Here is a 56,797-nt window from a genome sequence, read left to right as displayed (position 1 = left end):
AGCCACTCGGCCTCGGCCTCGGCCGATGTGAGGAGGTTCCAGTTGATCGGGTGGGGCGGTTCGGGCAGCAGCGGCTCTCCGAAGCCGTCCGCAGGATCGTCGCCGGGAGGCACGGCCTCGTCCTGCTCGGGAGGGTTCTTGTCGTCGGTCATCGTCGGCTCACATCGCCAGCGCGGCCGCGCCCTGTCGGGACACGGCCGGAGACGCGAACTCGGAGGGCACGTCCCGGCTGCGCCTCGTGCTCTCGGTCGGCGCATCGGCGCTCATCGTCTCGTCGGGTCGCGCGGATCGGTCAGCGTCGTTGCGACGACGGCCGATCTTCCAGACCTCGAACTCCTCGCCTTCGATTGCTTTGCCGTCCCTGACGTACTTGATCGGACGGATGCGCCCTTCGGCGGTGAAGTTGGCGCCCTTGGCGAGCAGCGCCGCGGCTTCCTCGGCGGCATCGCCGAACGCGACGATGGGCATGTACTGAGTGGGCAGCTTCGTGAAGCTCCCGTCCTGCTCTCGGCGGCCCTGCCGCTGACCGGCGCGCGCCCAGAAGCGCGGCGTGCCGTCCTGGGTCGGCTTCGTGTCCGGCTCGGTTGCGACGTATCCCGAGAACGACATGTAGGTGCGGATAGCCATTGGCCCGTCCTCCTGGCACTCGTGGCAACCCCTCGGTGAGGTTGCTCTACCAGGCAGGTGCTCTCACTCAGTCCGTGGAACGACGCTCGAACAGCGCCTCGATGCCCGCGCGATCCGCTCGGAGCTCGGCCGCGTCACCCCTGTCAGTCCAGGCGCGCATCCTCGTGACGATGGGCGGTGCGGCCCGCAGCAGCACGAGGGAGGTGCCGAACGGGAGGGTCCTGATCGTGTCGGGCGGCATGATCGGCACCCGTCGGATGGAGCGTTGCGCGGAGCGGGAGCCGTGATCGCCGACCGTGGTGGAGTCGGTCACCTCGTCGCGCTCACCGATGAGCGTGGTCAGGTCGTGCAGGTCTTTGGAGTTGGAGGCGCCGCCGAGGATGATCTTCACGATGCTCGCGTCCCAGATCGCTCCGGCGGCGTTCTCCGACCACTTCTCCCGCGCCTGCGCGAGCGACTGCAAGACCGGCATGGTGGTGATTCCGGTGCCGCCGCCCTCGGCCATGAGGGTCGGCAGCGACGGCAAGGGGGCGAGGTTTCCGACCTCATCGAGCGCGAGGAGCAGGGGTGGGTCGAGTCTGGCGCCGGGGCTGGTTGCGGCGATGCGGCGGGCCGTTTCCACGAGGTCTTCCACGAACGCCGCGACCAGGGCGGCGGAGTTGTTCGCGCCGGCCCCGGTGGCGAGCAGGTAGAGGGTGCCTCGGGCGCGGAGGAACGCTTCGGGGTCGAAGCTCTCGCCCTCTCTCGGGCTCACCGCGTCGAGCACACGAGGGTCTGCGAGCGCGGCCAGGGCTAGAGATACGCCCTGCCAGATGGAGTCGCGGGTTCTCGGGTCGGAGTCGATCATCGCCTGCAACGACTCGGCCCATCCGGTCGCGGCGTTCGGGTTGGCGGTGAGGATCGCCACCGCGTCGGCCGCCGCCGAGGGGTCGAGGGTCCATCGGAACAGCTCGCCCGGCGGGCGCTTGTCCAGCGCGGCGGCGTGGAGCAGGGCTTGGAGCGCGGTGCGGGTCTTGCCCTCCCAGAAGCCGCCGCCCTCGACGCCGCCGGCGGACAGGCCGGTGCCGGCGGCGAGCCCGGTGGCTCGGATCATCGCGGTCAGCGGGCCCTCGCAGCCTCGGATGGGCGACCACCGCAGCCCAGCCGGTACTCCCTCGGCGAGATGTTGCGGGTCGAACACGGCGACCGGCCCGATCTTCTGCCTCGCCCGGAGTGTCGCGGTGAGGTTGTCGGGGCGGGTGCTCGTGGTGACGACCGCGCCGGGCGCGTCGAGGATGAAGTTGATGACGACGTGCGCGCCCTTCCCCGAACGGGGTGGCCCGATGAGGAGGATCGAGTCCTCGACGGAGGCCCACACGTTACCCCCGCGCGAGGCCCCGATCCGGTAGCCGACTTCCTGTGGCGTCGGCTTGGAGAGGGAGGGCCGCAGGTGCCCGGCGCGGCGCAGCAGCGCCGTCTCGGACGCGGCCTTGGTGACCTCGCCTCGGGTGGCGATCCCGGTGATGCGGTACGGGTCGGCCTTGACCTGGCGGCCCTGCTCCCGGATGAGGTGCCAACCCCACCAGCTGAGTACGCCGGTGCCGATGACCAGGACGCCGGCGGTGATCCAGTACGCGACCGCGTTGAGTCCTGGCGCGCCGAGCGGCACCGCTGGGTCGGCGGGATGGAGCAGCACCCCGAGCCCGGCGTCGATGCCGCCCGCAGGCTCGGCGGTGCCGGTGATCCAAGCCGCGACGGAGCCTGCGCCGCGGAGGATGGCGGCGAGGATCGCGGCGCCGATGAGGAGGCCGATGCCGAGGTTGCTCAGCTCATCCCCGAGGGAGCCTGTCGGGCGCGGGGTGCTCATTCGGGGTGACCGATGGTGAGTGCCCCGGAGACACGGCCGAGCAGGATGACCTCGCGGGTGGGGCTAGTGGCGAGCTGGTCGCCGGTGAGTAGGCCGCGCATGGTGCCGTCTGGCCCGGCGTCGCCGTGAGCGATGACGACGGCGACCGCGACGTCCTCGCCGGGCACGAAGCCTTCCCCGTGCATCGCCACCAACTCCGGCAGCGCGGACGCCTTCGGAGCCAGCTCGGCGGGTGTCTCGGGCTCGGGTCGGCGCCGACGGGCGAACGTGATGATGTCGGTGAACACGGTGCCGTCCGCTTCGCGCACTTCGACGCGCAGCGGGGATCGGTGCCGGGTGGAGAGCTGATCCAGGACGTGCGCGAAGGACTCGCGCCGCCACGGCGGGGCGAACGGTTCCGGCGTATGCGGCACCCCGTCGACGGTGACGGTCATCGTGCCGTCCTGAGCTATGACCATGACGACGTGCGGGAGCACGGCGGGCATCTCCGGGATTCCCTGCTGCGGCTCATCGTCGGGCGTGCGCCGATACCTCGGGCGGGCCATCATGCCTCACCTCCCGAACGGTTCCCACTGGTCATACGGCTGGTCGTGTCGAATACGGCGAGCTCGGACGGATGGAGCTGGTGCTGGACGACGAAACTTCTGTCTTTGATGCGCCAGAGCCCCTGCCCGGTGCCGAGCCCTGGGAGGAGCTTCTGCTCGGTGCCGGTGAGTCCGAGGGCTGCGGCGGTGGAGCCGAGCTGGTCGGGCTCCTGCCGGTAGACGATCCGCACCTCGGCGTTCGCGAGGAGGGAGGACGCGAGCGCCCGCATCGCGGTCCCGGCATCGCCCACGTTGTCGAGGTCGGAGAGCTTATGGAACACCAACATGTTGCTGATCCCGTAGTGCCTGCTCAGCCGCCATTGGGCGTCCATCCGGCGCAGCAGGCTCGGGTAGGCCATCAGTCGCCATGCCTCGTCGTAGATGACGTAGCGTTGCCCACCAGCGGGGTCAGTCAGGGCCGATTCCATCCACGCCGAGGAGCAGGTCATCAGGACGGAGATGAGCGTGGCGTTCTCGGCCACGCGGGACAGATCGAGCGACACCATCGGCAGCGACGGGTCAAAGCGAACCGTGCTCGGCCCGTCGAACAAGCCCTGCAAGTCCCCAGCGACCAGGCGGCGCAGGGCATGGCCGACGAGGCGGCCGTCCTCCGCGAGACGGCCGTCGTCATCGTCGGTGGGGTTCGGGGCGAGAATGCGGTCGACGACCATTGGGAGGATCGGCACCTCCGCGCTGCGCACCGCGTCGCGCAGGGCGATGTCGATGGCGGTGTGCTCCAACGGCGACAGCGCCCGGTCCAGCACCGTCTCCGCGAGCGCGCCGATCAGATCACGGCGGCGGGCGGCGACCTGCGTGTCCCACTCGACATCCGACACCGTGGACGGCCGGTGCCCTTCATCGAGCGGATTGAGGCGATTGGACATGCCATGCCCGAGCACGATCGCTCGGCCGCCAACGGCTTCCGCGACGGCCGTGTGCTCGCCCTTCGGGTCGCCGGGGACGTAGACGCGGCGACCGAACGGGATTGACCGGGTGTAGAGCGATTTCGCCAGCGAGGACTTCCCGCTGCCCACGATCCCAGCCAGCACGATATTCGGGGCGGTGATGATCCCGCGCTGGTACAGCACCCACGGATCGAACACGAAACTTCCGCCGGAGTAGAGGTCCTGCCCGACGAAGACCCCTTGGCTGCCGAGGCCGCCTTCCGCGAGGAACGGGTACTGCCCGGCGAGCGTCGCGGAGGTGTCCTGATGCTTCGGCAATCGGAACCGTCCCGGCGTGCGAAGCGCCGCCGGCCCCGGCTCGCCGGCGGCAGGCAGGTAGGTGGTGGCTCGGCGCTCGGTCTGCTCCGCCTCCCACTTCGCTTTCGCCTCGACCTTGCGAGCCTGGCGGGCGTCGGCCTCGACCCTCGCCGCGGCGTGCTGGCGCGCCTTGCGGTGCCGGCGGCGCTCGCCCTCGGGGCCGACGAGAACACTGGTGTGCAGACGCCCTTCATCCTCATGACTGGTCACAGCGAGAGCCCCCGACCCGGAACTGACGATGTGCCCGGGCGTGCGGAGAACCAGTCCGCGCCCGCGGCCTGCCCTCGCACACCGCGGTCTGACCGCGCCGCCGCTGAAGGGTCTTGCTGCTTGGCGTGGTGGTCGATCACCGCGTTCACCAACGGGTGGACGCCTCTGGGCTCGGGGGCATCATCGGGCGTGGTGCCGAACCGGCGGTAGAGGGACACGTACCCGGCAAACGGGTTGTGAACGAGCGTGTAGTCGCCTTGGGTCACGGTGCGGTCAAGGGTCCCCGCCGGCGGACGGGCATAGACATAACCGTTCTCGAGCGCCGCCTCGGTGGTTTCGGAGCCGTAGTCGAAGTCAGATAGGAACGCGATCGCGGCGTCAGCCCCATCGCGGTCGATGATGTCCAGCACCTTGTCGGCCACGTCACCTTGGAGGAACACCACGTTGATCCACCGCCACTCGGCGGCGGCCTCGTCAGACTGTGCGCTCGGCGTCGGTGACAGCGGCGTCGGCGTCGGCGGCGATTCGAGCCTTGCCGGGACTTCGTGCCAGACGATCCCTGCCGAGTGCGACACCGCCGCGGTCAGCCGCTCATGCACCGCGTCGAGCAGGGTTCCGGCTTGGTGCAGCTCATCGGCGGCCGCCAGTGCCGCGGTCGCCCCGGCCATGTGGTTGCGCTCGTTGTCGTGCGCGAAGACACGGAACAGGATGTGCGTGCCCGCGAGCTGGTCGACAACTTGCCGCAGCGTCGCCACCGCCGAGAGGAGTTCTGTGGTGACGACGTGAGTCTCACCCGGGTCGAAGAGGTTGCGGGTTGCCTCAGCAAGCCCGCCTAGCGCCTCGGAGGCTTCCCTCCCGTCGAGGATCGGGTCGTGATAGGTCGGCATGATCGGGTTCCTCGCTCATCGGGATTGGGTCACAGGGCAGGTGCGCCCGCTCAGACGGGTCGGCACAGCGGGAGCGCCGCGGCGGTGAACGCGACCGCCTGCTGACCGGAGAGCAGGCGGGTTTCGCAGGAGGCTTGGATCGCGGCCTGTTCGATGGCGGACACGGCGGCGTCGAGCTCATCGACGGTCGGCGCGGAGACGGAGACGAGGCCGGAAACGCGCAGGACGCCGTGCCCGGCGGTCAGATCGGCTTCTTGTTGGAGGATGTCATCGAGCTCGGCGGTGGCGGAGGCGTCCTCGACCTGGCCGATCTTGCGGCGCTGGGCGGCGTCGCTGATGAGCTCGGTCTTCTTCTTCCGCAGGTCGCGGGCGGCCTGATCGGCGCGGACGGGCGTGTAGTGCAGGGCGACGGTTCGCAGGATGCCGTTGGAGAGCACGAGCGGGGCGAGGAAGCCGGGGTAGACCTGTGAGCGGGGCCATTCGCTGATCCACAGCACCGCATGGAACGCGGAATCGGAGCGCAGCCGCTCCCAAGTCTCTGTGACCGCGACCGGGCCGGCGGTGGCGAGGTCGCGGCCCAGCGTGCCGTGCCGCTCCAAGGCGGGAGCGGCGGCGGGGTCGTAGGCGCCGCGGAGGATCACGGCGACCTCGCCGGGCGTGAGCCACCCTGTTGAGGTCAGCTCCGCCGCGCGCAGCGCCGTGGTCAGGGTCGTCATCTCCTGGCGCAGTACGGCGGCGGCTCCGCGCATCCCGCCGCCGGCGGTCCTGATCTGCCGGGCGGCGGCCTTCATGTCCAGGGCGAGCGAGATAGTGGTCGCGTGTCGTTCCCCGGCGGGGCCGGCGCGGTCGATGAGCTCGGCGTAGGTCGTCGCCGTCCAGGAGCCGTCGTCTGTGCCGTGCTGCCGCCACCACTCCGCGAGCCCGGTGCCGGAGTCGGGCAGGGTGCGCTCGGAGACTTGGATGCGGGCGATCCGCCCGGAGCGGCAGGCGGCGGCGAGCACGCGCCCCCACCCGGAGACGCGGCGCTGTTGCTCGCCCGGATCGAGGAGCACGAACGCCGGATGGCTCACCCCGAGGATCGCGGTGAGCGTCTGGGCGTGCGGGTCGTGGATCATCGCCGCCCCGGTCTCGGAGTCCTCCCACTCGCGCAGCCTCGCGGCGTCCCCTGGCAGGGCGAGGGTGCCGGCGGGTCGGGGCTTGATGATCCGGCGCCGGTAGAGGAGCTGGCCGAGGTAGGTGCGGGCGATCCAGCGGGTCAGGATCGGCGCCCACTCGATGACCTTGCGGCCGCCGGCGGGGATCACCGCGACCAGCGCCGCCCCGGCCCACAGGGGTGAGGTCCATGCCAGGCCCATGCCGCCGGCGGTGTAGAGGGAGGCGACGACGGTGAGGATTGCGATGCCGAGCGCGATGAGCTGCGGCAGGGACAGGCCGAGCAGGATGCCCCGTTTGGTGAGGCGGGAGAACTGCACGGGGCTCAGCGGGTAGTCGCTGTGAGTGCTGGTCGCCATCGGTCTACTCCTTCGCTGAGGGCTTGGTCGGGGACGACGGCGCCGGCGGCGGGGCCGAGCGTCGCGGCGACTGCGTGACGGGTGTCGACGATGGTGCGGGGCTGCTCGTGTGCGCCGGCGGGACGGGCGGCGGGGACACCTGCTCCGTCGCGGCGCCCGCGTGGCTCTCGGCGGCACCGCCGACCGCTCCGCCGAGCTTCGGGCCGGCGGTCGCGGCGCCCTTGACGACCGCGGCACCGACGACCACCGCGGCACCGACCGGGCCCGCCGCAGCCCCCGCCCCGGCACTCGCACCGGCACCGGCGCCTGATCCGGCACCCGCCCCGGCGGAGGTGGCGGCACCACCGCCGGTCGCGGCGGTGCCCGAGCCCGCGCTGGCGGTTGTGCCTGCGGTGGAGGGTGGTGTCGGGTTCCCGCCGCCGCCTTTGCCGCCCCCGCCCTTTCCGCCGGAGCCACCGTCGAGCACCTTCTTGGCGCTGTCCCCGGACGGGGCTGTGAGGACGGGGACGGGCCGGTTGAGCGCGGACTTTGCCTCCTGCTCGGAGCTCATCGCGTGGTACATGTCGAAGCCGACGAAGCTGAGGAACTTGTAGGTGATGTAGGGCGCGAACGCGGCGATGAACATGAGCACGACCCCGGCAATCGGGTCGCTGATCGAGGCGAGGTCGGCTTCGATGGGCTTGGACACCTGGCCGATGGCGACGAGGAAGATCACGACCAGCACGAGCTTGGAGAAGATCAGGGCGACGACGAACGCTGCCCACTTGGCGAACCAGCCTTTCGTCGCGTCCCAGGTCGCCCCGGCGAGGGCGACGGGGCCGAACACGATGGCGACGAGCAGCAGGGCTTTGCGGATCAGGAGGGAGAACCAGACGATCGCCGCGGCGCTGATGGCAAGGCCGGCGAGGAAGATCGTCAGGATCGCGCCGACGCCGGGGGCGGCCAGGTTGATGCCGGCTAGGCCCACGGCGAGCAGGCCGATCTGGGTTCCCATCGTCTGGATCGAGTTCCCGCTGGCCTGCACGATCCCGACTGCGAGCTGGTCGGTGACTTCCAGCAGCAGGGCCGTGAGAGTGATGACCAGGAACGAGCCGAGCACCGATTTCGCCAGCCCGAGGGCCGCGCGAGACAGCGCGGTGGGGTCGCGGTGGATGAGCCCGGTGATGAGCTGCAAGCAGAAGAAGACGAGCATCACGAACACCGCGACGCCGAACAGGATGTTGTAGACGCCGACGTACTGCGGGCTGGTGACATCCACGAGGGTCGTCGTGTCGAATACCTGCCAGACGGCCTTAAACAGCCACGCGGCGGCCCCGGCCATCGCCTGGCCGAGCCAGTCGAACGGGGCCGCCACCAGGGAGGCCACGCCCTCGCCCACGGCGTCGCACACGTTGGAGATGACCGGGACATCGCAGATGCTCACCGCACCCACCCCCGCGAGTGCCGTGGTGCTCGGGTGCTCATCACACGGCCTGCCCGACGCCCCAGAAGAAGTTGACCAAGGTGACCGCGGCACCGCAGATGATCGCCGCCCCGCAGGACACGAGGACGCCGACCTTGCCACGGCTGGCGAGGTGCGGGTTGGACGAGTTGGCGCCGAAGCCCCAGACGATCGCCGAGATGATGAGGGCGAGGACGCTGAGGATGAGGCCGACTGTCATCACGGCGCCGACGATGATGCGCAGTTGCTCGATGCCCGGAAGGCCCGAGCTGTTGGGGTTGATGTCGATCACTTGCTGCTCCCTTGACTGGTCGAGACGGGTTCTCGACGGTCAGGTGCGCCCCGCCGCTCCGGGCGGGGATCGACGGCTCAGAGCCGGGTGCCGACGCCCAGCAGGAAGTTCAGCCACGCGACCCCGGCGCCGGCGAGTGCGGCGGCGCCGATTGCGACGAACAGGCCGGTTCGGGCCTTGGTTGCGGCGTGGTAGTTGCCGTTCGCTGAGGCGATCGCCCACACGATCGCGCAGACGATGAGCATGAGGACGGCGATGATGAGCACGAAGGTCAACAGGGCGCCGACGATCAGGCGCAGCTCACCGGCGCCGCCGACGCCGCCGAAGTTGGGAAACACGTTCATCGCGCACCTCCGCGTGCGGTGCAGGAGGCGAGGGTGGTGTTCCCGGCTGTCACGCCTTGGGCGCCGTGTTCGGTGAGCCACACGTCCGCGTCGACCGGGGGCTGTGCTGCCCCGCCGGGGTGGATTTCCAGATGCAGGTGCGGGCCGGTGGAGTGCCCGTCTGATCCGACATCGCCGATGTGCTGTCCGGCTGCGACGGTCTCGCCCACCGTGACGTGGATGCCGGTGTCCCACATGTGCCCGTAGTAGGAGGCGACGCGCTGCCCGCCGACCGTGTGCTCGATGATGATGAGGTTCCCGTAGCCGCCGGAAGGCCCGGCGAAGGTTACGACCCCATCGGCTACGGCGAGGATCGGGGTGCCGTCCGCGGCGGCGAAGTCGCTGCCGGCGTGGAAGCGCCGTTCCCCGGTGATCGGATCGTCCCGCCACCCGAACGGGCTGGTGCGCGTCCAGGTGCCCTCTGGGAGCGGGAACACCAGGCGGTGTGTCTCGGGCACCACTGGAGCCCCGCCGTCGCCTCCGGCGCCTGTGCGGGCGGGGCGGGTGAGGGCGGTCAGGATCGCCTCGGCGACTGGCTGGTAGTTCTGATACCTGTCCGGGAAGGCGCTCACTTCGACCGACTGAGCGGCTTCGCCGGGGTCCATGCTCTGCCAGCCGAAGATGTCGAGCAGGCCACGCGGGGAGGAATGGTTCGGCCCGGTCGGGCCGCCGTAGAACGCGCGCGCCTGATACGCGGGGTCCATCAGTTCTGCCACGGTGCCCCACCCGGACTGCGGACGCATCTGGAACAGCCCGAGCGAGTCGTGATCGGCGCCGTTGCCGTCATTCGGGAAATCGCCGGATTCCGGGTAGGTGCCGGTGTTGGCGAGCATCCGAAGGCTGGATTCGGTGAGCGCGGCCATGAGGGCGATGACCGCGCCGGGGCGTCCGACCCCGGCGGTCTGCGAGCCGACCGTGATGATCGTGGCCGCGTGGGTGAGCTGCGTCCGGTTCAGGGTGATCGTGGTGCCGTCCTTGGTCGTCGCGGTCAGCGACTCCGGGATCGGGCCGACCACCAGCGAACCCGACGCGCACGCGGCGGACGCGGACGGGTTCGCCATCGTCGCCACGCCCAGCAGCACCGTGGCGGGGGCGAAGAACAGCAGCGCGGCGGTCAGGGCGGCGAGCTTGCGCATCACGGCGGGTCCGCCTTATCGGAGGGGGTTGTCGAGCTCGGACAGGCGCAGCACCTCGCACAGCCCCGGCGTACCGCCGCGGCCGGGGATCGGGCGGGCGCAGACGATGAACACCGTGAACGACACGCGCCGGGATGCCTCCACCGGCTGCGTGCCCCAGGTGCCGTCGCGGTGCCGCGTGCCGGTGATCGTGTACGCGGTGGCCCCGGCAGGTATCTGACCGGGTGCGGCCTGCTTCACGGCGGTCGCCCACGCCTCCGGGACGACCACTTCGTCGATGGTGAGCCACTGGCGGGTCTGATACTGCCGGAGCTGCGCCCACGCCTCGGTCGAGGGCAGGTAGGAGCGCACATCGCCCACGAAGGAATCCGCCTCATCGTGCGCGGCGACATCCGCGAGCACCTGCGCGTAGTCGGCCGGGCCGTACCCGGAAGCGGTGTCCCAGGTGAACAGGGCCGCCGCCACGTTGCGGGCGAATCCCTCCGGGCCGCCGGTTCGCGGCACCGCGACCGGCCCCGTCCCGCGCGGTGACTGAGCTGAGTCCGTGCTGGTCGGCGCGGGGTCGGATGCCGGGTCGTGGCCCGGCGTGGCCGGGCCGCGCAGCAGCCCGTAGATGCCGACCCCGACGAGCAAAAGCAGGGCGAGGCCGCCCGCGATCAGGGCGATCAGCAGGCGGCGACGGCGACGGTCGTTGGCGGGGTCCATTGCGTGTCCCTTCCGGCAGAGGTGATGTCGCCAGGAAGGTGCGCCCGCCGATGCCCGAGAGAGATTCAGGCGGTTTGCTCGGCGCGGGATGCCCTGGCTGTGCGGGCGGCGTCCGCGAACGCGAGGGTGCCGGCGATGGTCTGCTCGAACCGGCCCCATTGCTCCGTGCTCAGTGCCGGCCCGACCAGTTCGGGGTCGTAGTGCCGCCACCATCCGGTCAGGTCGTCCCAGGTGTTCAGGAACACCGTCAGCGGGTACGGCACCGGATCGCCTGTCTCCACCGGGGCCAGGGTGCGCCGCTGAGGTTTGCGGCCCGCGGCCTTCGCGGCCTTGACGCGGGCGAGGGCGGCATGCGCCAGCGCCTCCATCTCGACCGTCTTCGCCTCCCGCTCAGCGGAGCGCACCGCGGCGGCCTCGGCGCGGGCTTGCTCCCGCAGCTTGTCCGGCTGGGTCGGATCGGCAGCGAGCTGGTCGAGTTCGGCCAGGGACAGCGCCGCGTTGACCCGCAGGTGCGAGGGGTGAACCTTCCCGCCGGCCTTGATCCGCTCGACCTCGACGGCCGCTTGCTGGCGCACGCTCTCGGGCTGGCTCTCGTCGGCGGCGAGGTCTTCGAGGCGACCGATGCGCTCCAAGGTTGTGTAGGAGGCGCGGCCGGTGACCATCCGTGCCGCTTGGGCTCTCGCCTCGCCGGGGGTCGTGTCCCACGGTGCCGCCAAGTTGGCGGAACCGTCATCCCCGGCGTCGGCGCCCGCGTGGAACCGGGTGGCCTCCTGGCGGCGTGCGGCGTCCTCGGCGAGCAGGGTCTTCAGTTCCCGGTACAGCGCGGCGGCTTCGAGCTGAGTCAGGGGCTTGTGCAGGAGGTTGTCGTCCTGCTCGGCGAGGAGCTGCCCGAGCCGGTCGGAGACACCGGAGCGCACCCACACGTTGACGGTCTTCCAGCCGAGCTCTCTGATCGCTGCGAGGCGCCGCGCTCCGCAGATCAGATGCCCATCGAGGGTGATCGTGATGGGTTGCAGCAGACCGTTGCGGCGGATCGACTCGACCAACGCGGTCAGGTCGCCGAGGTCGCGGCGGTGCCGGTGCCCGACCGTGATGGAGTCCACGGTGCGCTCTAGCTCAATGTGGCCTGCCGGTGCGGTGCTCATGTCCGCTCGATCCCTGGCGCGGCAAGACCGGCGGCGAGCACGAGGTCGTCGTCCATCAGCAGGGCTCGCAGCGGCTCACCGATCAGCAGCCGCAGCAGCACCCCGCGGCCCGCGTTCGTGTGCGCGAGCGCGGGGTTCGGGGTGCCGAGGACGATCCGCAGCAGCGCCGTCCACGAACTGCCTGGCAGATCGAGCAGGGCGCGGGCCTGCCGGTCGCGGCGCAGCCCCTCGAACGCGGAGGCCCGCGAGGGCGCCTCGGCAAGCCGTGCGGCGACGTACTCGACGGCGGCGCGGGCTGTCTCCGGCTCCCAGCCGAGCAGGCTGAACAGCGCGATCGTGTCCTCCACGGCGGAGGCGACCGTCGTCACTGGCTCCGAAGCCGATGCCGCCTCGTCGTCTTGTTCGGTGAACGGGTTGACGTGGAGCGCGGGGTGATACTCGGGCAGCGGGTTCTCGCGGTCGCTGAACCGCTCCGCGTCATGGAACACCGAGTAGCGGGGCCGGCGGGCTTGATGCACCGAGCACAGGAGGCCGTTGCCGCGCTCCTCACCGATGCAGGTGACCTGTACCGCTCGTGTGACCACGGCCCACGGGTCCTCCGCGCGGCGGGTCGCGGCCCCGCGCATCGCCTCGAACGCGGCGGAGGCGGCCTCCCACGGGTCCAGCCCGTGCTTGCGGGCCAGGGCGGCGTACTTGTCGGCCGCGTGGTGCATCAGGGCGGCGGCCTCCGGGTCATCCCGCCACGCGCCACGGCCCGCGTCGTGCAGACGGTTCAGCAGGGCGCGCAGCGCCTCCGAGTCCTCGAAACGGGCCCGCCGTTCGCGGGCGCTCATGGATCGCATACCGGCACCTCCTGACCAGGAGGTGCGCGCACGGCTCACAGCAACCGTCGTCTCGGTGCTGGGGCCGCGCATGGCTACATCACCCCAGACCGATCCCAGAGCGCGTCACCCAGGAGAACCGCTCGCCGCTGCCGCGACCGAACGCGGAAGCGGGCGGCAGACGGCGGGCGCGCTCGCTCAACCGTGCGGAGGCGTTACTGATCCCACGGCGGCTGACCCTCACGGTCTGCCCCGGCAGACGACGGGAACGCCGGGCGAGCTCGGCCTGGAAGTCGATCCCGCGCCCGGCTACCCGCGCGGAGCGGTAGGCGACCAGCTCGGTCGGGCGCACCCACTCCACACCGCGCGCCTTCTTCTTCGCTCCCTCGGCGTTCGCACCCTTACCCCTACCGGCCAGGGACGGGTCGCGGTGATGGGCCAGTGCGGACACCTCGGCCTCCTCAGCGCGTGCGGCACGCGACGGCTCGGCGGCCTGTTCGCGGTCGAGTATGCGCGGTCGGATCGTGGACTCGTTCATGCGGGCAACTCCTTCGGGCTCTCCTGCTCATCAGGTGCGTCGCCTCGGGGCGTGAACCAGCGGCCCACCGTCGACGGGGCGACCGACAGGTGCCGAGCGATGGCCTTGTTCGACCAGCCCTCCTCCCGCAGCCTCGCCGCGACCAGACGCCGCCCGCTCCGCTCCGCCACCAGCTCATCCGGCACCAGCTCTCCCATCGCCTGGACGGTAAGGGTCGGAGCGGGTTCTTCGGTGGCCTCGGCAGGGCGGGAGCGGACGAGCACGACCGTCAGGTGCGTCGAGGCCAGGAGCACGAGCGGCGGCACCGCAGCGACGCATGCCGCCAGCACGCCAGGCACATCGGCGTCAGCGGCGACGATGGCGTGCAAAGCGTTCGCGGTGACCGAGATGAGTGCCCCGCCAGCCAGCAGCACCCACGGATACCACGCGGCGCGGTGCCCGGCGAGCGCGACGACGGCGACCGTGGCGACAACGATCAAGCCGTCCACGATGATCGGCCACGCCCACGCCTGCCCCGCATTCACCCCGGAGCGTCGGGCCAGGTCCGCCAGAGCGGTGAAGGATAGCCAGAACGCGCCGGCGGCGATCAGCACCGTCCCGGCGACCGCGGTGACCACCGCCAGCCGTCCGCCCCGCATCGTCACTTCGGGGATCACGAGAGCACCTGCCTTCTGACCCCCGCCGCAGCGGGGGGCGATCCCGCATGCCCTGGTGTCTCGTTGACGCGACGGGGCGGGGCGGCCCCGACCGTGCGATAGGCGGATCGGATCGTCACGAATACCTCGCGCGGCGGCAGGCCTATGTGCTCGGCCGCGGGCCCCAGCGTGTCCAGCGTCGACGCCGGGGATGCGCCGGCCTCCGCGAGACGGCACGCGGCCCAGAACAGGCCACGGTTGCGTTCGCCCTCCCGCAGCGCCGCGACCCAGCCGGCCAACCGGGTCGCATCCTGCGCCTTCGATGCACCGCCGGGCCGGAAAGAGGGTGCCGGGCGGGGGTCGAGGAAGTCCCGCAACGCCTTGCCGTCCACGCCACGAACGGCGGGCTCGGCAGCACGGATGAGCTCGTATCGACCGTGTCTTTCATCGTTGAGCTGAACGACCGAGGGTGGGACGACGATGTAGCCGCCCGTGCCCCGGAAGTCCACATGCGCGCGGGCGGCCTGCCATGACGGCTGCGGCCGCTCGGGGTCGGCCGGGTAGTAGGCGTGCATCCCGCCTGACGGGGTACGCACCAGCGCGGCCCATCCGGTGACGAGCCCGGCTCGGCGGGCGCGGTCGAACCCCGCGAACCCGGAACCGGCAGCCTTCCGGTCCACATCGACCACATCCAGCCCCGATGCAGCGCCGGTCGGGACGCCGATGTTCGCCTCGGGCATCCACCGCCACCACGACCTGATCCGGCGAGGGTCCGTCGTCGCCTCATGGAACCCCTCATGCGTCAGCGGGCTCTTACCGCCCGGAACGCACGGGAACACCGGCACCCCGGCGTCCGCAAGCCGTAGCGCGGCCTCGGGTAGCGGCATCCCGGCGACGGCGGTGAACAGGGCGGCGGAGTCCATCACAGACTCCTCACCGCGAGCTCGGCGGTGCGCGCCGTGTCCATCGGCGCCGGCGGGGTCCGCTCAGCACGCGGGCTCGGCGCGGCGTCGCGGGTCAGGCCGGGCGGGTCGCCCGCGCCGGCCTGCACGGTGTCGAGAGCATCGAGGATCGCCGTAGCGGTCTTGCGCACTCGTTCCCCGGTGGCCTGCACGACCTCGGCCGGGTCCTTGTCCTTCACCGTGCCAGCCCAGCCGGAGACGTAGTTCACGCTGTAAGAACTGGTGTCCATCCCGTGCGCCGCGGCGATCATCAGCGCCACCGACTCGGCCTCGACCTCACCGATCCCGCGATGCCCGGACGCTTCGCGGTTGTCCGGGCCGTGCATCTTCAGATGCGCAAGTTCGTGAGCCAGAGTCTTCACCTGGGCGGCCTCGGGCATGTTCACCCTGACCGCGACCGTCCGTGCGGTGAAGTCGGTCAACCCATCCGCGCCGTCGATCATGCCCTCGTGCTCGACCCGCAACACCTCGAAGCCCTCGGCCGCGATCAGCGCCGCCAGCCCCTCCCACAGCCCGGCAGGTGCCGCGCCCTCGGGCAGGCTTGGCACGGGTCGTTCGGGGATCGGGTCGCCCGTGGTCTGCGAGACATCCCACACATAAGCCGGTTTCGCGGCGATCATGCGCGAGCGCACCGCCTCGCCCGGCTGAGGCTTCTCGAACCGGCCCAGGCGACGCCACGAGCCGGGGTCCTGCGGCGTCGAAGACGCGAACCGTCCCGTCACCGGGGCGAAGATCATGTAGCCGGGCTGGCCCTTAGCGACCTGCCGGCCAAGCGCCTGCCATTGCTTGTAACCGGCGACATACGACGGCTCCGGGTTCGGCACCCGGCCCTGCTCGAAAGCGTCGATGTGCTGCACCCAGATCAGCAGCGTGTTCCCGAACGAGCGCGACCGGAACCGGGCAGCGAACTCCAACGCACGCCGCCAGTCATCCCCGGTGACCAGCCGCTCGACGGCGCCAGTCAGGCGCTCATGCAGCTCATCGAGCTTCGCGTCTCGCGCTGCTCGTGCCTCCTCGGTTGTCGCCATCGCTGACCTCCTCCCGGTGAGGGCCGGTGGCACATGCCGGTGGCCCTTGCGACCATGAGGTACGCCGGGAGGATCAGAGAGACGAGACGGCGGTCAGAGAGAACAGTGACCGTCAGGCCCGATAATGAACCCGACGAGTTCTTACTGGTTACCGGACGGCGTCGACGCAGAGCGTCAGATCGCGCTTACCATCCCGATACCGGGCACAGGAGATAGCCAGATAGCGAACAATTTCACGCAAGGGTGCGGAGTCGCCGGTAGCGACCTGGGGTGACGCCGACGTACTGACGGAACAGCTCGGTCGCATGGCTCCGTGACTGCCATCCAACCTGCCGCATCGCTTCAGCCATTGAAAGGTCGGTCTCTCGCAAGTATTTTGCCAGGTGCTCGGCACGAATCATGGTGAGAAACGCCAGCGGTGTCTTGCCATATGCCTCAACGAAGACACGACTCAACTGCGACGAAGACAGATGCACCTCCGCAGCGAGCGCGTCCAACGTCCACCGTTCTGCGGGAGCTTCACGCAGCAGCTCGGCGACCTTCCGAACCTCCGTGCGCAGCGGGGAGAACCGGCGGTCCCTCGGAAGAGTAGGCCGAATATGCGCACGTTGAGAGGCAGAAACCCGCACAGGCGAGAGCTTGACGAACGGGGCGATCACGTCGGTGATCGAGAACCACAACGCCTGGATACGGAAGTAGTCACGGGCGAAGTGCCCGTCGATGCTGAGCCTCACCAGCTCGTCCAACCAGGGCATCAGCATCCCGGCGCGATCCTCACCGAGTCGGAGGATCTGAACAGGCTCTGTGTAGATCATCTCCGCGAAGCCTTGCGCGTCGAGCCGATCCTGGACTAAGCCTGCGTATTGCCATCGGACTTGATCGAGCACATAGTCAGGATCGAGAGACACGGAGGTAAAGGTGATACTCCCCTCAGGTTCAGAGCCGCAAAGGGTGTTGGGAGCAAGCAGAATGACATCACCGGGCCGCACGGGCTTCTGACCGAACTCAGACAAGAGGATCGCGGTGCCGTCACGAATCACTATCACTTTCACGCAGTCATAAGCCACTGGCCTGATAGAACGATGCGATGTGCGGCTGCGGGCAACTATCGGGTAATAAACCTGGATCGCCTGCGACATGAGTGTTCCTGTGCCGAGACAGCACGAACCTGCCAGGTGACGGTTGACCCATCACCTGCATATGGTTCGACGCCTTACTAGGGGGCGAACCCAGCTCTATGACCCCGAATGACGATATCCACGCGGTCCCGCGCGTCGAGTTTTCGGAGAATGCGGTTGATGTGCGTCTTGACCGTTCCCTCAGTAAGCACAAAGCGTTCTGCGATCTCAGCGTTTGTTAGCCCCTCAGTAATGGCACGAGCGATTTCGCGCTCTCGTGTGGTGAGCGCGTCGAAGTCGTCACTGATGGCCGTTTCCGGGCGAACCGGCCATTTGGCCTTTTCGAGCATCCGTCGCGTGATGCGCGGGGTGACCACGGCGTCGCCGTCGTGGACGGCTCGGATCGCTGCGGCGAGTTGGTCGGGGGTGGCGTCTTTGAGGAGAAAGCCGCTGGCACCGGCGGCGAGCCCGTCGAAGGCGTATTCGTCCAGGTCGTAGGTGGTGAGTATGAGCACGCGGGGCGTCTCGTTCTCCGCTGTGATCTGTCGGGTCGCCTCGATCCCGTCCATGTCGGGCATCCGCACGTCCATGAGAATCACGTCCGGCTCTGCTGCGGCTGCGACGTCGATCGCCTGTCGACCATCTGCGGCTTCGGCGACAACAGTGATGCCGGGTTCGGCCGTGAGCATCATGGCGAAGCCGCTGCGGGTATCCGCGTTGTCGTCCACGAGCATGACTCGAATGCTCATGGGGTGCTCTCCTTGGGAACGGGGATGGTTGCTGTGACATGCCAGCCCCCGGCGGGTGCTGGCCCGGCGTGCAGTTCGCCCCCAAGCTCCGCCGCACGCTCGGCCGCTCCGCGAAGTCCGTTCCCCGTGGCGGCTTCCGTTGGCCCGTGGCCGTCGTCGCGCACCTGAATCGTCAGATTCTCCGGGGTGTATATCAACGAGACGGTGAGCAGAGAGACATCCTTCGCATGGCGCATGGCATTGGTGATCGCCTCCTGCACGATCCTGTACCCCGCACCACGCACTTCTTCGGTGAGGAAGCCGACCGCGGCCTCTCCGTTCACGGAGAGGCGCGTGACGAGCCCGGTGCTCTCTGCGGTGTCCAGCAGCTCACGAATCCCGAGCTCGGCGTCGTCTTTGCCGCTCATCGAAGCAGGCCCCGTGGGAGCGGGAGCCTCGATGCTGCGTGCAGGCGTGCGGGGGGCGACCTCGCCCTCGGGGCGGAGCGTGCCGAGGATGGTGCGGGTTTCTCCGAGAGCATCGCGGGCGATGCTGTTGATCCGGCGGAGTCCTGCTTCGAGGACTTCCGGGCTTGCGGTGGACGCGCGCAGCGCCCCGTCCGAGAGATTGATGATCGCGGTCAGGGAGTGCCCAACGACATCGTGCATCTCGCGTGAGAGCATCGCGCGCTGCTGTACCGCCGAGAGTTCTGCCGCCTGTACCTGTTCCTGCATCTCGTGGATGACGCGAAGTTCCTCGGCCTCCCGCAACTTCGACAGCATGTTCACCAGCAAACCGAGCAGACAGGCAGGTACGAGCAGCACCAGGGTGAGGATCAGCAGCGCATCGACGGGCAGCGCCTCCGAGGACAGGGGCACGCCAACCACGACGACCACAGTGACGATGATGATCGCCGCGACAACCGCGATCCAAGCTCGTCGCTGGGGCAGGTATGCGCCCAGGGCGTATCCCGCGACCGCGAGCCCGAGCGGGTCAGTCAGCCCGAGTACGAGGGTCTTCACGACCAGCACAAGCACCAGCACGATGGCGAATACCAGGATCGGTGCCCGCCTGCGGAACGACAGTGCCACGCCAGCACCGATCGTCGCGGCAAGGCCGATCCCCGCATGGACTGCCGATGTACCCACGCTGAAGATCAGGCCGTGTGCGAGACCGGGCAGCATGAGTAGGACGTACACGGCTGCGATCGTCACGTCGACTAGTACGGGGTGGCGGGTGAGGAATCCGCGCAATCCCGCTCGCTCCACAGGAACCGCCGTCCGAGGCGTGGCGAGAGTGTCGCTGCTCATCTCAATACTCCTTCTTCCGCAGTACCAGCCTGCCAACGATGACTGCGACGAAGATGAGCACCGCGTTCCAGACGAGGAACATGGCTAGCTCAACAATGTTCGGAGACGTCAAGGTACGAGCCTGGAGGCCGGTGACGACCAGTGCGTAGGGGTAGATCGCCCCAAGAGCAGGCGCAACGACGGTGATCGCCAGGCTCAGAATCGACGCGCCAAGCCCGATCACGATCGTCGACGCGAAGCTGCGCACGATGATCCCGACAAGCAACTGAATCGCCGCGATCGTCACGCCCCCGAGCGCCCCGAGCAGCGTCCAGCCGAACATGGTGCCGATATCGCCCGGCGTCAGCGAGAAGCCGAGGATCAGGCAGCTCGCAAGCACCACCGCCAGGAACACCGCCTCGCAGAAGAGCACGAACCCGCACATCAGCCCGAGCTTGCCCCGGTAGGTCTTGCTGACAGCGGCGCCGTAGGAAGCCATGCGCCGCCAGTTGCCCTGCTCATGCTCCATGCGGGTGAGAGAGGCCGCGCGCATGGTGATAAGGAACGGGAAGAACAGCGCACCCCACAGCAGTGCCGCCTGCCCCCAAACCGCCTGCCAGGTCACATTCTGCGCGGCGAACGTATCGACGTTGGAGAGATAGTTGTTGATCCCGTTCGCCGCGTTCAGCCCGACCAGGGCAACGGCGACAAGGAGGAGAATCCACGCCTTCTTGGACTTGCGGCGTTCGATCGTGAGTGCAGTCATCATCGGAACCCTTTACCTCGAAACCATCTTCGCGAACACGGTCTGCGTGACCGCTACACACCCCACGCCCACGAACACGATGATCGCGAGATAGGCGCCCAGGTTCTCCACGGGAACGAACCCGATGATCGTGCCGTCGCGAAGCTCGCTGCGCATCGGGTTGACGAGCCCCGCGTACTGCCACGGAATGAGCACGGAAAGCTGCGGCGGCACCTGCGCCGCGAACGATCCCACCAAACCGCCCAATACCCCGACCGTGAGCGTCACGGCCTGCCGCTCGAACAGCAAGGCCAGCACAAGCTGGATCGCGATGACAGCGATGCCCGCAACCACCAACCCCAACAGCCAGGTGCCCGTCAGGCCAAGATCAGGGGTTACCCCTCTCGCGGACGCAACAAGAGTGACAACGGCAACGTAGACGACGGTGCCGAGAGTGACCATGACGAAGGCAACGAAGAACTTGCCGAAGAACAGGGACGATCGCGATTGATTCGCCGCGAACAGCGTGGGCATCATCCGCCCGTCATGCTCCATCGCCGACAGTCGCGAAACGATGACGGTGGCCACGATCGGCGCGAACAGCGCGATCACCCCGGACGCCTGGCTGACGACGAACGCGGTGTCCTTCGGAACCTCGTAGTCTCGCATGAGCGTCATCATCAGCCCCGAGACAGCCCAGACCAGCTCGAACCCGACGATCAGCGCCAACGTCAGCCAGATCCGCTTGCGCTTGAGCTTTGCGAACTCCAAACCGATCGCGCTCATGCTGCCACCTGCGCTGCGCCTTGCACCTGCGCCTGCTCGGTCATCTGCAGGAACTTCTCTTCCAACGACCGACGTCGAATCTCCACGCGATACACCCCAACGCCCGCGCCCACGATCGTGCTCACGAGCTTCGGAATGTGCTGATCCTCGTACACCGGGAGCGTCACTTCGCGGTTCTGCACCAGGTCGACCTGCCAGCCCTGCGAACGCAGCATCGCGGCGGTGCGCTCGGCATCATCAAGGGTGAGCACGAGCCGACCAGCATCCTCGAGCCCCGCCAACGGCCCCTGATAGAGCAGGCGTCCGTGGTCGATGATCCCGATCGTGTCTGCCATCTGCTCAACCTCGCTCAGCAGGTGACTGGACACGACCACCGTGAGGCCATGAGTCTGCGGCAAACTCTTGATGAGTTCCCGAATCTCGTGAATGCCCGCAGGATCAAGTCCGTTGGTCGGCTCGTCAAGGATCAACAGCTCAGGCGTGCCGAGCAGCGCCATCGCGATGCCGAGCCGCTGCTTCATGCCGAGCGAATACTCCTTCGCGAGTTTCTTCGCCGCGTGCGTGAGCCGCACCGTCTCCAGTGCCGCGTCAACGGACACGGCGGGCACGCCCTTGATGCGACGCACGATGTCCAGGTTCTCCCGACCCGTCAGGTGCCCGTAGAACGACGGTGCCTCGATCAACGACCCCACGCGCGGAAGCACACGCTTCGCTGAGCGCGGCGAGAACTGCTCGCCCAGCATCTCCACCGTGCCCGAAGTCGGGTGAGCCAGACCCAGCAGCATCTTCATCGTGGTCGACTTGCCCGCACCATTCGGGCCGAGGAACCCGAACACCTGCCGCGGCGCGACCGCAAGATTCACGCCCTCGACCACCGGCACGCCACGGTACTGCTTCGTCAACCCGCTGGTGCGGATCGCCCACTGAGATGCCTGATTCACTTCGTCTCCTGTCTCCGGGAACAACTCCTTACCTATCCCAGCAAGCCGACGAATCAGATACGTCCAACTACGGTTAGCACTTCGTGGCGCTCAGGTACCGTCTTTCACCACACGCACCACGCGATGTCATCTCGCTCCCGCTCCCTTCACAGCGGCCGACCGTATCCCCGAATCGGCGCGCCTAACCGAGACAGACGTTTTAGCGCTCGTGGCGCATCAACTCTCGAATAGCTCGATCACCTGGCCACAGCAACCTCCCGGACTACTTAGTCAGGGATCGCCCGCAACGCTGCCATCGCGTGAGCTGGCACAACCCCGTTGCCGAGTGCTGAGAGCTGTTGAGCCTGTGTCAGTCCGAGTGAGGGATCGGTGACCCATCCGACAGGGAGGCCCATCAGCCATTCCACGAACGGCGGTGCCGGCCGTCTCACGGGTTCGTCGTTGAGGATCGCGGGGGCAGGGGCGGGACGTCCGGTGATGTGTTCCCATCGGGCGATAGCTGGGGCGTAGCGTCCCCAGCGTCGAAGAACTCCTCGATCAGCGCGAAGGTCGCCTCCGGCGAGGTTCCGCGTTCCCGCTTGGTCAAGAGCTCGACTACTTGATGGCTGAGTGTGATCGTCCCTCGCCTGGCTCGCACGTTCTCTATCGGTTCGTTGCCTCGGATCGAGTCGGAGGCGAGCGGGGTGCGAAAGAGCGGGACGGGCGAGGATGAAGACACGGAACCGGGCGTGTGGAGCGCCGACGTGGGAAGCGGGTAGGCCGATCCACCGTGCGTCATACCCGATGTCGGCCAAGTCTCCGAGTACGGCGCCAAGTGCCCGTAGAGGTCGAGCTGGCTCGTCTCCCAGACCCCACGGGTCGGGTTCCAGGTTGCGAACGGCTGCTGCTCGGGCGGTTGCGGGGTTGCGTCGTTCATCGTCGTCTCCTTCCGAGACGGGGCGGATTGCGGTTGCGGCCAGCAGCCCTCGCACGTTCTCGATGACGACCCATTGAGGTTGCAGCACCTCGATTGCCGTTGCCATGTGCGCCCACAGGCCGGAGCGTGTGCCGGGGGCGAGGCCGGCCATCTTCCCGACCGTGGATACGTCCTGGCAGGGGAAGCCGCCGCAGAGGATGTCCACCGGCGGGACGGTGTTCCAGTCGATCGTCGTGATGTCTCCGAGGTTCGGGGCGCCGGGCCAGTGGTGTGCGAAGACGCGGGCGACGGGCTCGTTGATTTCGGAGAACCAGACGGTGCGGGCGTCGAAGACTTCCTCGACGGCGAGGTCGAGCCCGCCGTAGCCAGAGAACAGCGACCCGACCCGTAGACGACGGTCGGCGCGCGCATCGTCGGTTTCTGACATGAGGACTCCGCCTGATCGGTGATCCCCGGTCGTCGTCCACTCGTGAACCTGACACCGGGCTGGTCACCTGTCAGGTGCTCGTGCCGGCTCCCTGCCTGGCACAGCTCGCCCCCGCATCAGCGACTCGTCGCGCTGTCGTCTCGACTCGTCTTCAGAGTCACCACGCCTCTTGCAGATCGAGGTCGCCCACCCTTCGGGCGGCCGGTCGCTCACCTCCGCGATGAGCGGAAGGAGGCGCGGCGATGACGGTTTCGATGCGCGTGATGTCAGCGGGCGATGGCTACAAGTACCTGCTCCGCACGGTCGCCGCAGCAGACGGGGACAGGTCGCTCTCGACCCCGCTGACGAGGTACTACAACGCCGAGGGGACACCTCCGGGCCGGTGGCTCGGCGCCGGCGTCGCGGCACTCGGCGGCGGGCAGATCATCGAGGGCGATCAGGTCTCCGAAGCCCAGCTCCAGCTCCTCGTCGGCATGGGCCGCGACCCCATCACCGGGAAGCCCTTGGGCCGCGCCTATCCCGAGTACCAGCCCGTCGCGGAACGGATTGCTGAACGGGTCGCGGCCCTTGATCCTGCCTTGGGACCGGTCTCCCGTGCCGAAGCCACCGCCGCTATCGAGGCCGAGGAGGGCGAGCGAGGCAGGCGTCGAGCGGTTGCGGGGTACGACTTCACCTTCTCGATTCCGAAGTCCGCTTCGGTGCTGTGGGCCGTCTCCGACGCGGGTACGCAGGCTCTCATCGCGCAGGCGCATCACGCGGCGGTTGCGGAGGTGGTTGCGTTCATGGAGCGGGAGGTTGCAGCGACCCGCACGGGTGCAACCGGCCGCAACGGGGCAGTTGCACAGGTCGATGTGACCGGGCTGATCGCTACCGCGTTCGACCACTACGACTCACGTTCAGGCGACCCGCACCTGCATACGCACGTCGTCATCTCGAACAAGGTGCAGACCGTCCTCGACGGCAAGTGGCGCTCTCTCGACGGCCGGCCGATGCACGCCGCGACCGTGGCCCTGTCGGAGCTGCACGAGGCGGTGTTCGCCGATCACCTGACCCGGATGTTCGGTGTGGAGTGGGAGGCCCGCGAGAAGGGCCGGGATCGAAACCCGACCTGGGCGGTCGCCGGGGTGCCGGAGGAACTGGTGGCCGAGTTCTCCACCCGGTCGCGGCACATCGACGCCGAGACGGATCGCCTCATCGACCGCTACGTCGAGGAGCACGGGCGGCGCCCGTCGCCGGCGACGATCATGAAGCTCCGCGCCCAGGCGACCCTCTCCACGCGGCCTGAGAAGGAAGTCCACTCTCTCGCCGACCTCACCGCCGACTGGCGGGATCGCACCGGGCGGGTTCTCGGCACGGACGCGACCTCGTGGGCGCGACAGGTCACGGCGAACGAGGAGCCGCTGCTGCTGCGCGCCGACGACGTGCCGCTGGACGTGATCGCCGGCCTCGGACAGAAGGTGGTCGAGGCGGTCGGTGAGAAGCGGTCCACCTGGCGGCCGTGGAACCTCACCGCCGAGGCGGCCCGGCAGACGATGGGCTACAGGTTCGCCTCCACCGAGGATCGGGAGGCCGTCGTCGGCCTGGTCGCGGACGCCGCCGAAGCCGCGTCCCTGCGCTTGACGCCGCCGGAGCTCGCGTCGAGCCCGGCGATGTTCCGACGGCCGGACGGAACCAGCGTGTTCCGGCCGAAGCACTCGACGGTGTTCTCCTCGGAAGAGCTACTGGCAGCCGAAGACCGCCTCCTCGACCGCTCCCGCACCACCACCGGCCCGACCGTGCCCCTCGCGGTCGTGGAGCGGATCGCGGCCAAGCCCGACCGGAAAGGACACACTCTCGGGGACGATCAGGCAGGGGCGTTGGCGAAGGTCGCCGTGTCCGGTCGCCTTGTCGATGTCCTCGTAGGCCCGGCCGGGGCGGGCAAGACGACGGCGATGAACGCGCTGCGTCGGGCGTGGGAGCACGAGCACGGCCCCGGCTCCGTGGTCGGCCTCGCCCCGTCCGCGGTCGCCGCACAGGTCCTCGCCGATGACCTCGGTATCCAGACCGAGAACACCGCGAAGTGGTGGGAGGTTCACGAGCGCACCGGGGCGACCTTCCGCAAGGGACAGCTCGTGATCGTGGACGAGGCATCCCTCGCCGGCACGTTCTCCCTCGACCGGATCACCGCCCTCGCTGTCCAGGCCGGAGCCAAGGTGCTGTTCGTCGGGGACTACGCACAACTCCAGTCACCTGCCGCGTCCGGGGCGTTCTCGCTGCTCGTCCACGACCGCAACGACGCGCCCGAGTTGGTCGACATCCACCGCTTCACTCATGTCTGGGAGAAGGCCGCCTCCCTCGGCCTGCGCCACGGGCACGTCGAGGTCATCGACACCTACATGGAGCACGGCCGCGTGATCGGCGGGGACACCGAGGCGATGGTCGATGCCGCCTACGCCGCCTGGCGGGCCGACCACCTCGCCAGACGGGCGAGCGTGCTGGTCACCAACTCGAACGAGTCGGTGATGGCCCTGAACCTCCGAGCGCGCACCGACCTGATCCTCGACGGCACCGTGAACGCGCTGCGCGAGGTCGAGCTGCAAGACGGCACTCACGCCGCGGTCGGGGATTCCGTCATCACCCGGCACAACGACCGCAGGCTCCGTGCCGGGCGCGGCTGGGTCCGCAACGGCGACAGGTGGACAGTCACCGAGGTCCGCGACGACGGCTCCCTCACGGTGCGCCGCGCCGCACGACGTTGGGGCGGGTCGGTCGTACTCCCGGCCGACTATGTGGCCGAACACCTCGACCTCGGCTACGCCGTGACCTCCAACCGGGCGCAGGGCATCACCGTGGAGCGATCGCACGTCCTGGTCGACGCCACGATGACACGGGAGAACCTGTACGTCACCCTCACCCGAGGAAGCGACGCGAACATGGCCTACGTCGCCATCGACAAGCCAGACCCCTCCCATGACGGCCCACACCCCGGCGACGACACCGAGGCCACCGCAAGGTCGGTACTGGCCGGGGTTCTGCAGCACGTCGGCGCGGAACTCTCCGCACACGAGACGATCACCGCCGAACAGGAAGCATGGGGCTCGATCACGCAACTCGCCGCCGAGTACGAAACGATCGCCGCCGCAGCCCAACACGACCGCTGGGCGCGCCTGCTCCACACCTCCGGGCTCACCGATGAGGAAGCCGAAGCCGCGATCACCTCACCCGCGTTCGGCGCGCTCACCGCCGAGCTCCGCAGGGCCGAGGCCAACCACCACGACGTCGAGAGACTAATGCCGCGCCTCGTTGCTGCCCGCGGGTTCACCGACGCCGACGACATCGCCGCCGTCCTCCACTACCGCGTCGCAAGGGCCGCAGCCCGCCCCGCCGGATCAGGGCGAGCGAGGAGAGCCCCGCGCCTGATCGCCGGGCTCATCCCCGAAGCCGGCGGCGCCACGGACTCTGAACTCCGGCGCGCCCTCAACGAGCGACGCGACCTCATCGAGGCTCGCGTAGATGCACTCCTCGACACCGCGCTTAGCGAGAAGATCGGGTGGGCGTCGGCGCTCGGCTCCCAGCCGAAGCAGGCACGCGCCGTCGCCGCGTGGCGCCAGGCCGCGCGCACCGTGGCCGCGTACCGCGATCGCTACGCGATCACCGACACATCCCCGCTCGGAGCCCCGCCCGAGAGCGACGCGCAGAAGATCGACGCCGCCCGCGCCCGCGCCGCACTCGACCGGGCCCGGAACCTCGCCGAATCCGAACGACAAGAACGCGAGCCCGCCCGCAGGGCGGGAGCGGAGCGAATCGGGCCGAGACTGTAGCGACTGGTCCTGATATCGGCGCGGGTGCGCGGGTGACTACAGGGAGGGTCCGACGCGCGGCGTTGGTCGAGCAGGGCGCACGCCTGACTCGATGGAGGGACGACTCGGAACGTTGCCTCCTTCGAGGAGCCGGTTCAGATCGTCGGTCTGTGTGACGAGAGACGCGATGCCGTCGCGCAGGAGCCGGTGCGTACCCGCACTCGCGACACTCGTGACAGGGCCGGGCACCGCACCGACCGGGCGACCGATCTGCGCGGCGCGAGCCGCCACGTTGAGCGAGCCCGACCGATAGCCGGCCTCGACAATCACGGTCGCCCCGGACAGGGCCGCCATGATGCGATCGTGAGCAAGAATCCTCCACCTGGTCGGCGTCGCGTCCGGCGGCAGCTCACTGACGAGCAGCCCAAGGCCGCCAATGCGTTCCAGCAGGTCGCGGTTGCCCGCCGGGTACAGACGGTTCAGGCCGCCAGAGAGTACAGCGATCGTCGGGCCGTCTACTTCCAGCGCCGCGAGATGCGCGGCACGGTCGATGCCGTATCCGCCACCCGAAACGACGACGCGCTCAGCCCCGGCCAGGTCCGCAGCAATCTCTCGTGCGACGTACTCGCCATATCCGGTCGCGGCTCGCATCCCGGTGATCGTCGCGGAGTCGCACAGCTTGGTAGCGAGGAAGGATCCCGCGCCGGACACCCACAAGGCGGCAGGAGCCCGATGACCCAGATCACTCAGACCGGCGGGCCAGTAAGGATCGCCAGGCACAAGCACGTCGAACCTGCCCTGCTCGGTCTCCTTGCGTGCCCGCTCGATGATCCGTGAATCCAGTCGCGGGGCGACCTTGCCCCGCCACAATGCTCCTTCGACCGGATCAACAGTCCGCGGCATCGCATCATCACTCACCGCGAGGCGCACCGTCTCGACAGCGCCCACCGCAGCCAACAGGCGCCCCGTCACCGAGTCATCGGGTTCCAGCGCCGCAGCGAGAACGAAACGCGCAGCGCGCTCGTCCTTGGCAAGAGAAGTTATCGTCGCCATGCTCGGCTCCCGTCTGTGTGCCAGGCAGGTAGGCAACCGTGACCGAGGAACCGGCGGGACGCGCCTCTTATGAATGTCGCCGCGGAGTCGTATCCTGAGAGGGAGGCAGCGTTTTCTAATCTCTGCGAGTCTTTCGGGACAGTCCCTTCGGGGCCACTCATCATCTGCCTCCTCGACGGAGAAACACGTCTGATGAGAGGTCCAATGATGTTCCGACTGCTCTGGGCTCTGAGCGTCCGCACCCGCTACTTCCTGCGCCGCTACATGCCAACCAACATCCTGCTCGACGTGCTCCGCACCCGACGCGGACTCAAATGGGGCATCCCGGCGATGCTCCTCGCCGGCCCGTACCTGCTCGCCGCGAGCATCTGCACCAACCTCCTCGCAGACGGCGCCCCAGGCTGGCTCAACCTGCTCGTGATCCTGTTCGTCTGGAACGCGATCAAGTTCGTCATCATGGGGCCGGTCACCCTCGTCCTCCTGATCCGCGCCCACGTCCATGAGCGTGTCGAGCACCGGAGAATGCGTCAGGAGAGCGACGCGCTAGAAGCTGCCGACCATGCGACCATCGGAGTCTAGGCGCTCGCCTGCCTACCAAACTGGAAGCGCGAGCGAATCACCCCAAAATCACCCCGACAACGGATTCAGGGGTCTCAGAGACACCCACAGGCCCAATAGAATCAAGGGAACGGGCGATTCGACCGCCTTCACACGGAAGAGGTCATCAGTTCGAGTCTGGTATCGCCCACCCAAAGTGTCTTACGGGAACATGCGACATCAGAAGATGATGTTGAGTGTTCCCGTTTGGCTTCCTGTCCCGTTGCCACCGTGTTCGTCATACTCAGCGGGCTTACGACTCGATTGATAGAAGCGAGCACGCTGTGAATAGGGACGTCGCGCTTGCGATTGTCGATCGCTAGGACGCAGTATGTATTACATGTCTCACACGCTTACGCTTCGGTTGCCGGATGATCTGAGTGCTCGTCTGGATCGACTTGCGGAGTCGACCAGTCGGCCCAAGTCCTTCTACGTTCGCACTCTGCTCGAAGATCATCTCTCCGAACTTGAGTATGTGGCCGGCCTTGATGCCGAGGTGGAGGCGATCCGACGCGGCGAGATTGAGGCTCGGCCGATGGATGAGCTGGCCCGTGAGCTCGGGTTCGATCCTGACGAGCTGCGTGCTGAGGCGCGCGCGGGCGTCGGCGCATAGTCAGCGGTCGAGTATTCACCCATGAACAGATTTGAGCTTGTTCGATCGGCCACATTCGACAAGCACCTGCGCACGCTCGATCGACCAATGCAGCGTCGCGTGCTCGTCGCGCTGTTTGAACTTATCGAACTGCCCAACCCCACGGAACGACTCAAGCCCCTGCGGCACTCGAAAGTCGGCTTGTGGCGTCTTCGCGTCGGTGACTACCGAGTGATCGTGAGCGTTCGGAACTCCGAGCTGGTAGTCGTCGCCGTCGATGTAGGGCACCGCAGCAACATCTACGACTAGGCCGCTGAGCCTCTCGGGCTGTGGATATCGTCGGGACGTTTCAGAGCGTTGTGTTGTTTGCAAGCAGCTCAGCCACAAGAGGTGCGATTGCCTTGCCGAGCGTCTCATGCTGATCGGCGTCGAGATGAACCCCATCGCGCTTGCTGCTGGTAGTGGCTGTATTCGAATCGAAGAAAGCGCAGCCGGTCTCTTCGCTCACCCGGCGGAGAGCCTCCGCGAGACCTCGGGAGGCTAGATCTCCGCCTTCGAACTTGGGGCCGATTGGCCCGCGCGGGTTGTCCAGCTGCGGGGGCGCGACTACGAGAATCGGCGGGACGGGCATTCCCGGCTCGATCGGCGCAGTTCTGATCGCATTGATGAGTGCTCCTGTGCCTGTTGCGGAGTGCCAGGGCCGGTGATCGTGCATGGACGGGAAGTCGTTGGTCCCGAGCAACACGATCACGAGGTCGAGCGGGGATTGGGCTTCGATGACTTGTTGGACACCGTTGAGCGCGTTCCGTCCGGGCTTGTAGGGGTCATCGAAGGCGGTTCGGCGCCCGTTGAGGCAGTCCTCTGTGAGCCGAACGCGCTCGTCTCCACCTGCATTGAGTTCGGCGTAGAGGACTCCGGGCCAGCGCCGCTCGAACGGGAGCCGTTGCCGGGTCGTGGGAACGATGCCCCAGGTCAGCGAATCGGAATAGACCAGAATGTGCTTCGTCGTTGGCATTGCGGCTCCTGCATCATGATCGTTCTCTTTTCGCGCATCACCGGAGGGCGCTCCGGGCTCTGTCACCGACAGGGTAGCTCGATCACCCGAGAGTGAGGGTCATAGTCTCCGGGATCGTTGCTTCGGCTGCCTGCGTGAAGCCGATCTGCACATAGAGGCAGCGTGCCAGGTTGATCGAGAGTGAATCGGCGTCTCCTCCACGCCGTTCGTGGAGAAACACGTCTCGCGCCAGTTCAGGTTGAGTAGCGTTGGAGTCAGTCCGATTCACCGGATCTTGGCCCACACCGTGCCCCGGTGGACGCCGAAACGTCGTGCGATCCCGTTGACGCTCACACCTTGCGCGCGGGCTGTTCGCATAGCGTCCACTTCCTTGTCGGTGAGGCATGTTCGAGGTCGTTTACTCGGTTCTGCTGATGCGCCCATCAGCGGGTCGTCAGCCCGGGCATCGGGCTCCGCATCGGTGCGGATGCCTTGATTCCATGCAGAACCAAGTTTCTCAACCCGATGTCGTCTGTTCCCGTAGCGCTCAATTGCGCCCACCACAGAGAACCCCGGCCGACCAGCGCCCCTCCCTTCCCCTCGCGAAACCTCGCAAATGTCCGCGACACGCCGTGCGGTGCCGGCCAAAGCGCGACATTTGCGAGGTTTCGCGGGGGAGGAGGGCGGCCGGGGTGACCGAGCGGCGTGGGCCACGGTCGCTCGGCTCGAGCCCGTCGGCGGCTCAGACCTTCTCGTCGACGGGATCGGTCTCGTCGAGGTCGTCGGGCGTGATGACCTTGTTGAAGCCGGTCACCGGCTGGTTCTCGTCGAACGCGGCCACCGGCTTGCGGAAGCCGCGCGTGAGGATGAGCAGATACACGACGCCGATGACGGCCCAGCTCACTCCGCCGACGAGCGCGTCGGCGTGGAGGTTCGCCCACAGGATGCCGGTGAGGATCATGCCGATACCGGGCATGACGATGTACGTGAAGATGTCCTTGCCGGTCTTGCGGCGCCCCTTGCGGATCGCGAACCAGGCGATGACCGAGATGTTCACGAACGTGAAGGCGATGAGCGCCCCGAAGTTGATGAACGCGGCGATCATCTCCAGCGTGAACGCCGCGGCCAGCAGGCAGATGGCGCCGGTGAGCACGATGTTGAACGTCGGCGTGTGCGTCTTCGGGTTGATGTAGCCGAACGCCCGCTTGGGCAGCACGTTGTTGCGGCCCATGACCAGCAGCATGCGGGAAACCGACGCGTGCGAGGCAAGCCCGGATGCGAGGGTCGCGGCGAAGCCGGCCGAGGTGAGCACCGCCTGGAACCACGCGCCGCCGACCGCCTGGCCGATGAGGGGCAGCGTGCTGTCTTCGACGAACTGCATGTCGCCGCCGGGGGCGAACTCGTTCCAGTCGGGGAACCGCAGCTGAGTGAAGTACGCGGCGACGAGGAAGATCGCGCCGCCCAGCAGCACCGTCATGAGGATCGCACGGGGGACGATGCGCGGATGCTTGGCCTCTTCGACGTACATCGTGACCGCGTCGAACCCGATGAACGAGAAGCACACGATCGTGGCCCCCATGAGCACCGCGCCCATCGTGACCCCGTCGTGGAACAGCGGCGCCATCGACAGGGCGGTCGCGGCCCCCTCGCCTCGCGAGAGCTGCGCGATGACCATCACGACGAACACGATCATGACGATGATCGAGAAGACGAGCAGAACCATGTTGATGTTCGACGTGCCCCGCATCGTCAGGTAAATGAGGCCGGTGACGAAGATGCAGTAGATCACGACCCAGATCCAGCCCGGCACCTCGGGGAACACCGCCTCGAGGTAGCTGCGGATGATGAGGCAGTTCACCATCGGCAGCAGCATGTAGTCGATGAGCGACGTCCAGCCCACCATGAAGCCGACGTTCGGATGGATCGACTCTCGCGCGTAGGTGTACGCCGAGCCCGCGCTCGGCATGGCGCCGGCCATCTTGCCGTAGCTGATCGCCGTGAACGTCATGACGATGAGCGCCACGAGGTAGGCGAGTGGCACGACGTTGTCCGTGTCGCGGGCCACCATGCCGAAGGTGTCGAACACGACGGTGGGCGTCATATAGCCCAATCCGAGCCCGACGATGGCCCACAGGCCGAGATTGCGCTTGAGACTCGCGCCGGTCGAACTGGTTGTTGCGGTCATTGATCCCTCCCAGGGAGCGTTCCCACCTCGTCCGCAACTGCGGCTCGCACGCCATCGTGCCGGGTATGACGATGAGTATGCACCCATCCGGGCTCCCGCGCACAACGGCACGACCGACTACGATCGAAACGACACGACGGAGGTTGCGATGTTCGTTCTGTACCTGGTGCTGTTCCTGGCCGGCATGTACCTGCTGGGACTGGGGATGACGGTCGCCTCGGCGTGGGTCTTCCTCGGCGGGCTGCTCGCGATCTCGGTCGCCGTGGCGATGCTGTTCTACCTGCCGACGGCCCGCGAGCGTCACGACAACTGACGCCATGGCGACACTCGTGCTGACCGTCGTCGGCGACGATCGGGCAGGCCTGGTCAGCGCGCTGGCCCGCGAGGTCGCCGCCCACGGCGGCAACTGGGAGCAGAGCGAACTGGCAGAGCTTGCCGGCGCCTTCGCCGGCATCGTCCTCGTCTCGGCGCCCGACGACCGCGTCGACGAGCTGACGGCATCCGTCGGCTCCCTCGACGGGCTTTTGCGCGTCACGGCGCACGCGGGATCGGGCGTGCACTCCGAGCCGGCGCAGACCCTCTCGTTCACCGTCATCGGCAACGACCGCCCCGGCATCGTGCGTGACGTGACCGCCGCGATCGAGGCGCACGCCCTCAGCATCGACAGCTTCCGCAGCCGCACCCTCGACGCGCCGATGACAGGCGGCACCCTGTTCGAGGCGACCGTCACGGTGAGCCTGCCCGCAGCGGCGGATGCCGCTGCTCTCACGGCCGCGCTCGAGCAGCTCGCCGGCGAGATCCAGGTCGACCTGACGGTCGACTAGCCCCGGATGCCGCACGACCCCAGCCCGCTCCGCCGCCACGAGGCGCCCACGCATCTCTGACGGGCTGGGGCGGCGGCATCCGTCGCCGCGCGGATAGACTCGATGCCAGCCCCTGTTCTGGAGATTGTCCCTTGCCTGATGCTGTCGTCCCGGCGGACGTGACCTACCCCGCCGACGGATTCGCCCTGTTCCCCGACCGCTCCGTCATCGCGCTGCGCGTGAACGGCGAGTTGAAAGACCTCGCCCACGTCGTGACGGCGACGGATGCCGTCGAGCCGGTCACCGTCGACAGCCCCGACGGGCTGGCGATCCTGCGGCACTCCACGGCGCACGTGCTCGCCCAGGCCGTGCAGCGCATCCGCCCCCAGGCGAACCTCGGCATCGGCCCGCCGATCACCGACGGCTTCTACTACGACTTCGGCGTCGACGAACCGTTCACGCCCGAGGACGTCAAGGCGATCAAGAAGGAGATGGAGCGCATCGTCCGCGAGGGCCAGCGCTTCGTCCGCCGCGTCGTCACCGAGGATGAGGCACGCGCCGAGATGGCGAACGAGCCGTTCAAGCTCGAGCTGATCGGGCTGGCCGGCGGTCCGGGCGCGGGCGCGACCGAGGGGGCGTCGGTCGAGGTCGGCGCGGGCGAGCTGACCATCTACGACAATGTCACCCGCGACGGCGAGACCGCATGGCGCGACCTGTGCCGTGGCCCGCACGTCCCCTCGACCCGCCTCGTCGGTGGCGGCTGGGACCTCACCCGCATCGCCGGCGCCTACTGGCGCGGCAGCGAGCGCAATCCGCAGCTGCAGCGCATCTACGGCACCGCGTGGCCCACGAAGGACGAACTGCGCGCGTACCAGGTGCGCCTCGAAGAGGCCGCCCGCCGCGATCACCGCAAGCTCGGCAGGGAGCTCGACCTGTTCTCGTTCCCCGACGAGATCGGCTCGGGCCTCTCGGTCTGGCACCCCAAGGGAGGCATCGTCCGCGGTGAGATGGAGCAGCACGCGCGCCGCCGCCACATCGAGGGCGGCTACACCTACGTGTACACGCCGCACATCTCCAAGGAAGACCTCTTCCTCACCTCGAACCACCTCGTCACCTATCGAGAGGGCATGTTCCCGCCGATCCGCATGGACGAAGAGCGGGATGCCGAGGGGCACATCACCAAGCAGGGCCAGGACTACTACCTCAAGCCCATGAACTGCCCGATGCACATCCTCATCTACAAGGAGCGCGCGCGCAGCTACCGCGACCTGCCCATGCGGCTCGCCGAGAACGGCACGGTGTACCGCAACGAGCTGTCCGGAGCCCTGCACGGCCTCACCCGCGTGCGCGGGTTCACCCAGGACGACTCGCACCTGTTCGTGACCCCCGACCAGCTCGAAGCCGAGGTCACCCGGGTGCTGGAGTTCGTCGTGTCGATGCTGCGCGACTTCGGTCTCGACGATTTCGAGCTCGAGCTGTCGATGCGCGACGACGAGAAGGCGAAGTGGATCGGCAGCGACGAGTTCTGGGACTACTCGACGAACGCCCTCCGCAGCGTCGCCCTGAAGACCGGGCTCAAGCTCACCGAGGTGCCCGGCGAGGCCGCGTTCTACGGACCGAAGATCGACCTGAAGACCCGCGACGCCATCGGCCGCACGTGGCAGCTGTCGACCGTCCAGGTCGACCCCAACCTGCCGGAGCGCTTCGACCTGGAGTACATGGGGCCCGACGGTGAGAAGCACCGCCCGATCATGATCCACCGCGCGCTGTTCGGGTCGATCGAGCGCTTCTTCGCGATCCTGCTGGAGCACTACGCGGGGGCGTTCCCGGTGTGGCTGGCGCCGGTGCAGGTGGTCGGCATCCCGGTCGCCGACGAGTTCGCGCCGTATCTCGACGAGATCGTCGCGCGGCTGCGCGCCGCGGGCGTGCGGGCCGAGGTCGACCACTCCGACGACAGGATGCCGAAGAAGATCCGCACCCACACCACCCAGAAGGTGCCGCTGCAGCTGATCGCGGGGGAGCAGGATCGCTCGGCGGGGACCGTGTCGTTCCGCTTCCGCGACGGGTCGCAGACCAACGGCATCCCGACCTCCGAGGCGATCGACAAGATCGTCGCGGCGATCGCGGGCAAGGTGCTCGTCAACACCGCGGCGGACCTCGCGTGAGAGGTTCCGTTCGGTGAGCGAGGAGCGCGGCGGTCCGTCTCTGGAGTCGGCGGCGACGCTCGCCGGGGTGCCCGACGAGTTCCAGCGGCTGTGGACGCCGCACCGCATGGCCTACATCCAGGCCGGTCCGCAGCCGCTGCGCGACGAGTGCCCGTTCTGCGCCGCACCGCACCGAGCGGATGCCGACGGCCTGATCGCCGCGCGCGGCGAGACGGCCTACGTGCTGCTGAATCTGTTCCCGTACAACTCCGGCCACCTGCTCATATGCCCGTACCGGCATATTGCGACGTACGACGAGGCGACGACGGAGGAGGTCGCCGAAATCGGCGCGCTCACGCAGACGGCGATGCGCGTGCTGCGGCAGGTGTCGCGCTGCGACGGCTTCAATCTCGGCATGAACCAGGGCGCCGTCGCCGGCGCCGGGGTCGACGGGCATCTGCATCAGCACGTCGTGCCGCGCTGGGCGACCGACGCGAACTTCTTCCCGATCATCGCCAAGACGAAGGCGCTGCCGCAGCTGCTGGGCGAGGTGCGCGAAGCCGTCGCCGCCGCCTGGCCGGCCTAGCGCGCGACGCCGCGCGCGTCACCGAAAACAGGAGATTCACCCGGAACAGGACGGATGCGGCGCAGGCCGTCCTGTTCTCGCACGATCTCCTGTTTTCGGTGACGGATGCCGGGGCCGGGTGCCGGGTGCCGGAACACGGGTGCCGGGGCCGGGTGCCGTCAGCGGACGCGGGTGACGGGGAACTGCTCCCGGGGGTGGGCGTAGAACTCCTGCGCCTCGACGAGCTGCAACTCGCGCTGACCCGACTCGTGGGTCAGCCGCAGCAGATCCCACACGCTCGAGACCGTCTTCGCGAGGGCGGAGGCGGCATCCCCAGTGGCACGATAGTGCGCCGTGAACAGGGCCGCCGTGACGTCGCCCGAGCCGTTCGCCTTCATCGGGAGGCGGGGAGTCTGCACGATCCAGGCGCCGTCGGGGGTGACGGCGAGCATCTCGAGGGTGCCCTCGGGGGCGTCCGGGCGCTCGACCGACGTGACGAGCACCGTCGACGGGCCCATGGCGCGGGCGGCATCCGCAGAGGCGAGCGTCGAGGCGAGATCGGCGGGCGAGGTCTCGGTGAGAAAGCCCAGCTCGAACTGGTTCGGCGTGATGATGTCGGCCGCGGGAACGACGCGCTCGCGCAGCAGGATCGGGATGGCGGGCGCCACGAAGCAGCCGCTGTTCGCGTTGCCCATCACCGGGTCGCAGGCGTAGATGGCCGACGGGTTGGCGGACTTCACCCGCGCGACGGCGTCGAGGATGACGTCGGCGATGCCCTCGCCGCCCTGGTATCCCGACAGCACGACGTCGATCTCGCCGAGCACGCCGCGCTCCTCGATGCCCGTGATGACATCGCGCACGTCGTCGGGGGAGATGAGGGGCCCCGCCACGCCCCGTAGCCGGTGTGGTTGGAGAAGTTCACCGTGTACACCGGCAGCACCTCGACGCCGATGCGCTGCAGCGGGAAGACGGCGGCCGAGTTGCCGACGTGGCCGTAGGCGACGGCCGACTGGATCGAGAGGATCTTCACGGCTCGATCATCCCACGCGCGCCGGTGTCGCCGACGCGGCGACGACGGATGCCGCCACATCCGCGGCGAGCCGTTCCGCCTCGCCGTCGTCGAGGTGGTGCACCGTGAGGCGCAGGTGCCGGCGCGGCACGTCGCTCGCGAGCACGAACTCGTCGCCCGGGCGGGCGAGCCAGCCGCGGCGCATGAGCTGTTCGGCGACCGCGCGCGCCGCGACCGGCAGCGCGACCCACAGGTTGAGCCCGTCGCCGGCGGTCGTCGCGAGCCCGTGATCGCTCAGCCGCCGCGCGAAGGCGGCGTTGCGGGCCGCGTAGTGCGCGCCGGCACGACGAATGCCGTCCGTGACGGCCGCGTCGGTGACGAGCGCGTGCGTGAGGCGCTGCAGCAGGTGGCTCACCCACGACGTGCCGGGGCTGAGGCGCTGGGCCAGGCGCTGCGCCGTCTCGGGGTCGGACGCCGTCACCGCGAGGCACATGTCGGGGCCGAGGAACTTCGAGACCGACCGCACGAGCGCGAAGCGGCGGTGCGCGGGCCCGATCAGCGAGTGGTACGGCTGGGCGGAGAGCATGGAGTAGTGGTCGTCCTCGATGACGAGGACGTACGGGTGGCCTTCGAGCACGGCCCGCAGCGCGGCGGCGCGACCGGCGCTGAGGCTCGCGCCGGTGGGATTCTGCGCGCGCGGCGTGCACACGACGGCGCGCACCCCGGCGGCCAGCGCGGCGGTGAGGCCATCGACCGTCATGCCCTCGGCATCCACGGGCACCGGAACGGGACGGTAGCCGCCGAGGCGCACCGTGTTGAGGCTCGACAGGAAGCACGGATCCTCCAGCGCCACGGCGTCGTCGCGGGTGAGCGCCTGCGCGAGCAGCCGCTCGATGGCGTCGGACGCGCCGCTGGTGACGGTGAGCCGCAGGTCGCGGTCGTCGCCGAGGGCGCCCCGCATCCACGCCAGCGCCCAGTGTTCCAGGTCGCGGTCGATCACCGGTTCGCCGTACAGCACGGGCCGGCCGGCCAGTCCCGCGAGCGCCGCGTCGAGGGCCGGGATGAGATCGGGGTCGGGGTTTCCCGTGCCGACGTCGCGCAGGATGCTGCCCGAGGCGTAGCCCTCCTGCGCCACCGGTGCGGTTCCCGCGACGAGGGTGCCGCCGCGCCCGCGGGTGACGACGAGCCCGGCCTGCGCGAGGTGCCGGTAGGCGGCGACGACCGTATTGCGGTTGACGCCGAGGCGCTCCGCAAGGGCGCGGACCGGCGGCAGCGGCTCTCCCGCCGTCAGGGCGGCACGCTCGATGAGCTCGCGAACGCTGTCGGCGATCTCGCTCGCCGTCGCGCCGTGAATCGTCGTGCCGTGACTCGTCGCGTCACGGATGCCGGCATCCATCGTCATCGTCACCTCCCTGCGTCATCCTATGTGCCAGCACATGCTATCTTTTGGCCTAGGTCAAATCAGCCGCGCCCTCGAAGGAGCACCCGTGTCCACTCCCGCCACCGGATCGTCCCGCGTCAAGCGCGGCCTCGCCGAGATGCTGAAGGGCGGCGTCATCATGGACGTCGTCACGCCCGACCAGGCCAAGATCGCCGAGGATGCCGGTGCCGTCGCCGTCATGGCGCTCGAGCGCGTGCCCGCCGACATCCGCGCGCAGGGCGGTGTGTCGCGGATGAGCGACCCGGACATGATCGACGCCATTTCAGAAGCCGTCTCGATCCCCGTCATGGCCAAGGCGCGCATCGGCCACTTCGTCGAGGCGCAGGTGCTGCAGGAGCTCGGCGTCGACTACATCGACGAGTCCGAGGTGCTCTCGCCCGCCGACTACGTCAACCACATCGACAAGTGGAACTTCACCGTGCCGTTCGTGTGCGGTGCGACGAACCTCGGCGAGGCGCTGCGCCGCATCAGCGAGGGCGCGGCGATGATCCGCTCCAAGGGCGAGGCCGGCACCGGCGACGTGTCCGAGGCGATGAAGCACATCCGCAAGATCCGGGGCGAGATCGCCGCCCTCGGCTCGCTGCCTGCGGACGAGCTGTACGTCGCCGCCAAGGAGCTGCAGGCGCCCCACGACCTCATCGTCGAGGTCGCCGAGACCGGCACCCTGCCCGTCGTGCTGTTCGTCGCCGGCGGGGTCGCGACCCCGGCCGATGCCGCCATGATGATGCAGCTGGGCGCCGACGGCGTGTTCGTCGGGTCGGGCATCTTCAAGAGCGGCGACCCCGCAGAGCGGGCCGCCGCGATCGTGAAGGCCACGACGTTCTTCGACGACCCCAAGGTCATCGCCGACGTATCGCGCGGCCTCGGCGAGGCCATGGTCGGCATCAACGTGTCCGACCTGCCCGCCCCGCACCGACTCTCCGACCGCGGCTGGTGACCCAGCGCCGCAAGGATGCAGGAGCACCCGTGACGGAAGTGACGGAAGTGGCGTGCGGGTCACACCTGTCACAGGTCGTCCTGCATGTTCGCGGCGCAGGCCGCCGCGGCGGCCGCGGAGCGGGTTGCAGAGTCGCCGGAGCACGGCGGTGACGCGGGTCGGGGTGCTCGCGCTGCAGGGCGACGTGCGGGAGCACGCCCGGGTGCTGGCGGCGCGGGGCGCCGACGTCGTGCTCGTGCGACGCCCGGAGGAACTGGCCGCTGTCGGGGGTCTCGTGATCCCCGGCGGCGAGTCGAGCGTCATCGACAAGCTCGCGCGGGTGTTCGGCCTGCAGCAGCCGATCCGCGACGCGATCGCCGGCGGGATGCCGGTCTACGGCACCTGTGCGGGCCTCATCCTCCTCGCCGACCGCATCACCGACGGCATCGCCGGGCAGGAGAGCTTCGGCGGCCTCGACATCACGGTGCAGCGCAACGCCTTCGGCAGCCAGGTCGACTCGTTCGAGACCGCCCTGGAGGTCGACGGCTTCGACACCCCGACGCATGCCACGTTCATCCGCGCGCCGCGCGTCGTCGAGGTCGGTCCCGCGGCGCGGGCGATCGCGACCCTGAGTGATGACGCAGGGGGCGCCGTCGTGGCCGTGACACAGGGGAATCTCCTCGGCACCGCCTTCCACCCCGAGGTGTCGGGCGAGACGCGGTTCCACGACCTGTTCCTGCAGCGCGTGCGCGCGGCCTGAGCCGCGGTCGGGCTGCACGTCACGACGACGTGGCGGTAACGTGCCGTCATGACCGAATGGGTGGCGCTTCTGCGCGGAGTCAACGTCGGCGGCATCACGGTCCGCAGCGCCGATCTGGCGGCGCTGTTCCGCGCGTCGGGGTACACCGCCGTGAAGACGGTGCTCGCGAGCGGCAACGTGCGGTTCACCGCGGATGCCGCCGCACTGACGCGGGCGGAGCTGAAAGCCCGCATCGAACAGGCGCTGCGGGACCGATTCGGCTACGACGCCTGGATCGTGCTGGTGACCCTCGACGAGCTCGCGGCCGCGATCGACGCCTTCCCGTTCGACGCCGGCGACGCGTCGCGCCACCCGTACGTGATCTTCTGCAGCGACGACGCGGTGCGCGGAGAACTGGTGGAGGCCGCCGCGTCCGTCGACCCCGTCGACGACCCCGTGCGGGACGGCGTCGGCGTCGTCTACTGGTCTCCGCAGAAGGGCCGCACCCTCGACACCGGGTACGCGAAGGTGCTGGGCAGGGCCAGGTACAAGGCCACCACCACGACGCGCAACCTGCGCACGCTCGCGAAGATCGTGGGCGCATCCTCGTAGACTGGAGCGCATGTCCGGACACTCCAAATGGGCCACGACCAAGCACAAGAAGGCCGTCATCGACGCGCGCCGCGCCAAGTCGTGGGCCAAGCTCATCAAGAACATCGAAGTCGCCGCCAAGCTCGGCGGCGCCGACCTGGCCGGCAACCCGACCCTGTTCGACGCCGTCCTCAAGGCGAAGAAGACCTCGGTCCCCAAGGACAACATCGACCGCGCCATCAAGCGCGGCGCCGGCATCGGCGGCGAGTCGGTCGAGTACGCGTCGATCCTCTACGAAGGCTACGGACCCAACGGCGTCGCCCTCATGATCGAGTGCCTCACCGACAACAAGAACCGCGCCGCGGCCGAGGTGCGCACGGCGCTCTCGCGCAACGGCGGCACCCTCGCCGACCCGGGCAGCGTCGCCTACAACTTCCATCGCAAGGGCGTCATCGTCGTCTCCGGCGAGGGAACGACCGAAGACGACGTCATGCTGGCGGCCCTGGAGGCCGGTGCCGAGGAGATCGAGCCGCACGCGCAGGGTTTCGAGGTCATCACCGAGGCGACCGACCTCGTCAAGGTGCGCTCCGCCATCCAGGAGGCGGGCCTGGAGTACGAGTCGGCCGACGTCGAGTTCGTCCCGTCGCTGAAGGTCGAGGTCGACGCCGACACCGCCCGCAAGGTGTTCCGCCTCATCGACGCGCTGGAAGACAGCGACGACGTGCAGAACGTGTTCAGCAACTTCGACCTCAGCCCCGAGGTGCAGGCCGAGCTCGAGGACGACGAATAGGTCGCCCGCCGCGTTTCGCGGGCGGATGCCGGCACCGTCGCGCATAGCGTGGGGGAGTGGCATCCGCTCTTCGCGTTCTCGGCATCGACCCGGGCCTCACCCGTTGCGGCGTCGGGGTCGTCGACGTCGCGCGTGACCGGTCGGCGACGCTCGTGCACGTCGGGGTGATCCGCTCGGCGACCGACCTGCCGATCGAGCGGCGCCTTGCGGCGATCGCGGCCGGCATCCGCGACATCCTCGACGAGCACCGGCCGCAGGTGGTCGCCGTCGAGCGGGTGTTCGCCCAGCAGAACCGCAACACCGTCATGGGCACCGCCCAGGCCAGCGGCGTCGCCCTGCTGCTGGCCGCCGAGCGCGGCCTGCCGGCGGCGACGCACACGCCGTCGGAGGTGAAGGCGGCCGTCACAGGCTACGGCGCCGCCGACAAGCTGCAGGTGCAGACGATGGTGGCGCGTGTGCTGCGCCTGGATGCGCTGCCCCAGCCGGCGGATGCCGCCGACGCCCTCGCCCTCGCCCTGTGCCACGCCTGGCGCCGCGGCCCCGCGACGCCGGACGCCGCGGGCGCCCTCACCCCCGCGCAGCGCGCGTGGGCCGACGCCGAGCGCGCCGCGGCGCGCCGCTGATCCCCGCGCCCGCACGCGTGTCGGTCGAACAAAACTGCGAAGTGCGGCCTAGGCTGGCGGCATGATCTCCTCACTGCGCGGGCGCGTGCTGCACGTCGATGCCGAGTCGGCGGTCGTCGAGGTCGGCGGCGTCGGGTTCGCGGTCGCCCTCACCGCCCAGACCGCGCGCGGCCTGCACCTCGGTGACGAGGCCTTCGTGCACACCACCTTGATCGTGCGCGAGGACGCGCTGTCGCTGTACGGCTTCGCCGACCGCGAGGAGCTGACGGTGTTCACCCAACTGCTCAGCGTGTCGGGCGTCGGCCCGAAATCGGCGCTCGGCGTGCTGTCGGCGCTCAGCGTCTCCCAGGTCGCCGCAGCCGTCGCCGCGGAAGACGACGCCCCGTTCCGCCGCGTCTCGGGCATCGGGCCGAAGACCGCGAAGCTCATCGTCGTGCAACTGGCCGGCAAGCTGCACGTGACCGTCGCAGCGAACCCGCCCGCGGGCGCCGGAGCATCCCCCGCCACGGCGGGCCAGGTCATCGCCGCGCTCGTCGCCCTGGGCTGGAGCGAGCGCGTGAGCGCCGACGCCGTCGCCGAGATCACGGATGCCGCCACCCCCGCCGAGCGCGGCTCGGTGCCCGCCCTCCTCAAGCTCGCGCTGGCCCAGCTCGGCCCGGCACGCCCGGAGCGCGTCGGTGTCTGACGCGCTCGACCCGGGCCTGGCCGAGGACGAGACCGAGCTCGCCGTCGAGGGCGCACTGCGCCCGGTGTCGCTGGCCGAGTTCGTCGGCCAGCAGAAGGTGCGCGGTCAGCTGCAGCTGCTGCTCGACGCGGCGCGCATCCAGCAGCGGCCCGCCGACCACATCCTGCTGTCCGGCCCGCCCGGGCTCGGCAAGACGACGCTGGCGATGATCGTCGCACACGAAAGCGGCCGACCGCTGCGGCTGTCGAGCGGCCCCGCCATCCAGCACGCCGGCGACCTCGCCGCGCTGCTGTCGAGCCTGGTGCCCGGCGAGGTGCTGTTCATCGACGAGATCCACCGCATGGCGCGCTCCGCCGAGGAGATGCTGTACCTCGCGATGGAGGACTTCCGCATCGACATCATGGTCGGCAAGGGGGCGGGAGCCACCAGCATCCCGCTCGATCTCGCCCCCTTCACGCTCGTCGGCGCCACGACCCGCTCGGGGCTGCTGCCGAACCCGCTGCGCGACCGCTTCGGCTTCACGGCGCACCTGGAGTACTACGAACCCGAAGAGCTCGAGCGCGTCATCGCGCGCTCGGCGACCGTGCTCGATGTCGAGCTGCCGGCATCGGCGCGCGCCGAGATCGCGCGCCGTTCGCGCGGCACGCCCCGCATCGCGAACCGCCTGCTGCGCCGCGTGCGCGACTACGTCATCGTGCACGGCGATCGCGGGGGAGTCTCCGACGCGCATGTGGCGGCGGCGCTCGACCTGTACGACGTCGACGAGATCGGGCTCGACCGGCTCGACCGGGCCGTGCTCGACGCCGTCGTCCGCCGGTTCCGCGGCGGGCCCGTGGGGCTGAGCACCCTCGCCGTGACGGTCGGCGAAGAGGCCGAGACGATCGAGTCGGTCGTCGAGCCCTACCTCGTGCGGATCGGCCTGCTCGGACGCACTCCGCGCGGGCGCATCGCGACGCCCGAAGCGTATGCCCACCTGCGCGTGTCCCCGCACGACGGGGCGCTGAGACTCGATGACCTATAATCGCTGAAGGCTCTGTGCCCCGACGGCACCGCGGGCCGTCTTCTTCGCGCAGATCGGCGCGCTCCCGAAAGGTTTTCCGCATGGACTGGATTCTGATCGTCGCCATGGTGGCGCTGCTGGGCTTCATGTTCTGGAGCTCGCGTCGCCGGGCCCAGCGCGTGAAGGCCGAGCAGGAGGCGAAGGCGCGCGCGATGGTTCCGGGCGTGAAGGTGCTGCTCCAGGGCGGCCTCTACGGCACGCTCGTGTCGTACGACGCCGACGACCTGTCCCGGGCGGCCCGCGTCGAACTCGCGCCCGGCGTCGAGGTCGAGGTGCACAGCCAGGGCATCCTCCGCGTCGTCGACGAGGAGGAGGGCACCGTCACCGAGGACGAGTTCCCCGAGACCGAGCATGCCGAGGCCGAGCAGGCCGAATACGACGCCGATGTCGTCGACGGCGAGATCTCGTCGCGCAGCGACGACCAGCGCACCGAATCCGGCGACAAGCCCCAGGCCTGAACCTCCGCCGTTCGCGGCACCTCGCAGAAAGCTGACCCTCCGTGGCCACACCCACCCCTGTGCGTCATGCCTGGCGCGCACTGACCGGCCTGCTCGTCACCACCGCGGTGCTGTTCGGCGTCAACGTCCTCGGCGTCTACGTGTTCCAGGCGAGCTCGTGGACGCCAGAACTGGCGCTCGACCTGCAGGGCGGCACCCAGATCATCCTCGAGGCGAAGTCCCCCGACGGCACGGCCCCGACGACCGATCAGATGAACCAGGCCGCGACCATCATCCGCCAGCGCGTCGACGCCTCGGGCGTCGGCGAGGCCGACATCACGACCCAGGCGGGCAACCAGATCGTCGTGCAGGTGCCCGGCCAGGCCGACGAGGAGACGCGCAACCGCATCGAGGCCTCGGCGCAGATGCAGTTGCGCGCCGTGCTGGCGACGACGGCGGCCAGCACGTCGTACGTCGGCGACGACGGCAACACGACGCCGTACCCGACCCCCGACGCGACGATGAACGCCACCCCGACGGTCGCGCCCACCGACGGCAGCGACACGAACTGGGTCACCGAAGAGCTGTACGCGAAGTTCCTCTCGTACGACTGCACCGACGCGGCCAACGACCCCGCCAACGAGCCGCACGACCAGCCGCTGGTCGCGTGCAGCCCCGACAACAGCGCGAAGTACCTGCTCGGCCCGGTCGAGATCGACGGCTCGTCGATCTCCGACGCCTCCAGCGGCATCAACACGCAGACCGGCCAGTGGGTCGTCAACATCGTGTTCGACGCCGACGGCACCGAGGCGTTCGGCAAGATCAGCCAGCGCCTGTACGCCTTCACGCAGGCAGGCGACACGCCGCGCAACCAGTTCGCGTTCGTGCTCGACGGCGTCGTCATCTCGGCGCCCTCGATGAACGGCGTCATCCTCGACGGCAAGCCGCAGATCAGCGGCTCGTTCGACCAGGAGAGCGCGAAGACCCTCGCCGACCAGCTGAAGTACGGCGCGCTGCCGCTGAGCTTCACGGTGGTCAGCTCGGCATCCATCTCCGCCACCCTCGGCACGCAGCAGCTCGAGATCGGCCTGATCGCCGGCCTCATCGGCCTCGCGCTCGTCGCCCTCTACTCGCTCATCGTCTACCGTGCGCTCGGCTTCGTCATCATCGCCTCGCTCGGGGTCATGGCGGTGCTGACCTACATCACGCTGTGCATCCTCGCGTGGCGCATGGGCTTCCGCCTGTCGCTCGCCGGCGTCGCGGGCCTCATCGTCACGATCGGATTCACGGCCGACTCGTTCATCGTGTACTTCGAGCGCATCCGCGACGAGTTGCGCGACGGCAAGTCGATCACGGGCGCCGTCGAAGACGGCTGGGGCCGCGCGAAGCGCACGATTTACATCTCGAAGTCGATCAACATCCTCGCCGCGGTCGTGCTGTACATCCTCGCGGACGCGACGGTGAAGGGCTTCGCCTTCACGCTGGGGCTCACGACCCTCATCGACGTCTTCATCTTCATCCTGTTCACCCACCCCGTCATGCAGCTGCTCGCCCGCACGCGGTTCTTCGGCGGCGGGCACCCGCTGTCGGGCCTCGACCCCGAGGCGCTGGGTGCCGTGTACCGCGGCCGGGCGCAGTTCCGCGCTCCCGTCGCCGGTGCGAAGGGATCGGCCGCGCGGCGTGCCGGCCGCTCGCGCGGTGAGGCCGAGCGACGCCAGACGATCGCCGAGCGCAAGCTCGCCCAGCAGTCCGCCGACAGTACCGGCGAGACGACGGAGGGAGAGAACTGATGCGCTCCATGAACGAGTTCGGCAACGACCTCTACACCGGAAAGACCTCCTTCCCGTTCGTCGGACGGCGCAAGCTCTGGTTCCTCATCGCGTCGATCCTCGTCATCGGCGCGGCGCTGGTGCCCCTGTTTCGTCCCGTGGAGTTCTCGATCGAGTTCACCGGCGGCTCGCAGTTCACCGTGAACGATGTCGCGAACCCCGACCAGGCGGCGGCTACGGCGGCGGTGCAGTCGGTGGTTGCCGGCGCCCACACCAAGGTGACGACGATCGGCGACGACGCCATCCGCGTCCAGACCGATCAGATGACGGATGCCGAGACTCGCGCCGTCACGGCGGCCCTGGCCGAGAAGTTCGGCGTCGACGCCGACCACGTCAGCTCGTCGTTCATCGGACCCAGCTGGGGCCAGGACGTCACCCGGCAGTCGCTGTGGGGCCTCGCGATCTTCCTCGCGCTGACCTTCATCATCCTCGCGGTGTACTTCCGCACGTGGAAGATGTCGGTCGCGGCCATCATCGGCGTCGTCGACGTGCTCGTGATCACGATCGGCATCTATGCGCTGTTCGGGTTCGAGATCTCGCCGGCGGCCGTCATCGGCTTCCTCACGATCCTCGCGTACTCGCTGTACGACACGACGGTCGTCTTCGACAAGATCCGCGAGAACACGCACGAGGACGGCGAGCAGTCGGGCCGCACGTTCGGCGAGTCGGTCAACCTGGCCGTCAACCAGACGCTGATCCGCTCGATCAACACGACGGTCGTCGCGGCCCTGCCCACCGGCGCGATCCTGTTCATCGGCGCCCTGTGGCTGGGTGCGCAGACGCTCACCGACATCTCGCTGTCGATCTTCGTCGGCACGATCGTCGCCGCGTACTCGACGCTGTTCGTCGCCGCGCCGCTGTACTCGCTGCTGCGCGAGAACGAGCCCGGCGTCAAGGCGCGCGACGCCCGTGTGCTCGCGACGCGCGAGCGCGCCGCCGTCGAGGCGTGAGCGCGTGAGAGAGTGACCCGCCACCCGGCGTAGGATTGACGGGTTGCCCGGATACCGGGCCTGGGCGGAGGTGAGCGCATGACCGAGACGGTGCCTGCGTCCGCGCAGAACTCGTCGCTGCGGCGCCTCGTTCCCCGGATCTTCTCCCGCGCCCCCTCGCGCGACGGGCTCGAGAAGCTGGTCCGCACGGTGCGCACGCACCATCCCAAGGGCGATCTCGCGATCGTCGAGCGTGCCTACCAGACCGCCGAGCGCGCGCACGCGACGCAGAAACGGCAAAGCGGCGAGCCGTACATCACCCACCCGCTCGCCGTCGCACAGATCCTCGCCGAGCTCGGACTCGGACCGCGCGCGATCGCCGCCGCCCTGCTGCACGACACCGTCGAAGACACCGACTACCGTCTCGACCAGCTGTCGGCCGAGTTCGGCGACGAGGTCGCGATGCTCGTCGACGGCGTCACCAAGCTCGACAAGGTCAAGTACGGCGACGCCGCCCAGGCCGAGACCGTGCGCAAGATGATCGTCGCGATGTCCAAGGACATCCGGGTGCTGCTGATCAAGCTCGCCGACCGGCTGCACAACGCGCGCACGTGGGGCTTCGTGCCGCCCGAGAAGGCCGCCAAGAAGGCGACGGAGACGCTCGAGATCTACGCCCCGCTCGCGCATCGCCTCGGCATCCAGGCGGTCAAGAGCGAACTCGAGGATCTGTCCTTCGCCGTGCTGCACCCCAAGCTCTACGCCGAGATCGACAGTCTCGTCAAGCAGCGCACGCCCCAGCGCGAGCAGTACATGCAGTCGGTCGTCGACGCCGTGGAGAGCGACCTGCGCGAGCTGCGCATCCGCGGGCGGGTCATGGGCCGGCCCAAGCAGCTGTACTCCGTGTATCAGAAGATGGTCGTGCGCGGCCGCGAGTTCGACGACATCTACGACCTCATCGGCATCCGCGTGCTCGTCGCGACGGTGCGCGACTGCTACGCCGTCCTGGGCGCGATCCACGCGCGCTGGACGCCGCTGCCGGGCCGGTTCAAGGATTACATCGCGACCCCCAAGTTCAACCTCTACCAGTCGCTGCACACGACGGTCATCGGGCCGGGCGGGCGCACGGTGGAGATCCAGATCCGCACCAACGAGATGCACCAGCAGGCCGAGTACGGCGTCGCGGCGCACTGGAAGTACAAGGAGCGGATGAACGGCGGCAAGACCGACGCGAAGTCGGTGGATGCCGACATGGCGTGGCTCGCGCGCATCTCCGACTGGTCGACCGAGACCGCCGACCCGGGGGAGTTCCTCGATTCGCTGCGCTTCGAGATCGGCGCGAAGGAGGTGTACGTCTTCACGCCGAAGGGCCGTGTCGTCGGCCTGCCGGCCGGCGGCACCCCGGTCGACTTCGCGTACGCCGTGCACACCGAGGTCGGGCACCGCACGATGGGTGCGAAGGTCAACGGGCGCCTCGTGCCGCTGGAGTCGGAGCTGCACTCCGGCGACGTCGTCGAGGTGTTCACGTCGAAGAACCCGGATGCCGGCCCCAGTCAGGACTGGCTGAGCTTCGTCAAGAGCACCCGGGCACGCAGCAAGATCCGCGGCTGGTTCACGAAGGAGCGCCGCGACGAGGCCATCGAGCAGGGCAAGGACGCCATCGCCCGTGCGATGCGCCGCCAGAACCTGCCGCTGCAGCGCCTGATGAACCAGGACTCGTTCACCGAGGTCGCGCGCCAGCTGCGCTACGAGGACGTCACGGCGCTGTACGCCGCGGTGGGCGAGGGGCGCATCTCGACGCAGTCGGTGATCGAGAAGGTCACGGCGCTCGTCAAGACCGAAGAGGACACCTCGACCGGTCCGATCGAACTGCCCGCGGTGGGGCGCTCGAAGGCGCCGCGCGGCGGCGACTCGGGCGTGCTCGTGCGCGGAGCGCCCGACATCCTCGTCAAGCTCGCCAAGTGCTGCACCCCAGTGCCCGGCGACGACATCGTCGGCTTCGTCACGCGCGGCAGCGGCGTCTCGGTGCACCGCGCCGACTGCACGAATGTGAAGTCGCTGAAAGACGACCCCGACCGCATGATCGAGGTCGCGTGGGCGCCGACGACCAAGAGCGTGTTCCTCGTGCACATCCAGGTCGAGGCGCTCGACCGGTCGGGCCTGCTCAGCGACATCACGCGCGTGCTCAGCGAGCATCACGTCAACATCCTGTCGGCGTCGGTGCAGACCACCAACGACCGGCTGGCGCTCAGCCGCTACGTCTTCGAGATGGGCGACATCGTGCACCTCGACCGCGTGCTCAACGCCGTGCGGCGCATCGACGCCGTGTACGACGTCTACCGCGTGACCTCGTCCTGACGCCGCCGCAGGTAGGCGAGCGCGGCACGCTTGTGGTGCAGCCGGCCGCGGGCCAGCTGCTCGGCGGCGCCGACGCACAGGTGCGGGCGCCAGGCGATCATCGCCTCGATCAGCGGCTCGACCGGCTCGCCGCCGTGCAGATCGCGGACGAGGTCGGCGAGGGTACGCTCGGGCGAGGTGACCGCGACGCCGCTGATGCGCATGACGTCGGCCTCGGGCACGACCCGGTCGCGGTAGGTCAGGCGGACGTCGATCACGTGAGGGATGCGGGTCGGCGACAAGCGCTGCACGCTGTGCCGCACCGGCGGGTCGGGGACGGCCCCGTGCACCCAGGCCGCCGACACCCGAGTGAGGGCGACGGCCGGCGGCAGCCAGCCGCGCAGCGAGCCGGCGCGCAGTTCGCGCGTCTCGACGGCGTCGGCGGGCATGAACGCCTCACCGACCTCGACGAGATCGCCGTCGAGCCGGGCGGCGCACAGCTCGGCTTCGGACAGGACGTCACCGGAACGGTAGAGAAACGGCCAGGGCATGCTGGCAGTGTGCCGCACCGCGACCTCGCCGAACAGACCGAACCTCGATCTGTGGACAGATCGGGTGCGGCGGCGGGCTGGGGAGGAGGTTCCGTCAGCCGCCGAGCGCCGTGAGCCAGCCCTTGCGCGCCTGAAGAGCCTCGGTCGCCTTCGCGATTGCGGCCTTGTCCTTCGACGCCTCCGCGGCGGCGAGCTCGACCTCCAGACCCGCGATCGCGTCGCGCAGCTGCTGCGTCATGTCGTTCTGACGCGCCTTGGTCTCGGGGTTGTTGCTCTTCCAGTCGGCATCCTCGCGCGACTTCACGCCGTGCTCGATCTTGCGCAGGTCGTCGTCGAGTCCGCGCTCGGCCTCGCGGGGGAAGATGCGTCCGATCTCGTCCCACCGGCGCTGGATGCCGGTGAGCAGGGCACGGGCCTTGGCCGTGTCTTTCTCCTTCGGGATGCCGGCCGCCTCCGCGAGCAGCGCGCGCTTGGCCTCGATCTTCTCGCGCGAGGCCTCGGCATCCGCGTGCTCGCGGTCGCTGCGCGCCGCATACAAGGCGTCGCCGGCGGCCTTGAAGCGCGCCCAGAGGGCGTCGTCGACCTTCTTGCCGGCGCGGCCCGCGTTCTTCCATTCGTCGAGCAGGGTGCGGTAGGCGCCGATGCCGTCTTCGCCCTTGCTGGCGAGAGCCTCGGCGCGCTCGACGAGGCGCGACTTCGCGTCGCGCGCGAGCTTGTGCTGCTCGTCGAGGCCGGAATAGAACTCGCGCCGGTGCTTGTCGAGCACGGCCCGCGCGTCGCGGAATCGCTTCCACAGCTGCTGGCCGGTGTTCTTCGGCAGACGCGGCCCGGTCGCCTGCTGCGACTGCCACTGCTCGAACAGCGCGGTCACCTCGGCGGAGGTCTGCTTCCACTGGATCGACTTGGGGTCGCGTCCGGCGATCGCCTCGACGCGCTCGACGATCGCGGTGCGCTCGGCGATCGCGGCGTCCACCGCCTCGCGCTGCGCCTGCGCCTGCTCGGCGGAGGCCTCGCTGAGCGTCGCCTCGAGCGCATCCAGCCGCGCCTCCAGGGCCGCGAGGTCGCCGACCGCGGCGGCGCCCGTGACGCGCTCGCGCACCGTCTTGAGCGTGCCGCGCAGATCGGATGCCGACGCGCCGCCGCTGCGCTGACGGGTCTCGAGCAGGGTGACCTCGCCGGCGAGGTCGGTGAACTTGCGCTCGAAGTAGGCGAGCGCCTCGTCGGGGGTGCCGTCGGGGTACTGGCCGACGACGCGCCACTGGTCGCCCTCGCGCACCGACACGGTGCCGTCGTCGTCCACGCGACCGAAGGACTCGGCCGGCGCGGCGACGATCGGGGTGACCGCGGCGCGGACGGCCGGCGGCTTCGGAAGCGGCACGCGCGACGGGGTGGGCACGGGTGCCGGCGTCGGTACAGGGGCCTCTGCGGCGTCGGGCTCGGTCGCGGTATCGGTCGCGTCGGCCGACTCGGTGGCGTCTGCCGGCGCGCTCTCGTCGACGGCAACCGTCTCGTCGGGCTCGGGGGTGGAAACGTCAGTCACGGGTAGCACCTCGTCGCGGCGCACGCCGCATGGGAGTTCGGGGTCGGCACCAGCCTACTAGCGGGGCCGCCGCCGATGGGATCACGGGGCCGGGGTCGCCTCGGTCGACTCCTCCGGCGTTTCGGAACCGGTCTCCGAGCTTTCCGGCGCGGGGGTCTCGGTGGCCCCGGGAGCCGGGCTCGTCGTCGCGGTCGGACTGGGTGCCGGCTCAGGGGCGCCGGGGCCGAGGGTGTAGTACGCGATCTGGCCGCCGATCACGGCGAGGATCAGCACGCCGCCGGCGATGCCCGCGATCAGGTTGTCGCGTCGTCGGCGGGCGATGAGCCCGTCGTGAAACTGCTGGCGCGCCTGATACTGCCGCGTCCGTTCCCGCTCCACGCGCGACCTGCTCTTGCCTGCACCCGATGCCACGGGACCTCCCTCGTTCCCGGCGATCCGGGGCCGGACAAAGCCTACGTCGCCGCGCTGTCAGCCGACAAACGCCGCGCTGTCCGAGGTCACGGATAGCCTGGACGGGTGACCGCCCCATCCGCTCTCTTCCAGGGTCAGACCCCGCTGGCCGTGCGGATGCGGCCGACCTCGCTCGACGAGGTCGCCGGTCAGGGGCATCTGCTGCGGCCCGGCTCGCCGCTGGTCGCCCTCGCCGACCCTGCGGGCGCGACCAAGGGCGCCGTCTCGGTGATCCTGTGGGGGCCGCCCGGCACCGGCAAGACGACGCTCGCCCAGGCGATCGCCCGCACGTCGGGGCGGCGGTTCGTCGAGTTGTCGGCGGTGACGGCGGGCGTCCGCGACGTGCGCGAGGTCATGCAGGAGGCGATGACGCAGCGCGACCTGTACGGCGCGTCGACGATCCTGTTCCTCGACGAGATCCACCGGTTCACGAAAGCGCAGCAGGACGCGCTGCTGCCGGGCGTGGAGAACGGGTGGGTCATCCTCATCGCGGCGACGACGGAGAACCCGTCGTTCTCGGTCATCTCGCCCCTGCTGTCCCGGTCGTTGCTGCTGACGCTCCAGCCCCTCACCGACGACGACCTGGGCGCGCTGATCGATCGTGCCGTCGCCGACCCGCGCGGGCTCGACGGTGCCGTGGAGCTGACGCCGGAGGCGCGCACGGCACTCGTGCAGCTCGCGTCGGGCGACGCGCGACGGGCGCTGACGTCGTTGGACGCCGCGGCATCCATGGTCTCGGACGGTCCGATCACGGCGGAGCACGTCGCGCAGGCGGTCGATCGCGCGTTGCTGCGCTACGACCGCCAGGGCGACGAGCACTACGACGTGATCAGCGCGTTCATCAAGTCGATCCGCGGCTCCGACGTGGATGCCGCCATCCACTACCTCGCGCGCATGATCGAGGCGGGGGAGGATCCGCGGTTCATCGCGCGGCGGCTCGTGATCTCGGCATCCGAAGACATCGGGCTCGCCGACCCGCAGGCGCTCGTCATCGCCGTCGCGGCGGCCGACGCCGTCGCGTTCATCGGGATGCCGGAGGGGCGCATCCCGCTGGCCGAGGCGACGACCTACCTCGCGACGACGGCGAAGTCGAACGCCTCGTACCTGGCGATCGACCAGGCCATCGCCGACGTGCGGGCCGGCGGGTTCGGGCGTGTGCCGAAGCACCTGCGCGATGCGCACTATCCGGGCGCGAAGCGGCTGGGGCACGGCAGGGGCTACGTCTATCCGCACGATCTCGAGGTCGGCGTCGCCGCGCAGCAGTACCTGCCCGACGAACTGCGCGGACGCCACTACTACGAGCCGACCGGGCGCGGCCTCGAGCGCGACATCTCAGCCCGTCTGGAGAAGATCCGCAAGCTCCTCGGGGAATGACCAGGGCGAAGCCGCGAATCCTGAACTGGCTATGGTTTTCAGGGGCGCGCGGCGCTACAGTCGGGATGCCAACTATCAACGTGGAGGTTGCCCGTGATCGAGACCGACGTCCGAGCCGTCCTTGAGGCGATGCGCCGCCCGCCCTTCAGCCTCGACGACGAGGCGATCGCGTGGGTGAAGTCGCACCTGGCATCGCTGAGCCCGGAGGAGAAGATCGGGCAGCTGTTCTGCAACATCCTCGGGTCGTTCGACCGCGACGCGTTCGTCGCGTCGCTCGAGGTCTGCAAGCCCGGCGGGCTCATGTACGTGCCGGCCGATGCCGAGGCGGCCATCGAGTTCTCCGGCGCCCTCCGCGACCTCCTGCCCGTCCCGGCGCTCATCGCCGCGAACCTCGAGAAGGGCGGCGACGGCATCGTCGCCGGAGGCGTGAGCTTCGGTTCGCCCACCGCCGTCGCGGCGACCGATGATGTGGCGAACGCCACCCGGCTCGGCGACGTCTGCGGCGCCGAGGGCGCCGCCGTCGGGGCCAACTGGGCGTTCGCGCCGATCATCGACATCGACGACAACTTCCGCAACCCCATCACGGGCCTGCGCACCTTCGGCTCGAACCCCGAGCGCGTGCGCGACATGGGGGTCGCGTACGTCGAAGCCGTGCAGGCGCACGGGGTCGCGGCATCCATCAAGCACTTCCCGGGGGATGGGAGGGACGAGCGCGACCAGCATCTCGTGACGACCGTCAACGACCTATCGGTCGAGGAGTGGGACGCCACGTACGGCGAGGTGTACCGCGCGTCGATCGAGGCGGGCGCGATGACCGTCATGGTCGGGCACATCCAGCAGCCGGAATACTCCCGCACGCTGCGCCCCGGCATCCGGGACGAGGACATCCTCCCCGGAAGCCTCGCGCCCGAGATCATGGGCGACCTCCTGCGCGGCAAACTGGGGTTCAACGGGCTCACCGTCACCGACGCGTCGACGATGGCGGGATTCCTGATCCCCCTGCCGCGCTCGAAGGCCGTTCCGGCGGCCATCGCCGCCGGCGCGGACATGTTCCTGTTCGCGCGCAACCTCGCAGAGGATGTGGCGTTCATGCGTGCGGGCGTCGAAGACGGCACGATCACGCCGGGCCGGTTCGACAGCGCCGTCGCCCGGGTGCTCGGGCTCAAGGCGGCCCTGGGGCTGCACAAGCCGGCCGCGCCGCTGTCGGTGGAGGCGGCACGCGCGACGATCGGCAGCGACAGGCACCAGCAGTGGTCGCAGGAGATCGCCGACCGGTCGATCACGCTCGTCAAGGAACAGGACGGCGTGCTGCCGCTGTCGCCGCAGACGCACAAGCGCATCCTTTTCATCCCGCTCGAGGACGACTCCAGCGAAGCATACGGCGTGCGCGTCGGCGCCTGCGAGGAGGTGCGTCAGCTGCTCGTGGCCGAGGGCTTCGAGGCGGCCACCTTCGTCGCACCGACCTCGTTCGACGCCGGCCCCACCACCGACGTCACCGACGCCTACGACGCGATCGTCTACGTCGCGAACATCTCGACGCAGATCACCCAGAACACCGTGCGCATCACGTGGGCGCAGCCCTTCGGGTCGAACACGCCCCAGTTCGTCGCGTCGGTTCCCACGATCTTCGTCTCGCTGGAAAACCCCTACCACCTGCTCGACGTGCCGCGGGTGAAGACCTTCATCAACACGTTCGGCAGCACGCCGACGATCCTGAAGGCGCTGGTCGACAAGCTCGTGGGCCGCTCGGCATTCACCGGCACGAGTCCCGCAGACCCGTTCTGCGGCCGCTGGGACGCGAGGCTGTGACCGTGGCATCCGACACGCCCACCGACCGGGAGCGGATGGTCGCCGGCCGCACCTACCGTTCGACCGACCCCGAGCTGTCCGCCGCGCGCGCCGCCACGAAACGCGTGCTGCACGAGTACAACGCCACGCATCCCGACGACGAAGAGCATCGGCTGGAGCTTCTGCGCGGGCTGTTCGGCTCGATGGCCGGCGACGCCTGGATCGAACCGCCGTTTCGCTGCGACTACGGCGCCCAGATCTCGATGGGCAAATACGTGTTCGCGAACTACGACCTGACGATCCTCGACTGCGCACCCGTGACGATCGGCGACATGGTGCTGTTCGGGCCGCGCGTGACGATCGCAACAGCGAGCCACCCGATCGATTTCCACCAGCGCACGGTCGACATGTTCGAGTACGCCGAACCGATCACGATCGGCGAGGGCGCGTGGCTCGGCGCTCACGTGATCGTCGGCCCGGGCGTGACGATCGGCGCCCACGCCGTGATCGGGGCCGGCAGCGTCGTGACGCGCGACATCCCGCCGGACGTCGTGGCGGTCGGCAACCCCTGTCGCGTGGTGCGCGAGATCACCGAAGCCGACCGCGAAGCCTACCTCGCCGCCTACGGCGGCTTCGACGCCTGACAGCTCGTCTCTTCGGCATCCCGCCGCGGACGCACGGCGTCTCCGACGTGTGCCGTTTCGGACGCTCCGCGTTTCGGACGCTCCGCGTTTCGGACCCTTCGAGTTTCGGACGCTTGGAGCGCCCGAAAGTCTCTGTCGGCGAGTTTCGGACGCTTCAAGCGACCGAAACTCTCGTTGGGGTGCGCCGACGCTGTCGTTTCCTGCTCGCGCTGTCGTTTCCTGCACGCGCTGTCGAAGTTTCTGCAGCGCATGCTGATTTCGACAGCGCGACGACAGTGGCGCGTCCGCTGACGGGGTCGGCGTCGCGCGGCGCGCGGTGGAATGCTCGCGGTCGGTGCGGTCTCGGCGCTGCTCGCGTGCGCTGGATACGCGCCGCTGCCGTGCCGAACGCAGGGTGAAACGTCGCTTCGGGGCGTCGGCGGGTCGCAGAAGCGCAATCCGCCCTGCTTTTGGCACGCCGCCGACGTCAGAGAGGCCGAACCGCCGCGGCCGGCACGCACGTGCTGGCAGCCGAAAGCCGCAGCGGCCGCACGGTACCGGTGGCGGTTCGCAGACCTGGCGACATCCGGGCGCACACGCGCGCATCACCCCGGAACCTGCCAACTCTGTCGCCGACGGCATCGTGGCCCGTGCGCGAGCGGGGCAGGGGAGTACCTGCGCGGCGGCGGAGGCTGAGGCAGGGGCGGGATGCCGGTCTGATAGACTTGGTCGGCTCGAAACCGAGTTTTCGGGCATCCCTTCTTCTCTTGACCGACCTTCCGGCATGCCCCGGCGTGCAGTCCGGACAGGGCGAGGAGAGGCGATACGTCCGCGAGTCGTGAAAGACGCGACCGCGTCAAGGAAGGACAACTTCGTGGCTACGAAGTCCCAGGACCGCCGCAAGGTGCGTCTGTCGCGCGCCCTCGGCGTCGCGCTGACCCCCAAGGCAGCCAAGTACCTCGAGAAGCGCCCCTACGCTCCCGGTGAGCACGGTCGCACCAAGCGCAAGCAGGACAGCGACTTCGCCGTCCGCCTCCGCGAGAAGCAGCGTCTGCGCGAGCAGTACGGCATCCGCGAGAAGCAGATGCGCAACACCTTCAACGAGGCCCGTCGCAAGGACGGCCTGACCGGTGAGAACCTCGTCGAGCTGCTCGAGATGCGTCTCGACGCGCTCGTGCTGCGCGCCGGCTTCGCCCGCACCACGGCGCAGGCCCGTCAGCTCGTCGTGCACCGTCACATCCTCGTCGACGGCCAGCTCGTCGACCGCCCGTCGTTCCGCGTGAAGCCGGGTCAGCTCATCCACGTCAAGCCCAAGAGCGAGAGCCTGGAGCCCTTCCAGGTCGCCGCCCTCGGTGGCCACGCCGAGGTTCTGCCCCCGGTGCCGGGCTACCTCGAGGTCGACCTCTCCACGCT

55 protein-coding genes and 1 pseudogene (2 of these 56 only partly in view) are annotated in these 56,797 nt (G+C 69.1%); 23 read left to right on the top strand and 33 right to left on the bottom strand.

The window, feature by feature from the left end; all coding sequences use genetic code 11:
• From QM720_RS11900 to QM720_RS11780, 25 genes are all read right to left on the bottom strand, one after another.
• Positions 1–152: the 5' end (the start) of a hypothetical protein gene (locus QM720_RS11900; RefSeq protein ID WP_415126789.1), read on the bottom strand. 427 nt of this gene lie to the left of the window's left edge; only the first 152 of its 579 coding nucleotides appear in the window; its start codon is at positions 150–152; the stop codon falls past the left edge of the window.
• Between the two features lie 7 nt (positions 153–159).
• Positions 160–627 (bottom strand): single-stranded DNA-binding protein, encoded by a 468-nt coding sequence (locus QM720_RS11895; protein WP_415126787.1) that lies wholly within the window; start codon positions 625–627, stop codon positions 160–162.
• A 67-nt stretch (positions 628–694) separates the two neighbouring features.
• A complete protein-coding gene (locus tag QM720_RS11890) occupies positions 695–2,473 on the bottom strand; it encodes a type IV secretory system conjugative DNA transfer family protein (RefSeq protein WP_415126785.1) in 1,779 nt (592 codons plus the stop codon).
• Positions 2,470–2,958: a hypothetical protein gene (locus QM720_RS11885; RefSeq protein ID WP_415126783.1), complete on the bottom strand. Its 489-nt coding sequence runs from the start codon at positions 2,956–2,958 to the stop codon at positions 2,470–2,472. The genes QM720_RS11890 and QM720_RS11885 overlap by 4 nt, the downstream gene beginning before the upstream one ends.
• A gap of 59 nt (positions 2,959–3,017) precedes the next feature.
• On the bottom strand, positions 3,018–4,529 hold the full coding sequence (locus tag QM720_RS11880) for an ATP-binding protein (protein WP_415126781.1): 1,512 nt from the start codon (positions 4,527–4,529) through the stop codon (positions 3,018–3,020).
• Positions 4,526–5,416 carry a hypothetical protein gene (locus QM720_RS11875; RefSeq protein ID WP_415126779.1) on the bottom strand — a complete coding sequence of 297 codons (891 nt, stop codon included), beginning with the start codon at positions 5,414–5,416 and terminating at the stop codon, positions 4,526–4,528. Before QM720_RS11875 ends, QM720_RS11880 begins: the two co-directional genes overlap by 4 nt.
• A gap of 50 nt (positions 5,417–5,466) precedes the next feature.
• Entirely contained in the window at positions 5,467–6,927 is a 1,461-nt protein-coding gene (locus QM720_RS11870; protein ID WP_415126777.1) for an SCO6880 family protein, read from the bottom strand.
• Positions 6,928–6,931: 4 nt separating this feature from the next.
• A complete protein-coding gene (locus QM720_RS11865; protein WP_415126775.1) occupies positions 6,932–8,350 on the bottom strand; it encodes a conjugal transfer protein TrbL in 1,419 nt (472 codons plus the stop codon).
• Between the two features lie 40 nt (positions 8,351–8,390).
• A complete protein-coding gene (locus QM720_RS11860; protein WP_415126773.1) occupies positions 8,391–8,660 on the bottom strand; it encodes a DUF6112 family protein in 270 nt (89 codons plus the stop codon).
• A gap of 77 nt (positions 8,661–8,737) precedes the next feature.
• Complete coding sequence (locus QM720_RS11855) at positions 8,738–9,004, bottom strand: DUF6112 family protein (protein ID WP_415126771.1); 267 nt, start codon at positions 9,002–9,004, stop codon at positions 8,738–8,740.
• Positions 9,001–10,179: a M23 family metallopeptidase gene (locus tag QM720_RS11850; protein WP_415127918.1), complete on the bottom strand. Its 1,179-nt coding sequence runs from the start codon at positions 10,177–10,179 to the stop codon at positions 9,001–9,003. Before QM720_RS11850 ends, QM720_RS11855 begins: the two co-directional genes overlap by 4 nt.
• A 15-nt stretch (positions 10,180–10,194) precedes the next feature.
• Positions 10,195–10,884 (bottom strand): hypothetical protein, encoded by a 690-nt coding sequence (locus QM720_RS11845; RefSeq protein ID WP_415126769.1) that lies wholly within the window; start codon positions 10,882–10,884, stop codon positions 10,195–10,197.
• A 65-nt stretch (positions 10,885–10,949) separates the two neighbouring features.
• Positions 10,950–12,029, bottom strand: a complete 1,080-nt coding sequence (locus QM720_RS11840) for a ParB N-terminal domain-containing protein (RefSeq protein WP_415126767.1) — start codon at positions 12,027–12,029, stop codon at positions 10,950–10,952.
• Entirely contained in the window at positions 12,026–12,862 is an 837-nt protein-coding gene (locus QM720_RS11835; RefSeq protein WP_415126765.1) for a hypothetical protein, read from the bottom strand. Before QM720_RS11835 ends, QM720_RS11840 begins: the two co-directional genes overlap by 4 nt.
• 88 nt (positions 12,863–12,950) lie before the next feature.
• A complete protein-coding gene (locus tag QM720_RS11830; protein ID WP_415126763.1) occupies positions 12,951–13,388 on the bottom strand; it encodes a hypothetical protein in 438 nt (145 codons plus the stop codon).
• Positions 13,385–14,026 carry a DUF2637 domain-containing protein gene (locus tag QM720_RS11825; protein WP_415127916.1) on the bottom strand — a complete coding sequence of 214 codons (642 nt, stop codon included), beginning with the start codon at positions 14,024–14,026 and terminating at the stop codon, positions 13,385–13,387. Before QM720_RS11825 ends, QM720_RS11830 begins: the two co-directional genes overlap by 4 nt.
• A 14-nt stretch (positions 14,027–14,040) precedes the next feature.
• Positions 14,041–14,910 (bottom strand): bifunctional DNA primase/polymerase, encoded by an 870-nt coding sequence (locus QM720_RS11820; protein ID WP_415127914.1) that lies wholly within the window; start codon positions 14,908–14,910, stop codon positions 14,041–14,043.
• Between the two features lie 35 nt (positions 14,911–14,945).
• Positions 14,946–16,013: an ArdC-like ssDNA-binding domain-containing protein gene (locus QM720_RS11815; RefSeq protein ID WP_415126761.1), complete on the bottom strand. Its 1,068-nt coding sequence runs from the start codon at positions 16,011–16,013 to the stop codon at positions 14,946–14,948.
• Between the two features lie 233 nt (positions 16,014–16,246).
• Entirely contained in the window at positions 16,247–17,152 is a 906-nt protein-coding gene (locus tag QM720_RS11810) for a helix-turn-helix domain-containing protein (protein WP_415126759.1), read from the bottom strand.
• 77 nt (positions 17,153–17,229) lie between these two features.
• Positions 17,230–17,880, bottom strand: a complete 651-nt coding sequence (locus tag QM720_RS11805) for a response regulator (protein ID WP_415126757.1) — start codon at positions 17,878–17,880, stop codon at positions 17,230–17,232.
• Positions 17,877–19,169: a sensor histidine kinase gene (locus QM720_RS11800; protein ID WP_415126755.1), complete on the bottom strand. Its 1,293-nt coding sequence runs from the start codon at positions 19,167–19,169 to the stop codon at positions 17,877–17,879. The genes QM720_RS11805 and QM720_RS11800 overlap by 4 nt, the downstream gene beginning before the upstream one ends.
• A gap of 1 nt (position 19,170) precedes the next feature.
• Positions 19,171–19,917 (bottom strand): ABC transporter permease, encoded by a 747-nt coding sequence (locus QM720_RS11795; RefSeq protein WP_415126753.1) that lies wholly within the window; start codon positions 19,915–19,917, stop codon positions 19,171–19,173.
• 9 nt (positions 19,918–19,926) lie between these two features.
• Positions 19,927–20,679 (bottom strand): ABC transporter permease, encoded by a 753-nt coding sequence (locus tag QM720_RS11790; RefSeq protein ID WP_415126751.1) that lies wholly within the window; start codon positions 20,677–20,679, stop codon positions 19,927–19,929.
• On the bottom strand, positions 20,676–21,620 hold the full coding sequence (locus QM720_RS11785) for an ABC transporter ATP-binding protein (protein WP_415126749.1): 945 nt from the start codon (positions 21,618–21,620) through the stop codon (positions 20,676–20,678). The genes QM720_RS11790 and QM720_RS11785 overlap by 4 nt, the downstream gene beginning before the upstream one ends.
• Before the next feature lie 266 nt (positions 21,621–21,886).
• A complete protein-coding gene (locus QM720_RS11780) occupies positions 21,887–22,963 on the bottom strand; it encodes a DNA cytosine methyltransferase (protein ID WP_415126747.1) in 1,077 nt (358 codons plus the stop codon).
• A 242-nt stretch (positions 22,964–23,205) separates the two neighbouring features.
• On the opposite strand from QM720_RS11780, the gene mobF reads away from it, so the two are divergent.
• A complete protein-coding gene (gene mobF, locus QM720_RS11775) occupies positions 23,206–26,763 on the top strand; it encodes a MobF family relaxase (RefSeq protein WP_415126745.1) in 3,558 nt (1,185 codons plus the stop codon).
• A gap of 36 nt (positions 26,764–26,799) precedes the next feature.
• On the opposite strand, the gene QM720_RS11770 is transcribed toward mobF, so the two are convergent.
• Positions 26,800–27,795 carry a DNA-processing protein DprA gene (locus QM720_RS11770; protein ID WP_415126743.1) on the bottom strand — a complete coding sequence of 332 codons (996 nt, stop codon included), beginning with the start codon at positions 27,793–27,795 and terminating at the stop codon, positions 26,800–26,802.
• Between the two features lie 207 nt (positions 27,796–28,002).
• On the opposite strand from QM720_RS11770, the gene QM720_RS11765 reads away from it, so the two are divergent.
• The 3 genes from QM720_RS11765 to QM720_RS11755 all read left to right on the top strand — a co-directional run bounded on the left by QM720_RS11765 (position 28,003) and on the right by QM720_RS11755 (position 29,293).
• Positions 28,003–28,374 carry a sulfate permease gene (locus tag QM720_RS11765; protein ID WP_415127912.1) on the top strand — a complete coding sequence of 124 codons (372 nt, stop codon included), beginning with the start codon at positions 28,003–28,005 and terminating at the stop codon, positions 28,372–28,374.
• Between the two features lie 358 nt (positions 28,375–28,732).
• Positions 28,733–29,005 (top strand): TraY domain-containing protein, encoded by a 273-nt coding sequence (locus QM720_RS11760; RefSeq protein ID WP_415126741.1) that lies wholly within the window; start codon positions 28,733–28,735, stop codon positions 29,003–29,005.
• 21 nt (positions 29,006–29,026) lie between these two features.
• On the top strand, positions 29,027–29,293 hold the full coding sequence (locus QM720_RS11755) for a type II toxin-antitoxin system RelE family toxin (RefSeq protein WP_415126739.1): 267 nt from the start codon (positions 29,027–29,029) through the stop codon (positions 29,291–29,293).
• 40 nt (positions 29,294–29,333) lie between these two features.
• Here QM720_RS11755 and QM720_RS11750 read toward each other — a convergent pair whose 3' ends face one another.
• Positions 29,334–29,999, bottom strand: a complete 666-nt coding sequence (locus QM720_RS11750) for an SGNH/GDSL hydrolase family protein (RefSeq protein ID WP_415126737.1) — start codon at positions 29,997–29,999, stop codon at positions 29,334–29,336.
• A 721-nt stretch (positions 30,000–30,720) separates the two neighbouring features.
• Positions 30,721–32,163 carry an APC family permease gene (locus QM720_RS11745; protein ID WP_415126735.1) on the bottom strand — a complete coding sequence of 481 codons (1,443 nt, stop codon included), beginning with the start codon at positions 32,161–32,163 and terminating at the stop codon, positions 30,721–30,723.
• Positions 32,164–32,311: 148 nt separating this feature from the next.
• Between QM720_RS11745 and QM720_RS11740 the strand changes: the two genes are divergently transcribed.
• The 4 genes from QM720_RS11740 (at position 32,312) to QM720_RS11725 (ending at position 35,696) form a co-directional block, all read left to right on the top strand.
• Positions 32,312–32,476 carry a hypothetical protein gene (locus QM720_RS11740; protein ID WP_415126733.1) on the top strand — a complete coding sequence of 55 codons (165 nt, stop codon included), beginning with the start codon at positions 32,312–32,314 and terminating at the stop codon, positions 32,474–32,476.
• 4 nt (positions 32,477–32,480) lie between these two features.
• On the top strand, positions 32,481–32,987 hold the full coding sequence (locus tag QM720_RS11735) for a glycine cleavage system protein R (protein WP_415126731.1): 507 nt from the start codon (positions 32,481–32,483) through the stop codon (positions 32,985–32,987).
• 131 nt (positions 32,988–33,118) lie between these two features.
• Positions 33,119–35,131: a threonine--tRNA ligase gene (gene thrS, locus QM720_RS11730; RefSeq protein WP_415126729.1), complete on the top strand. Its 2,013-nt coding sequence runs from the start codon at positions 33,119–33,121 to the stop codon at positions 35,129–35,131.
• 13 nt (positions 35,132–35,144) lie between these two features.
• Entirely contained in the window at positions 35,145–35,696 is a 552-nt protein-coding gene (locus QM720_RS11725; protein ID WP_415126727.1) for an HIT family protein, read from the top strand.
• Between the two features lie 158 nt (positions 35,697–35,854).
• Here the strand turns inward: QM720_RS11725 and pdxY are convergent.
• A pseudogene (gene pdxY / locus QM720_RS11720) lies at positions 35,855–36,705 on the bottom strand (pyridoxal kinase PdxY).
• 7 nt (positions 36,706–36,712) lie between these two features.
• A complete protein-coding gene (locus QM720_RS11715) occupies positions 36,713–38,086 on the bottom strand; it encodes an aminotransferase class I/II-fold pyridoxal phosphate-dependent enzyme (protein WP_415126725.1) in 1,374 nt (457 codons plus the stop codon).
• 34 nt (positions 38,087–38,120) lie between these two features.
• On the opposite strand from QM720_RS11715, the gene pdxS reads away from it, so the two are divergent.
• The 11 genes from pdxS to QM720_RS11660 all read left to right on the top strand — a co-directional run bounded on the left by pdxS (position 38,121) and on the right by QM720_RS11660 (position 49,079).
• Positions 38,121–39,062: a pyridoxal 5'-phosphate synthase lyase subunit PdxS gene (gene pdxS, locus QM720_RS11710; protein WP_415126723.1), complete on the top strand. Its 942-nt coding sequence runs from the start codon at positions 38,121–38,123 to the stop codon at positions 39,060–39,062.
• Positions 39,063–39,210: 148 nt separating this feature from the next.
• Complete coding sequence (gene pdxT, locus QM720_RS11705; RefSeq protein WP_415126721.1) at positions 39,211–39,801, top strand: pyridoxal 5'-phosphate synthase glutaminase subunit PdxT; 591 nt, start codon at positions 39,211–39,213, stop codon at positions 39,799–39,801.
• A gap of 48 nt (positions 39,802–39,849) precedes the next feature.
• Positions 39,850–40,392 carry a DUF1697 domain-containing protein gene (locus QM720_RS11700; RefSeq protein ID WP_415126719.1) on the top strand — a complete coding sequence of 181 codons (543 nt, stop codon included), beginning with the start codon at positions 39,850–39,852 and terminating at the stop codon, positions 40,390–40,392.
• Between the two features lie 10 nt (positions 40,393–40,402).
• Positions 40,403–41,161, top strand: coding sequence for a YebC/PmpR family DNA-binding transcriptional regulator (locus QM720_RS11695; protein ID WP_415126717.1), 759 nt, complete (start codon positions 40,403–40,405; stop codon positions 41,159–41,161).
• Between the two features lie 56 nt (positions 41,162–41,217).
• Positions 41,218–41,784 (top strand): crossover junction endodeoxyribonuclease RuvC, encoded by a 567-nt coding sequence (gene ruvC / locus QM720_RS11690; protein WP_415126715.1) that lies wholly within the window; start codon positions 41,218–41,220, stop codon positions 41,782–41,784.
• A gap of 61 nt (positions 41,785–41,845) precedes the next feature.
• Entirely contained in the window at positions 41,846–42,469 is a 624-nt protein-coding gene (gene ruvA / locus QM720_RS11685; protein ID WP_415126713.1) for a Holliday junction branch migration protein RuvA, read from the top strand.
• A complete protein-coding gene (ruvB, locus tag QM720_RS11680; protein ID WP_415126711.1) occupies positions 42,462–43,490 on the top strand; it encodes a Holliday junction branch migration DNA helicase RuvB in 1,029 nt (342 codons plus the stop codon). Before ruvA ends, ruvB begins: the two co-directional genes overlap by 8 nt.
• Positions 43,491–43,570: 80 nt before the next feature.
• A complete protein-coding gene (locus tag QM720_RS11675; RefSeq protein WP_415126709.1) occupies positions 43,571–43,987 on the top strand; it encodes a preprotein translocase subunit YajC in 417 nt (138 codons plus the stop codon).
• A gap of 41 nt (positions 43,988–44,028) precedes the next feature.
• Complete coding sequence (secD, locus tag QM720_RS11670; RefSeq protein WP_415126707.1) at positions 44,029–45,756, top strand: protein translocase subunit SecD; 1,728 nt, start codon at positions 44,029–44,031, stop codon at positions 45,754–45,756.
• Positions 45,756–46,745, top strand: a complete 990-nt coding sequence (gene secF, locus QM720_RS11665) for a protein translocase subunit SecF (RefSeq protein ID WP_415126705.1) — start codon at positions 45,756–45,758, stop codon at positions 46,743–46,745. The genes secD and secF overlap by 1 nt, the downstream gene beginning before the upstream one ends.
• A gap of 78 nt (positions 46,746–46,823) precedes the next feature.
• On the top strand, positions 46,824–49,079 hold the full coding sequence (locus QM720_RS11660; protein WP_415126703.1) for a RelA/SpoT family protein: 2,256 nt from the start codon (positions 46,824–46,826) through the stop codon (positions 49,077–49,079).
• Here QM720_RS11660 and QM720_RS11655 read toward each other — a convergent pair.
• The 3 genes from QM720_RS11655 to QM720_RS11645 form a co-directional block, all read right to left on the bottom strand.
• Positions 49,058–49,609 (bottom strand): SAM-dependent methyltransferase, encoded by a 552-nt coding sequence (locus QM720_RS11655; protein ID WP_415126701.1) that lies wholly within the window; start codon positions 49,607–49,609, stop codon positions 49,058–49,060. The genes QM720_RS11660 and QM720_RS11655 overlap by 22 nt on opposite strands.
• 94 nt (positions 49,610–49,703) lie before the next feature.
• The gene (locus QM720_RS11650) at positions 49,704–51,149 is read right to left on the bottom strand and encodes a DUF349 domain-containing protein (protein WP_415126699.1); all 1,446 of its coding nucleotides are present in this window, start codon (positions 51,147–51,149) and stop codon (positions 49,704–49,706) included.
• 81 nt (positions 51,150–51,230) lie between these two features.
• Entirely contained in the window at positions 51,231–51,560 is a 330-nt protein-coding gene (locus tag QM720_RS11645) for a dioxygenase (protein ID WP_415126697.1), read from the bottom strand.
• Between the two features lie 105 nt (positions 51,561–51,665).
• Between QM720_RS11645 and QM720_RS11640 the strand changes: the two genes are divergently transcribed.
• From QM720_RS11640 to rpsD, 4 genes are all read left to right on the top strand, one after another.
• Complete coding sequence (locus tag QM720_RS11640; RefSeq protein WP_415126695.1) at positions 51,666–52,973, top strand: replication-associated recombination protein A; 1,308 nt, start codon at positions 51,666–51,668, stop codon at positions 52,971–52,973.
• A gap of 93 nt (positions 52,974–53,066) precedes the next feature.
• Entirely contained in the window at positions 53,067–54,782 is a 1,716-nt protein-coding gene (locus tag QM720_RS11635; RefSeq protein WP_415126693.1) for a glycoside hydrolase family 3 protein, read from the top strand.
• 2 nt (positions 54,783–54,784) lie between these two features.
• Positions 54,785–55,405, top strand: a complete 621-nt coding sequence (locus QM720_RS11630; RefSeq protein ID WP_415126691.1) for a sugar O-acetyltransferase — start codon at positions 54,785–54,787, stop codon at positions 55,403–55,405.
• A gap of 853 nt (positions 55,406–56,258) precedes the next feature.
• Positions 56,259–56,797: the 5' portion of a 30S ribosomal protein S4 gene (gene rpsD, locus QM720_RS11625; RefSeq protein WP_415126689.1), read on the top strand. The gene runs 91 nt beyond the window's last position; the window shows 539 of its 630 coding nt (coding positions 1–539); it begins with the start codon at positions 56,259–56,261; its stop codon lies off the right edge, out of view.

It is taken from the genome of Microbacterium sp. (assembly GCF_047602155.1).
In the GTDB taxonomy this organism is placed as follows: Bacteria; Actinomycetota; Actinomycetes; order Actinomycetales; family Microbacteriaceae; genus Microbacterium.
Note: the sequence above shows the minus strand (reverse complement) of the source record. Positions and strands in the feature narration are given on the sequence as shown.

Bases quoted from the DNA above. Each gene is read 5' to 3' on its own strand.
- QM720_RS11895 (WP_415126787.1), bottom strand. From the start codon at position 627: ATGGCTATCCGCACCTACATGTCGTTCTCGGGATACGTCGCAACCGAG.
- QM720_RS11890 (WP_415126785.1), bottom strand. From the start codon at position 2,473: ATGAGCACCCCGCGCCCGACAGGCTCCCTCGGGGATGAGCTGAGCAAC.
- QM720_RS11885 (WP_415126783.1), bottom strand. From the start codon at position 2,958: ATGCCCGCCGTGCTCCCGCACGTCGTCATGGTCATAGCTCAGGACGGC.
- QM720_RS11875 (WP_415126779.1), bottom strand. From the start codon at position 5,416: ATGCCGACCTATCACGACCCGATCCTCGACGGGAGGGAAGCCTCCGAG.
- QM720_RS11870 (WP_415126777.1), bottom strand. From the start codon at position 6,927: ATGGCGACCAGCACTCACAGCGACTACCCGCTGAGCCCCGTGCAGTTC.
- QM720_RS11855 (WP_415126771.1), bottom strand. From the start codon at position 9,004: ATGAACGTGTTTCCCAACTTCGGCGGCGTCGGCGGCGCCGGTGAGCTG.
- QM720_RS11850 (WP_415127918.1), bottom strand. From the start codon at position 10,179: ATGCGCAAGCTCGCCGCCCTGACCGCCGCGCTGCTGTTCTTCGCCCCC.
- QM720_RS11845 (WP_415126769.1), bottom strand. From the start codon at position 10,884: ATGGACCCCGCCAACGACCGTCGCCGTCGCCGCCTGCTGATCGCCCTG.
- QM720_RS11840 (WP_415126767.1), bottom strand. From the start codon at position 12,029: ATGAGCACCGCACCGGCAGGCCACATTGAGCTAGAGCGCACCGTGGAC.
- QM720_RS11835 (WP_415126765.1), bottom strand. From the start codon at position 12,862: ATGAGCGCCCGCGAACGGCGGGCCCGTTTCGAGGACTCGGAGGCGCTG.
- QM720_RS11830 (WP_415126763.1), bottom strand. From the start codon at position 13,388: ATGAACGAGTCCACGATCCGACCGCGCATACTCGACCGCGAACAGGCC.
- QM720_RS11825 (WP_415127916.1), bottom strand. From the start codon at position 14,026: ATGCGGGGCGGACGGCTGGCGGTGGTCACCGCGGTCGCCGGGACGGTG.
- QM720_RS11820 (WP_415127914.1), bottom strand. From the start codon at position 14,910: ATGCCGCTACCCGAGGCCGCGCTACGGCTTGCGGACGCCGGGGTGCCG.
- QM720_RS11815 (WP_415126761.1), bottom strand. From the start codon at position 16,013: ATGGCGACAACCGAGGAGGCACGAGCAGCGCGAGACGCGAAGCTCGAT.
- QM720_RS11810 (WP_415126759.1), bottom strand. From the start codon at position 17,152: ATGTCGCAGGCGATCCAGGTTTATTACCCGATAGTTGCCCGCAGCCGC.
- QM720_RS11805 (WP_415126757.1), bottom strand. From the start codon at position 17,880: ATGAGCATTCGAGTCATGCTCGTGGACGACAACGCGGATACCCGCAGC.
- QM720_RS11800 (WP_415126755.1), bottom strand. From the start codon at position 19,169: ATGAGCAGCGACACTCTCGCCACGCCTCGGACGGCGGTTCCTGTGGAG.
- QM720_RS11795 (WP_415126753.1), bottom strand. From the start codon at position 19,917: ATGATGACTGCACTCACGATCGAACGCCGCAAGTCCAAGAAGGCGTGG.
- QM720_RS11790 (WP_415126751.1), bottom strand. From the start codon at position 20,679: ATGAGCGCGATCGGTTTGGAGTTCGCAAAGCTCAAGCGCAAGCGGATC.
- QM720_RS11780 (WP_415126747.1), bottom strand. From the start codon at position 22,963: ATGTCAGAAACCGACGATGCGCGCGCCGACCGTCGTCTACGGGTCGGG.
- mobF (WP_415126745.1), top strand. From the start codon at position 23,206: ATGACGGTTTCGATGCGCGTGATGTCAGCGGGCGATGGCTACAAGTAC.
- QM720_RS11770 (WP_415126743.1), bottom strand. From the start codon at position 27,795: ATGGCGACGATAACTTCTCTTGCCAAGGACGAGCGCGCTGCGCGTTTC.
- QM720_RS11765 (WP_415127912.1), top strand. From the start codon at position 28,003: ATGTTCCGACTGCTCTGGGCTCTGAGCGTCCGCACCCGCTACTTCCTG.
- QM720_RS11760 (WP_415126741.1), top strand. From the start codon at position 28,733: ATGTCTCACACGCTTACGCTTCGGTTGCCGGATGATCTGAGTGCTCGT.
- QM720_RS11755 (WP_415126739.1), top strand. From the start codon at position 29,027: ATGAACAGATTTGAGCTTGTTCGATCGGCCACATTCGACAAGCACCTG.
- QM720_RS11750 (WP_415126737.1), bottom strand. From the start codon at position 29,999: ATGCCAACGACGAAGCACATTCTGGTCTATTCCGATTCGCTGACCTGG.
- QM720_RS11745 (WP_415126735.1), bottom strand. From the start codon at position 32,163: ATGACCGCAACAACCAGTTCGACCGGCGCGAGTCTCAAGCGCAATCTC.
- QM720_RS11740 (WP_415126733.1), top strand. From the start codon at position 32,312: ATGTTCGTTCTGTACCTGGTGCTGTTCCTGGCCGGCATGTACCTGCTG.
- QM720_RS11735 (WP_415126731.1), top strand. From the start codon at position 32,481: ATGGCGACACTCGTGCTGACCGTCGTCGGCGACGATCGGGCAGGCCTG.
- QM720_RS11715 (WP_415126725.1), bottom strand. From the start codon at position 38,086: ATGACGATGGATGCCGGCATCCGTGACGCGACGAGTCACGGCACGACG.
- pdxS (WP_415126723.1), top strand. From the start codon at position 38,121: ATGCTATCTTTTGGCCTAGGTCAAATCAGCCGCGCCCTCGAAGGAGCA.
- QM720_RS11700 (WP_415126719.1), top strand. From the start codon at position 39,850: ATGACCGAATGGGTGGCGCTTCTGCGCGGAGTCAACGTCGGCGGCATC.
- QM720_RS11695 (WP_415126717.1), top strand. From the start codon at position 40,403: ATGTCCGGACACTCCAAATGGGCCACGACCAAGCACAAGAAGGCCGTC.
- ruvA (WP_415126713.1), top strand. From the start codon at position 41,846: ATGATCTCCTCACTGCGCGGGCGCGTGCTGCACGTCGATGCCGAGTCG.
- QM720_RS11675 (WP_415126709.1), top strand. From the start codon at position 43,571: ATGGACTGGATTCTGATCGTCGCCATGGTGGCGCTGCTGGGCTTCATG.
- secF (WP_415126705.1), top strand. From the start codon at position 45,756: ATGCGCTCCATGAACGAGTTCGGCAACGACCTCTACACCGGAAAGACC.
- QM720_RS11660 (WP_415126703.1), top strand. From the start codon at position 46,824: ATGACCGAGACGGTGCCTGCGTCCGCGCAGAACTCGTCGCTGCGGCGC.
- QM720_RS11655 (WP_415126701.1), bottom strand. From the start codon at position 49,609: ATGCCCTGGCCGTTTCTCTACCGTTCCGGTGACGTCCTGTCCGAAGCC.